The 57671-nt window shown below is 51.5% G+C and carries 54 protein-coding genes and 3 tRNA genes (2 of these 57 only partly in view); 50 read left to right on the plus strand and 7 right to left on the minus strand.

What is annotated here, in order from left to right:
- The 14 genes from ftsA to MHH82_RS09550 all read left to right on the plus strand — a co-directional run.
- Nucleotides 1–978, plus strand: the 3' portion of a protein-coding gene (gene ftsA / locus MHH82_RS09485) for a cell division protein FtsA (protein ID WP_009589690.1). The gene continues 306 nt to the left of window position 1, outside the view; 978 of the gene's 1284 nt are visible here — the last part of the coding sequence; its start codon lies off the left edge, out of view; it ends in the stop codon at nucleotides 976–978.
- A 57-nt stretch (nucleotides 979–1035) separates the two neighbouring features.
- The gene (gene ftsZ / locus MHH82_RS09490; RefSeq protein ID WP_009589569.1) at nucleotides 1036–2163 is read left to right on the plus strand and encodes a cell division protein FtsZ; all 1128 of its coding nucleotides are present in this window, start codon (nucleotides 1036–1038) and stop codon (nucleotides 2161–2163) included.
- Nucleotides 2164–2551: 388 nt separating this feature from the next.
- Nucleotides 2552–3565, plus strand: a complete 1014-nt coding sequence (gene spoIIGA / locus MHH82_RS09495; RefSeq protein ID WP_049788794.1) for a sigma-E processing peptidase SpoIIGA — start codon at nucleotides 2552–2554, stop codon at nucleotides 3563–3565.
- A 169-nt stretch (nucleotides 3566–3734) separates the two neighbouring features.
- Nucleotides 3735–4457 carry an RNA polymerase sporulation sigma factor SigE gene (gene sigE, locus MHH82_RS09500; RefSeq protein WP_009589674.1) on the plus strand — a complete coding sequence of 241 codons (723 nt, stop codon included), beginning with the start codon at nucleotides 3735–3737 and terminating at the stop codon, nucleotides 4455–4457.
- A 77-nt stretch (nucleotides 4458–4534) separates the two neighbouring features.
- On the plus strand, nucleotides 4535–5317 hold the full coding sequence (sigG, locus tag MHH82_RS09505) for an RNA polymerase sporulation sigma factor SigG (RefSeq protein WP_006209087.1): 783 nt from the start codon (nucleotides 4535–4537) through the stop codon (nucleotides 5315–5317).
- Nucleotides 5318–5480: 163 nt separating this feature from the next.
- The gene (locus tag MHH82_RS09510; protein WP_009589579.1) at nucleotides 5481–5813 is read left to right on the plus strand and encodes a YlmC/YmxH family sporulation protein; all 333 of its coding nucleotides are present in this window, start codon (nucleotides 5481–5483) and stop codon (nucleotides 5811–5813) included.
- A 67-nt stretch (nucleotides 5814–5880) separates the two neighbouring features.
- The gene (gene pgeF / locus MHH82_RS09515; RefSeq protein ID WP_015734242.1) at nucleotides 5881–6735 is read left to right on the plus strand and encodes a peptidoglycan editing factor PgeF; all 855 of its coding nucleotides are present in this window, start codon (nucleotides 5881–5883) and stop codon (nucleotides 6733–6735) included.
- 8 nt (nucleotides 6736–6743) lie between these two features.
- The gene (locus MHH82_RS09520) at nucleotides 6744–7433 is read left to right on the plus strand and encodes a YggS family pyridoxal phosphate-dependent enzyme (protein ID WP_041621955.1); all 690 of its coding nucleotides are present in this window, start codon (nucleotides 6744–6746) and stop codon (nucleotides 7431–7433) included.
- A 2-nt stretch (nucleotides 7434–7435) separates the two neighbouring features.
- Entirely contained in the window at nucleotides 7436–7882 is a 447-nt protein-coding gene (locus tag MHH82_RS09525) for a cell division protein SepF (RefSeq protein ID WP_009589651.1), read from the plus strand.
- A gap of 8 nt (nucleotides 7883–7890) precedes the next feature.
- Nucleotides 7891–8160, plus strand: coding sequence for a YggT family protein (locus MHH82_RS09530; protein WP_009589590.1), 270 nt, complete (start codon nucleotides 7891–7893; stop codon nucleotides 8158–8160).
- Between the two features lie 11 nt (nucleotides 8161–8171).
- Entirely contained in the window at nucleotides 8172–8957 is a 786-nt protein-coding gene (locus MHH82_RS09535) for a YlmH family RNA-binding protein (RefSeq protein ID WP_251493657.1), read from the plus strand.
- Between the two features lie 171 nt (nucleotides 8958–9128).
- Nucleotides 9129–9623, plus strand: coding sequence for a DivIVA domain-containing protein (locus tag MHH82_RS09540; protein WP_009589591.1), 495 nt, complete (start codon nucleotides 9129–9131; stop codon nucleotides 9621–9623).
- A gap of 405 nt (nucleotides 9624–10028) precedes the next feature.
- Nucleotides 10029–13118, plus strand: coding sequence for an isoleucine--tRNA ligase (gene ileS / locus MHH82_RS09545; protein ID WP_340965390.1), 3090 nt, complete (start codon nucleotides 10029–10031; stop codon nucleotides 13116–13118).
- A 230-nt stretch (nucleotides 13119–13348) separates the two neighbouring features.
- Nucleotides 13349–13699 carry a DUF5665 domain-containing protein gene (locus MHH82_RS09550; protein WP_036665988.1) on the plus strand — a complete coding sequence of 117 codons (351 nt, stop codon included), beginning with the start codon at nucleotides 13349–13351 and terminating at the stop codon, nucleotides 13697–13699.
- Nucleotides 13700–13758: 59 nt separating this feature from the next.
- On the opposite strand, the gene MHH82_RS09555 is transcribed toward MHH82_RS09550, so the two are convergent.
- The gene (locus MHH82_RS09555) at nucleotides 13759–14499 is read right to left on the minus strand and encodes a TraR/DksA C4-type zinc finger protein (RefSeq protein WP_340965393.1); all 741 of its coding nucleotides are present in this window, start codon (nucleotides 14497–14499) and stop codon (nucleotides 13759–13761) included.
- 211 nt (nucleotides 14500–14710) lie between these two features.
- On the opposite strand from MHH82_RS09555, the gene lspA reads away from it, so the two are divergent.
- From lspA to MHH82_RS09670, 24 genes are all read left to right on the plus strand, one after another.
- Nucleotides 14711–15211, plus strand: a complete 501-nt coding sequence (gene lspA, locus MHH82_RS09560) for a signal peptidase II (protein WP_340965395.1) — start codon at nucleotides 14711–14713, stop codon at nucleotides 15209–15211.
- Nucleotides 15211–16182: an RluA family pseudouridine synthase gene (locus MHH82_RS09565; protein ID WP_041621956.1), complete on the plus strand. Its 972-nt coding sequence runs from the start codon at nucleotides 15211–15213 to the stop codon at nucleotides 16180–16182. The genes lspA and MHH82_RS09565 overlap by 1 nt, the downstream gene beginning before the upstream one ends.
- 152 nt (nucleotides 16183–16334) lie before the next feature.
- A complete protein-coding gene (locus tag MHH82_RS09570; protein WP_009589583.1) occupies nucleotides 16335–16490 on the plus strand; it encodes an RAxF-45 family protein in 156 nt (51 codons plus the stop codon).
- Between the two features lie 142 nt (nucleotides 16491–16632).
- Nucleotides 16633–18594, plus strand: coding sequence for a ribosomal protection-like ABC-F family protein (abc-f, locus tag MHH82_RS09575; protein ID WP_340965397.1), 1962 nt, complete (start codon nucleotides 16633–16635; stop codon nucleotides 18592–18594).
- A 151-nt stretch (nucleotides 18595–18745) separates the two neighbouring features.
- Nucleotides 18746–19999, plus strand: coding sequence for an LL-diaminopimelate aminotransferase (locus MHH82_RS09580; protein ID WP_015734252.1), 1254 nt, complete (start codon nucleotides 18746–18748; stop codon nucleotides 19997–19999).
- A 317-nt stretch (nucleotides 20000–20316) separates the two neighbouring features.
- Nucleotides 20317–20877, plus strand: a complete 561-nt coding sequence (pyrR, locus tag MHH82_RS09585) for a bifunctional pyr operon transcriptional regulator/uracil phosphoribosyltransferase PyrR (RefSeq protein ID WP_096773084.1) — start codon at nucleotides 20317–20319, stop codon at nucleotides 20875–20877.
- Entirely contained in the window at nucleotides 20877–21788 is a 912-nt protein-coding gene (locus MHH82_RS09590; protein WP_315971980.1) for an aspartate carbamoyltransferase catalytic subunit, read from the plus strand. The genes pyrR and MHH82_RS09590 overlap by 1 nt, the downstream gene beginning before the upstream one ends.
- 122 nt (nucleotides 21789–21910) lie before the next feature.
- Complete coding sequence (locus tag MHH82_RS09595; protein ID WP_009589657.1) at nucleotides 21911–23212, plus strand: dihydroorotase; 1302 nt, start codon at nucleotides 21911–21913, stop codon at nucleotides 23210–23212.
- A gap of 60 nt (nucleotides 23213–23272) precedes the next feature.
- Nucleotides 23273–24409 (plus strand): glutamine-hydrolyzing carbamoyl-phosphate synthase small subunit, encoded by a 1137-nt coding sequence (gene carA / locus MHH82_RS09600; protein ID WP_009589632.1) that lies wholly within the window; start codon nucleotides 23273–23275, stop codon nucleotides 24407–24409.
- A gap of 1 nt (nucleotide 24410) precedes the next feature.
- Complete coding sequence (gene carB / locus MHH82_RS09605) at nucleotides 24411–27617, plus strand: carbamoyl-phosphate synthase large subunit (protein WP_015734256.1); 3207 nt, start codon at nucleotides 24411–24413, stop codon at nucleotides 27615–27617.
- A gap of 21 nt (nucleotides 27618–27638) precedes the next feature.
- Nucleotides 27639–28376, plus strand: a complete 738-nt coding sequence (pyrF, locus tag MHH82_RS09610; protein ID WP_009589605.1) for an orotidine-5'-phosphate decarboxylase — start codon at nucleotides 27639–27641, stop codon at nucleotides 28374–28376.
- Nucleotides 28373–29014, plus strand: a complete 642-nt coding sequence (gene pyrE, locus MHH82_RS09615) for an orotate phosphoribosyltransferase (RefSeq protein WP_015734257.1) — start codon at nucleotides 28373–28375, stop codon at nucleotides 29012–29014. Before pyrF ends, pyrE begins: the two co-directional genes overlap by 4 nt.
- Before the next feature lie 190 nt (nucleotides 29015–29204).
- The gene (locus MHH82_RS09620; protein ID WP_340965401.1) at nucleotides 29205–29789 is read left to right on the plus strand and encodes a TetR/AcrR family transcriptional regulator; all 585 of its coding nucleotides are present in this window, start codon (nucleotides 29205–29207) and stop codon (nucleotides 29787–29789) included.
- Between the two features lie 217 nt (nucleotides 29790–30006).
- Nucleotides 30007–30792 (plus strand): hypothetical protein, encoded by a 786-nt coding sequence (locus tag MHH82_RS09625; protein WP_145035336.1) that lies wholly within the window; start codon nucleotides 30007–30009, stop codon nucleotides 30790–30792.
- Between the two features lie 72 nt (nucleotides 30793–30864).
- Nucleotides 30865–31938, plus strand: a complete 1074-nt coding sequence (locus tag MHH82_RS09630; RefSeq protein ID WP_009589658.1) for a WXG100 family type VII secretion target — start codon at nucleotides 30865–30867, stop codon at nucleotides 31936–31938.
- A 14-nt stretch (nucleotides 31939–31952) separates the two neighbouring features.
- Nucleotides 31953–32720 carry a hypothetical protein gene (locus MHH82_RS09635; RefSeq protein ID WP_340965406.1) on the plus strand — a complete coding sequence of 256 codons (768 nt, stop codon included), beginning with the start codon at nucleotides 31953–31955 and terminating at the stop codon, nucleotides 32718–32720.
- On the plus strand, nucleotides 32720–32995 hold the full coding sequence (locus MHH82_RS09640; RefSeq protein ID WP_340965407.1) for a DUF4176 domain-containing protein: 276 nt from the start codon (nucleotides 32720–32722) through the stop codon (nucleotides 32993–32995). The genes MHH82_RS09635 and MHH82_RS09640 overlap by 1 nt, the downstream gene beginning before the upstream one ends.
- 37 nt (nucleotides 32996–33032) lie before the next feature.
- Nucleotides 33033–33305: a WXG100 family type VII secretion target gene (locus tag MHH82_RS09645; protein WP_009589633.1), complete on the plus strand. Its 273-nt coding sequence runs from the start codon at nucleotides 33033–33035 to the stop codon at nucleotides 33303–33305.
- Nucleotides 33306–33487: 182 nt separating this feature from the next.
- A complete protein-coding gene (locus MHH82_RS09650) occupies nucleotides 33488–33652 on the plus strand; it encodes a hypothetical protein (RefSeq protein WP_009589607.1) in 165 nt (54 codons plus the stop codon).
- Between the two features lie 82 nt (nucleotides 33653–33734).
- Nucleotides 33735–33811 (plus strand) — tRNA-Met (locus tag MHH82_RS09655).
- Between the two features lie 55 nt (nucleotides 33812–33866).
- A tRNA-Ile gene (locus MHH82_RS09660) sits at nucleotides 33867–33940 on the plus strand.
- 179 nt (nucleotides 33941–34119) lie between these two features.
- Entirely contained in the window at nucleotides 34120–34830 is a 711-nt protein-coding gene (locus tag MHH82_RS09665) for a DUF421 domain-containing protein (RefSeq protein ID WP_015734261.1), read from the plus strand.
- Nucleotides 34831–35058: 228 nt separating this feature from the next.
- Nucleotides 35059–35163: a YjcZ family sporulation protein gene (locus tag MHH82_RS41635; protein WP_374705851.1), complete on the plus strand. Its 105-nt coding sequence runs from the start codon at nucleotides 35059–35061 to the stop codon at nucleotides 35161–35163.
- A 396-nt stretch (nucleotides 35164–35559) separates the two neighbouring features.
- Nucleotides 35560–36147 carry a hypothetical protein gene (locus MHH82_RS09670; RefSeq protein WP_036665978.1) on the plus strand — a complete coding sequence of 196 codons (588 nt, stop codon included), beginning with the start codon at nucleotides 35560–35562 and terminating at the stop codon, nucleotides 36145–36147.
- Nucleotides 36148–36257: 110 nt separating this feature from the next.
- Here MHH82_RS09670 and MHH82_RS09675 read toward each other — a convergent pair whose 3' ends face one another.
- Nucleotides 36258–37868 carry a GMC family oxidoreductase gene (locus tag MHH82_RS09675; RefSeq protein WP_340965413.1) on the minus strand — a complete coding sequence of 537 codons (1611 nt, stop codon included), beginning with the start codon at nucleotides 37866–37868 and terminating at the stop codon, nucleotides 36258–36260.
- A gap of 195 nt (nucleotides 37869–38063) precedes the next feature.
- On the opposite strand from MHH82_RS09675, the gene MHH82_RS09680 reads away from it, so the two are divergent.
- Nucleotides 38064–38318 carry a hypothetical protein gene (locus MHH82_RS09680; RefSeq protein WP_015734265.1) on the plus strand — a complete coding sequence of 85 codons (255 nt, stop codon included), beginning with the start codon at nucleotides 38064–38066 and terminating at the stop codon, nucleotides 38316–38318.
- 98 nt (nucleotides 38319–38416) lie between these two features.
- Here the strand turns inward: MHH82_RS09680 and MHH82_RS09685 are convergent, their stop codons facing one another.
- From MHH82_RS09685 to MHH82_RS09695, 3 genes are all read right to left on the minus strand, one after another.
- Nucleotides 38417–39622: an MFS transporter gene (locus MHH82_RS09685; protein ID WP_015734266.1), complete on the minus strand. Its 1206-nt coding sequence runs from the start codon at nucleotides 39620–39622 to the stop codon at nucleotides 38417–38419.
- A gap of 103 nt (nucleotides 39623–39725) precedes the next feature.
- Nucleotides 39726–40325 carry a TetR/AcrR family transcriptional regulator gene (locus MHH82_RS09690; protein ID WP_340965415.1) on the minus strand — a complete coding sequence of 200 codons (600 nt, stop codon included), beginning with the start codon at nucleotides 40323–40325 and terminating at the stop codon, nucleotides 39726–39728.
- A gap of 191 nt (nucleotides 40326–40516) precedes the next feature.
- The gene (locus MHH82_RS09695) at nucleotides 40517–41287 is read right to left on the minus strand and encodes a polysaccharide deacetylase family protein (protein ID WP_015734267.1); all 771 of its coding nucleotides are present in this window, start codon (nucleotides 41285–41287) and stop codon (nucleotides 40517–40519) included.
- Between the two features lie 404 nt (nucleotides 41288–41691).
- On the opposite strand from MHH82_RS09695, the gene MHH82_RS09700 reads away from it, so the two are divergent.
- The 3 genes from MHH82_RS09700 (at nucleotide 41692) to MHH82_RS09710 (ending at nucleotide 43079) form a co-directional block, all read left to right on the plus strand.
- Nucleotides 41692–41777: transfer RNA gene (locus tag MHH82_RS09700), tRNA-Leu, on the plus strand.
- Between the two features lie 200 nt (nucleotides 41778–41977).
- Nucleotides 41978–42664, plus strand: a complete 687-nt coding sequence (locus tag MHH82_RS09705) for a uracil-DNA glycosylase (RefSeq protein WP_041622130.1) — start codon at nucleotides 41978–41980, stop codon at nucleotides 42662–42664.
- Between the two features lie 19 nt (nucleotides 42665–42683).
- Nucleotides 42684–43079, plus strand: coding sequence for a hypothetical protein (locus MHH82_RS09710; protein ID WP_015734269.1), 396 nt, complete (start codon nucleotides 42684–42686; stop codon nucleotides 43077–43079).
- A gap of 75 nt (nucleotides 43080–43154) precedes the next feature.
- Here MHH82_RS09710 and MHH82_RS09715 read toward each other — a convergent pair whose 3' ends face one another.
- Together MHH82_RS09715 and MHH82_RS09720 are read right to left on the minus strand one after the other, a co-directional pair.
- Nucleotides 43155–44231 (minus strand): AI-2E family transporter, encoded by a 1077-nt coding sequence (locus tag MHH82_RS09715; protein ID WP_145035344.1) that lies wholly within the window; start codon nucleotides 44229–44231, stop codon nucleotides 43155–43157.
- Nucleotides 44232–44332: 101 nt separating this feature from the next.
- A complete protein-coding gene (locus MHH82_RS09720) occupies nucleotides 44333–44671 on the minus strand; it encodes a L,D-transpeptidase (RefSeq protein ID WP_015734271.1) in 339 nt (112 codons plus the stop codon).
- Between the two features lie 183 nt (nucleotides 44672–44854).
- Between MHH82_RS09720 and MHH82_RS09725 the strand changes: the two genes are divergently transcribed.
- The 8 genes from MHH82_RS09725 to MHH82_RS09760 all read left to right on the plus strand — a co-directional run.
- Nucleotides 44855–46678 (plus strand): sensor histidine kinase, encoded by a 1824-nt coding sequence (locus tag MHH82_RS09725; RefSeq protein WP_340965420.1) that lies wholly within the window; start codon nucleotides 44855–44857, stop codon nucleotides 46676–46678.
- The gene (locus MHH82_RS09730; protein WP_340965422.1) at nucleotides 46671–48182 is read left to right on the plus strand and encodes a response regulator transcription factor; all 1512 of its coding nucleotides are present in this window, start codon (nucleotides 46671–46673) and stop codon (nucleotides 48180–48182) included. The genes MHH82_RS09725 and MHH82_RS09730 overlap by 8 nt, the downstream gene beginning before the upstream one ends.
- A 127-nt stretch (nucleotides 48183–48309) precedes the next feature.
- On the plus strand, nucleotides 48310–49788 hold the full coding sequence (locus tag MHH82_RS09735) for an ABC transporter substrate-binding protein (protein ID WP_340965423.1): 1479 nt from the start codon (nucleotides 48310–48312) through the stop codon (nucleotides 49786–49788).
- A gap of 140 nt (nucleotides 49789–49928) precedes the next feature.
- Nucleotides 49929–50858, plus strand: a complete 930-nt coding sequence (locus MHH82_RS09740; protein WP_175320733.1) for an ABC transporter permease — start codon at nucleotides 49929–49931, stop codon at nucleotides 50856–50858.
- 52 nt (nucleotides 50859–50910) lie between these two features.
- Entirely contained in the window at nucleotides 50911–51807 is an 897-nt protein-coding gene (locus tag MHH82_RS09745) for a carbohydrate ABC transporter permease (protein WP_036666173.1), read from the plus strand.
- Nucleotides 51808–51833: 26 nt separating this feature from the next.
- A complete protein-coding gene (locus MHH82_RS09750; protein WP_340965424.1) occupies nucleotides 51834–54131 on the plus strand; it encodes a glycoside hydrolase family 3 N-terminal domain-containing protein in 2298 nt (765 codons plus the stop codon).
- A gap of 3 nt (nucleotides 54132–54134) precedes the next feature.
- The gene (locus tag MHH82_RS09755; protein WP_340965426.1) at nucleotides 54135–57248 is read left to right on the plus strand and encodes an alpha-mannosidase; all 3114 of its coding nucleotides are present in this window, start codon (nucleotides 54135–54137) and stop codon (nucleotides 57246–57248) included.
- A gap of 21 nt (nucleotides 57249–57269) precedes the next feature.
- Nucleotides 57270–57671 carry the 5' portion of a glycoside hydrolase family 125 protein gene (locus MHH82_RS09760; RefSeq protein WP_015734277.1) on the plus strand. The gene runs 918 nt beyond the window's last position, so 402 of the gene's 1320 nt are visible here — the first part of the coding sequence; its start codon is at nucleotides 57270–57272; its stop codon lies beyond the right edge, outside the window.

Raw genomic sequence — 57671 nt, forward strand, 5'->3', positions numbered from 1 at the left:
GGTGAAGAGGACATTGACCGCGTGCTGAAGGCAGCGGAAGTCGTTGCGCTTCCTCCCGATCGTGAAATTATCGATGTGGTTGCTAAACAGTTTGTAGTTGACGGTTTGGAAGGAATCTCTGATCCGCGAGGAATGATCGGCGTAAGGCTGGAAGTGGAAGCGACGATTATAACTGGCGCCAAAACGGCAATACATAACCTGTTACGCTGCGTGGAGAAATCAGGTCTGAAAGTGAAGGATCTGGTGCTGATTCCGCTTGGTGCGGGCCAGCTGGCCTTGTCCAAGGACGAGAAAACGATGGGGTCCGTGCTGGTCGACGTCGGAGCGGGCTCAACCACGCTGGCTGTGTTCGAGGGAGGCAGCATTGCCGCAACCTCCACGCTTCCGGTAGGCGGAGATTTCGTGACGAATGATATCGCATACGGCCTGCGAACGCTGACGGATCAAGCAGAGAAGGTTAAACTGAAGTACGGGTGCGCGCTGATCGAGAGTGCCGCACACGAAGTAACGTTCAAGGTAACGAGAATTGGAAGCAATGTGGACAAGGAGTTCACTCAAGAGGATCTGGCAGCTATCATAGAACCTCGCGTTCAGGAAATATTCCAATTAGTGCGCCAAGAAATCAAGCGCTTGGGTTACAGTGAGCTTCCTGGTGGTTATATACTTACTGGGGGCACTATGTCCATGCCTGGTGTGCTGCAGGTGGCACAAAATGAGTTGGCGACTTCCGTACGGATTGCGGTTCCCGATTTTATCGGTGTTCGTGATCCGGGATACTGCAGCGGAGTCGGCATCCTCCATAATGCAATCCGGAACGTACGCGTACGGAATACAGGAGGAAGCAACAACAGCAGCGGAAATAGCAAGAAACCGGTGAACCGCGCTAAGCAGCAAAATCCTGTCGCAGCAACTCAGGAGACCAGCCAGAAGCCGGGATTTATTGAACGCCTGAAAAAGATGTTCAGCGAGTTTATATAGCGGATTCATTCGACTGTGGACGTGCCATCCACGCACATTGAGGGGGAGATGGATTAGATGTTGGAATTTGATTTTGAAATGGAGAGCTTAGCTCAAATAAAAGTAATCGGAGTAGGCGGCGGCGGAAGCAACGCCGTTAACCGAATGATTGAAAATGGTGTGCAGGGCGTTGAATTCATTACGGTCAATACGGATGCTCAGGCACTCCACCTTGCAAAATCCGAACATAAACTGCAAATCGGGGACAAGCTCACTCGCGGTCTTGGTGCCGGCGCCAATCCTGACGTAGGCAAGAAGGCTGCGGAAGAATCCCGTGATTTGATCATGAACACCCTGAAGGGTGCCGATATGGTATTCGTTACAGCCGGTATGGGTGGCGGTACAGGTACTGGAGCTGCGCCAGTCATCGCTGAAATTGCTAAAGAGTGCGGGGCATTAACGGTTGGGGTTGTCACTCGTCCGTTTACGTTCGAAGGACGCAAGCGTGCTTCCCAAGCGGAGCTTGGCATCGAAGCATTGAAAGAGAAAGTGGACACACTCATCGTCATTCCGAATGATCGCTTGCTGGAGATCGTTGATAAGAAGACACCGATGCTGGAAGCGTTCCGAGAAGCAGATAACGTATTGCGTCAGGCCGTTCAGGGCATTTCTGATCTGATCCAAGTGCCGGGTCTGATCAACCTTGACTTTGCCGACGTGAAAACGATCATGACAGAACGCGGCTCGGCTCTGATGGGTATTGGACTGGCTACTGGTGAAAACCGTGCCTCCGAGGCTGCCCGCAAGGCGATCATGAGCCCGCTGCTTGAAACCTCAATCGAAGGTGCCCGCGGTGTGATCATGAATATTACGGGAGGAACCAATCTTTCCTTGTATGAAGTGAATGAAGCGGCCGAGATTGTAACATCTGCTTCCGATCCGGAAGTGAACATGATCTTCGGTGCGATCATTGAGGAAAGCATGAAGGATGAAATCAAGGTCACGGTTATCGCTACCGGCTTTGAGAGCAAGCCTTCTCCAATCCCGCCGGGACGTCGTCCTGCAATGCCGCAAGGGGAACAACAGCAACAACAGCAGCCGGAAACGGACAAGAGTAATGTGAATCTGAAGCCGTTTGGCAATCAGAGCAATGATCAGCTTGATATTCCTACTTTTCTTCGCAATCGTACCCGTAATAATGATTAATAACGGTAAGCCTGTGCTTCGTCATCATGATGAAGACAGGCTTATTTTTATATCCAAGCCTCGTCATCTTCCTTTTATTTCATTTACAAGGCCAACAGCTGATGCTGTCACACTTTCACGAATGAAAGCCCAATCAGCAATTACTGGGGAAATTACGGATATTCCCCGAGCCTTCCTGCCAAGATAGAGATCGCCGATAACGCTAAGAGGCTGCTCTTGGTACAGGTCTCTAAAAACTGCCCTTCATCGACAAAAAAAGTCCGAAATCCGCCCACAGGTTTAGACAGACTTTGAATTCTATTCTTCTTATACTAGTAACATCTCCCATAGCCCAGAATTCAACAGAAGGATAACGGTAGAGGATTCTTCGACTAGGCAGGTGAACAACCTGGTTGTTTATATTGATCTCATATTTTTGGCAAACCTCGTCATTGACGCCGTTTTGCTGGCTTTGACCGCCTGGATGCGGAGAGTGAAGCCAACATGGTGGAGGCTTGCATTATCCTCTGTGATCGGCGCTCTGTATGTCGTCATGATGTTTGTCCCGCAATTGTCGTTTTTGTTTACCTTTCTCATCAAGTTTGGACTATCGTTGATCATGCTGTGGGTGGCTTTCGGCTTTGTGAGCTTGCAGAGTTATCTTCGGAATTTGGGAGCCTTTTACATGGTGAATTTTGCCGCTGCCGGTGGCATTATCGGTTTTCATTACTTGGTCCAAAATTCGGGAGAGTTGTTCAGCGGGATATGGTATACGACATCGGGCGGGCTATCCTTTGAATTGAAGGTGGGATTCTGGTTTGCGTGCATTACCTTTTTTGTAGTTGTATTCGCGTTTAAAGCCGTTCAGACCACGAAACGAAAAACCGAGAACCGGGAAGCCTTGTTGGGAGAAGTGTCCGTATGGATCGGCAGCGCCAAAATAGGCTGTGTGGGTCTGCTTGATACTGGTAACCAATTGAGCGATCCCTTGACACGCACGCCGGTTATGGTGATGGAAGCAGAACTATGGGAAGCCTACCTGCCCCAGGGATGGAGCAAACAGCTGATGGAGGGGGAACCGGACAAATTAATCATGGGGCTGGCGGCAGAGGAATTCGAATGGCAGGACCGCCTGCGGCTTGTTCCGTATCGCGGCGTCAACCGGGGGGCTGCATTTATGCTTGCGCTGAAGCCTGACATGGTACGAGTCGAGCTGGGGGGATTTGAATACACGGCATCCAAGGTGCTGATTGGTCTTGACGGCGGGACTCTTTCGGGAGACAGGGCATACAGGGCCATCATCCATCCGGCGTTGACGGAAGGTGAGGGGACGCCGAAGAATGCACAACCTGCCATAACGGGCGATTCTCAGAATCATGAGGCGACCGGTCTGAAATCAGGCGAAGCCAAGTCTGCAGGATAATGACAGGTGAAGCCATTTTCATAGTGTTCGAGTCTGTGACCCAACGTTCGAGCGATGGATAAGTCTTTGAAAATCTTCATGAAAATCCATCCTTTCCGGATTAGAAGCCTAAAGATGATCTTTATGAAGTCAGTTAAACCTTCGGGAAAACGCATTAGGAGGATAAGAGATGCCCGTTAAATGGAGATTAGCGTTGCAGCTGCAGTATTACCGCGTACTTTTTATGCTGGGTTTGAAGAGTCAGGAAATCTACTATATCGGAGGAAGCGAGGCGCTTCCGCCTCCGCTAACGAAAGAGGAAGAGGAGTTCTTGCTCAAAAAGCTACCTACCGGCGATGCGGCCACCCGGGCCATGCTGATCGAACGTAATCTGCGTCTGGTCGTTTATATCGCCCGCAAATTCGAGAACACCGGCATTAACATCGAAGATTTGGTATCGATTGGTGCCATCGGATTGATTAAGGCGGTGAATACGTTTGACCCCGAGAAAAAAATCAAGCTGGCCACGTATGCCTCGCGCTGCATTGAAAACGAAATTTTGATGTACCTGCGCCGGAATAACAAAACGCGAAGCGAGGTCTCTTTCGACGAGCCGCTGAATATCGATTGGGACGGCAATGAATTGCTCCTGTCCGACGTATTGGGCACCGAGAACGACACCATCTACCGCAACATCGAGGAGCAGGTCGACCGGAAGCTGCTGCAAAAAGCACTCGATAAATTGAGCGACCGGGAACGCATGATTATGGAGCTTCGTTTCGGCCTGCAGGACGGGGAAGAAAAGACGCAAAAAGACGTGGCAGACCTGCTTGGAATCTCGCAATCCTACATTTCCCGATTGGAGAAGAGAATCATTAAACGGCTCCGCAAAGAATTCAACAAGATGGTGTAACTGGAAATCGCAAGGAATAAAATAACCCCCCTCGGAGATAATGTACAGTAATGTTTCTCCTTGGGAGGTTAGTCATCATGACGCGAAACAAAGTTGAAATTTGTGGTGTGGATACGTCAAAACTGCCTGTTCTGACGAATGTGGAAATGAGGGAGCTGTTTCATAATCTGCAGCAGAACAATGAACGGTCGGCCCGAGAAAAATTGGTGAACGGCAACCTGAGACTGGTGCTCAGCGTCATCCAAAGGTTTAACAATCGGGGAGAGTTCGTTGATGATCTGTTTCAGGTAGGCTGCATCGGATTGATGAAGGCCATCGACAATTTTGATTTATCGCAAAATGTTAAATTTTCCACTTATGCCGTACCGATGATTATCGGAGAAATACGTCGATACTTAAGGGACAATAACCCGATTCGCGTCTCCCGATCACTGCGCGATATTGCCTACAAGGCACTTCAGGTCCGGGATCAGCTGACCAATGCGAATTCGCGTGAACCGACGATTTTTGAAATTTCCGAAGCGCTGAATGTGCCCAAGGAAGACGTTGTTTTTGCACTCGATGCCATTCAAGATCCTGTTTCGCTGTTTGAGCCGATTTATCATGACGGTGGCGATCCGATATATGTGATGGATCAAATCAGTGATGACAAGAACAAGGATGTGTCCTGGATTGAGGAAATCGCTCTCCGGGAAGCGATGCACAAGCTAGGGCAGCGCGAAAAAATGATTCTGTCCATGCGGTTTTACGAAGGCAAAACCCAGATGGAAGTTGCCGATGAAATCGGTATCTCCCAAGCCCAAGTGTCGCGCCTGGAGAAGTCGGCGATCAAGCAGATGCAGAAACACGTCAAAACTTAAGAAGGCCAGCAATCAAACGAACAGACAACGATCCCGTTTATGGGGTCGTTTTTTTCGTTTTAAATAAGCTATTTTACCCAAGCGGATCATATATTGAACAGAGGGATGCGGATTGAACAGGGATGGACGGATAACCTTCAAATACATCTAAGGTGTGATGCTCATGATACCTGATAATCAAATGGTGGGGAAAAAGATGAAAATTTCCGATTTTCAAACAAAGGATGTTATTAATATCATCGACGGCAAGCGGCTCGGGCAAATCAGCGATTTGGAGCTGGATTTGCGGCAGGGCCGGATTGAAGCGATCGTGGTGCCGAGCTACGGCAAATTCATGGGGCTGTTCGGCGGCGGAAGCGATCTGATCATACCGTGGCGGAATATCGTCAAGATCGGCTCGGACGTGGTCCTTGTCAAAATGGAGGAACTGCGGAGAACGCCGGATGATCAGGAACCGGTGGAGTATCTGGATCGTCCTGACCGTCGATCCTTCTAACCAAACGGCGGGTTCATATGTCTCCGGCGTATGTTTTCTGTTACACTGGTCATAGAGGTGAATGTTCATGGAACCGTTTGTTAGTCAAGATCGGCAGACACCGAGTCTGTTTGTGATCCAAAAATGGGAAGGGAAGTCAGCGGCCGCACTCACGGCCGGGTTCACGGGCCGGCATGGCGGCGTGAGCCGGATACCCTATGACAGTTTGAATTTGGCCTTTCATGTCGGAGACGAGCCGGGCGACATTGTCGAGAACCGGAAGCGGGTCGCCGCGGCGCTCGGCTTTTCTCTCGAAGACTGGACGTGCGGCGAGCAGGTGCACGGCATCCGGATTGGCGTCGTTCATGATAAGGACAGGGGCAGAGGGAGCTTGGACCGGGCCTCGGCCTATCAAGATACGGACGGGCTTGTAACCGATGTTCCCGGCGTGTTGCTGACTTCCTTCTACGCGGATTGCGTGCCGCTGTATTTCTGGGATCCGGTCACGGGCGCCGTCGGTCTGGCCCACGCGGGCTGGAAAGGCACCGTGGGCGGCATAGCCGAACAAATGGTGGTCAGGATGTCTGCGGAATACGGAAGCTTGCCTCGGAACCTCCATGCAGCCATCGGTCCGTCGATCGGCGAATGCTGTTACGAGGTGGACGATCGGGTCATGGAGCGTGTCCGCGAACTCGGAATCGAAGGATTCTCAGGCGATAAAGTTACAAATTCAGCTTTTTATATCGACAAGGGACACGGGAAATACATGCTGAACTTGAAAGAAATAAACAGACACATTATGATTAAAGCAGGAATATTGGCGGAACATATCGAATGTACATCATGGTGTACAAGCTGCAATCACGATCGGTTCTTCTCCTATCGCAAAGATGGAGGGACTACGGGTCGGATGGCGAGTTGGATCGGGATGAGAAAGAGGTGAGTCGTCCCTTGAGTTTGAAGGAACGTATCGATCAAGTGGAACAGCGAATAACGGAGGCTTGCGCAAGAAGCGGCAGGGACCGGAATGATGTGAATATGATTGCGGTCACGAAATATGTCTCCTTGGATATGACGGCTTCGGTACTGGATCACGGACTTTTGCATATCGGCGAGAACCGCTGGCAGGATGCCCAGGCGAAGTGGAATGCACTCGGCAACCGCGGCACATGGCATTTCATCGGCCATCTTCAGACCAATAAGGTCCGGGATGTCATTGATAAATTTCAATATATTCATTCGCTCGACCGCTTGTCTTTGGCCCATGAGCTGGAGAAGCGGGCGGCTGCGCTGAATCTGCAGGTATCCGCCTTGATGCAGGTCAATATCTCCGGTGAGGAATCCAAGTACGGCTTGCCTCCCGAGCAAGCAGCCGAGTTTTTGAAGGAAATCAACAGTCTTTCGCACGTAAAGGTAACCGGACTCATGACCATGGCTCCATACGAATCGTCGGCGGAGCAGACGCGTCCTGTATTTCGTGGTTTAAGACAACTAAGAGATGAGCTGAACGAGCAGGCGCTTACGGCGGAGCCATTGACCGAATTGTCCATGGGCATGTCCAATGACTTTGAAGTTGCCATAGAGGAAGGGGCGACCTGGGTGCGTCTCGGCTCAATTTTAGTAGGGAAAGAGGAGGATTGACGATGGGCGTGATGAACCGGTTTATGAATTTCTTGGGACTGCAAGAGGAAGAAGAAGTTGTGGAACGCGAGGTTCTGGCCTCGCAGGAAGAGCCGGTGGAGGCAACGCCGTTTGATCATCGGAAAAACCAAAAGAGCGGCAATATCGTTAGCATTCATTCGCAGAAGAACGTTAAGGTTGTATTAGTCGAGCCTCGTTCATATGATGAAGCACAGGAGATTGCAGATCATCTGCGGTCATTCCGAACGGTTGTGGTCAACCTTCAGCGCGTGAGGAATGATCAGGCGTTGCGCATTATCGATTTTCTTAGCGGAACCGTTTATGCGCTTAGCGGCGGAATCTCGAAGGTGGGCGGGAACATCTTCCTATGCACGCCGGATACCGTTGAGATCCAAGGTTCGATCTCGGAGATTCTAGCAGACGAGCATGAATATAACAGAATGAGGTGATTTAGGCTTTGACCTACGAAATTATTAGCGTTGTTAGCACGCTATTCCGTATTTACTTCTACATGATTTTGGTTTATGTCCTGATGTCCTGGCTTCCGAATGTGAGGGAAAGCTTTGTCGGGGAGCTGCTTGGCAAGCTGGTAGAGCCATATCTTGCGCCTTTCCGCCGGTTCATTCCGCCGATTATGGGCATGATCGATATTTCCCCGATTATCGCGCTGTTTGTGCTGCAGCTGGCAGAGCGCGGCGTATACGCCATTCTCGGATATATCCTGTAGCAGGTGAATGAATGATGAAACTGGACATCTACGATCATTTTCACAAGGACGAACGGGAATTTGTGGACCGGGCTTGGGAATGGGTGGTCAATGCCGGACAATATCATGAAACCAAGCTGACGGATTTCCTGGATCCCAGGCAGCGGTTCATTCTGGAATCGCTCGTGAATCGTCATCCGGACGTGCATGCCGTGTTTGATGGCGGACATGCTGATGCCGAACGCGTGCGGGCGATGATTGCTCCGGATTACCGGGCGCTTGAGGGCGAGGATCTGAAGTTGAAGGTGCTCAGCATCTCTTCCGGAGATCAGAAGATTCTGGAGCTGGAGCATGGCGATTATATGGGGGCGATACTGGGTCTGGGCATTAAGAGATCCAAGATCGGTGATATCCATGTGCTTGCGGACGGCTGCCATGCGGTCGTTGCCGACGATATCAGCGCCTTCCTGCATCTGAATCTCAGCCAGGTCCACCGGGTGCATGTCATGACGGATCTGCTGCCGCTGGACAAGCTTCAGGTGGCCCGAACGAATTTTGAGGCGATGGACATTACGGTATCTTCCATGAGACTGGACGGAATCGCCAGCGATGCCTACCGGATCAGCCGCACAAAAATCGTCGTGCCGATCAAGGCTGGCCGATGCCGCGTCAACTGGAAAGTGGAAGAGGATCCCTCCACGAACTTAAAAGAAGGCGATGTCGTCTCCATCCAAGGATTTGGACGTTTTAAAGTACTGGAGACGGGCGGCCTGACGAAAAAAGGGCGGTACCGTATCAAGGTTGGGAAATATGCTTGACCTTTGAAGGAATTGCCGTTTTTTTGTCGAAACCATACAGGGAACATTCAAAATGAAAATGGATTTGCCGATAAATCGTAAATGACCGCTATTGTCTTCACGGACGGGTGGTTTGGCTAACACAGCGGACGGACCGTCCTGTAAGGCCCATATATTTAGGAGGTGCACACCATGCCATTGACACCGCTTGATATACATAACAAGGAATTCGCCCGTCGAATTCGCGGTTATGATGAGGACGAGGTCAACGAGTTTTTGGATCAGATTATTAAGGATTATGAAAGTGTGATCCGGGAGAATAAAGAATTAGGCAACCAGCTAATGGCGATGCAAGAAAGATTGGATCATTTTTCGAATATTGAGGAAACCTTATCGAAGACCATCATTGTCGCCCAGGAGGCGGCGGATGAGCTGAAGAACAACGCGAAGAAGGAAGCTCAGCTGATCGTTAAGGAATCCGAGAAGAATGCGGACCGGATCATTAACGATGCGCTCGGGAAATCCCGCAAAATCGCGCTGGAGGTTGAAGAGCTGAAGAAGCAGGCCTCCATCTACCGCACCCGTTTCCGCTCCTTGGTAGAGGCTCAGCTGGAGCTTCTGAAGCAGGAAGGCTGGGAGACGCTGGAGAACCGCGAACCGAGTCTGGAGCCGAAAGAGGTATACTAGGCGGGTATCCGGTTGACTTTTTCCGCGAAGTCGTCTATAACTAATAACATATTGTTGATTCATACCGTAATTCGTTGATGGGAATAGTACGCGAAGGATCTGTCCCCCAGAGAGCCGGCAGTTGCTGAAAGCCCGGCGTTCAGGCCTAGCAGAAGATCATCCCGGAGAAGTGAAGCTGAAGCGCTGTGACCGCGTGCGTAAGCTAAGCCGTCTGCCGAACGTTATATCGGACCTTGCCTTACGAACAGGGCATGGACATTGAGGTGTCGCTTGCGCAGGCTTCCATTAGAAGTCGGCCGGGCGAAATTAGGGTGGTAACGCGAGAACAGGTTCTCGTCCCTTGGGGGACGGGGCCTTTTTTTATGTTCACAGAACATTTACGAATAAGGTGAAAGGAAGATCTGCATGAACAGAGTAGACGTCAAGGAGAAGGCGCGGGCAAGAGAGCTGCGCATCTTGAACAAATGGAACGAGGAGAACACGTTCAAGAAATCAATCGAGCTGCGGGCCGGCAAGCCGAATTATGTATTTTACGAAGGTCCGCCGACCGCGAACGGTGCGCCTCATATCGGTCACGTGCTCGGCCGCGTCATCAAGGATTTTGTAGGCCGCTACCAGACGATGAAGGGCTACCATGTCGTTCGTAAAGCGGGCTGGGATACGCACGGGCTTCCGGTTGAGCTGGGCGTAGAGAAGCAGCTGGGCATCTCCGGCAAGCAGGAAATCGAGAATTATGGCGTGGAGGCCTTTATCAAAAAGTGTAAAGCCAGCGTATTTGAATATGAGCATAAATGGCGCGAGCTGACCGAAGCGATTGCGTATTGGACCGATCTGGATCATCCGTACATCACGCTTGAGAACAACTACATCGAGAGCGTATGGAACATTTTGGCGACGATTCATGACAAGGGCCTTCTGTACCGCGGCCACCGCGTAAGCCCGTACTGCCCTTGCTGTCAGACGACACTGAGCTCCCACGAAGTGGCACAGGGGTATGAGGATGTTAAAGACCTGAGCGCAACGGCGAAGTTTAAGCTGCATGACAGCGGAGAGTATGTGCTGGCATGGACGACGACGCCTTGGACGCTGCCATCCCACGTGGCGCTCGCCGTGAATCCGGATATGGATTACGCGCGCGTCGAGCAGGAGGACGGCATCTATATCGTGGCTAAGAATTTGGTAGAGGATGTCATGAAAGGCGACTTCACCGTTCTATCGACGCTGAAAGGTTCCGAGCTGGTCGGCAAGACTTACGATCCTCCGTTCCCGTATGTAAAAGCGGAAAAATCGAACATCGTTGTCGGCGCATCCTTTGTTACCGATGCAAGCGGTACGGGAATTGTACACATGGCTCCTGCGCACGGCGAAGACGACTACCGCGTATGCCGCGAGAATGGCATCAGCTTCGTGAGCGTCGTGAACGGCCACGGCCGTTATACCGATGAAGTGACGGATTTTGCCGGACGCTTCGTCAAGGATTGCGATCTGGACATCGTGAAGGCATTGTCCGAAAAAGGACTTCTGTACAGCAAAGAGAAATACGAGCACAGCTACCCGTTCTGCTGGCGCTGTAAATCCCCGCTGCTCTATTATGCGATGGAGAGCTGGTTTATCGAAACGACGGCGGTTAAGGATCAGCTGATCGCGAACAACAACGAGGTGACCTGGTATCCGGGCCATGTACGGGAGGGACGCTTCGGCAAATTCCTTGAAGACCTGGTCGACTGGAATATCAGCCGGAACCGTTACTGGGGAACGCCGCTTAACGTATGGGTCTGCGATTCTTGCGAAGGGCAGTTCTCGCCGCACAGCATTGCGGAGCTTCGGGCTAACGCCGTAGGCGAGGTGGCGGAGGATCTGGAGCTGCACAAGCCCTATGTGGATGAAGTGAAAGTCAAATGCCCGCACTGTGAAGGCGGCGTGATGGAACGGACCTCGGAAGTCATCGACGTATGGTTTGACAGCGGATCGATGCCGTATGCGCAATACCATTATCCATTCGAGGACAAGGAGAAGTTCGAACAGCAGTATCCTGCCGATATGATCTGCGAAGGGATTGACCAGACGCGCGGATGGTTCTACAGCTTGCTCGCCGTATCGACCCTCTTCACCGGTAAAGCGCCTTATAAAGCGGTCATGGCCACGGGCCATATTCTCGATGAGAACGGACAGAAGATGTCCAAGTCCAAGGGCAACGTCATCGATCCTTGGGAAATCATCGAGGAGTACGGCACGGATGCGTTCCGTTGGGCGCTGCTCGCCGACAGTGCGCCATGGAACAGCAAACGTTTCTCGAAAGGAATTGTCGGCGAAGCCAAATCCAAGGTTGTGGACACGCTGGTGAACACCCATGCGTTCCTGACATTGTATGCCGGCATCGACGGCTATGATCCGAAGGAGCATGACTTCAAGGGATCGAACCACAAGCTGGACCGCTGGATTCTCTCCCGCTTGAACAGCTTGATTCAAGTGGTTGACAAGGGATTGGCCGTCAATGATTTCCTTAACGCGGCCAAGGCGGTCGAAGCTTATGTGGATGAGCTGAGCAACTGGTATATCCGTCGTTCGCGCGATCGTTTCTGGGGCAGCGGACTCGGTGAAGATAAGCTGGCCGCTTACGGGACGCTTACGCACGTGCTGTTGACGCTATCCAAGCTGATGGCTCCGTTCACGCCGATGCTGTCCGAAGATATCTTCGTCAACCTGGGCGGCGGCGAGAGCGTGCATCTGGCCGACTTCCCGCAAGCCGACGAAGCGTTGATCGACAAAGCGCTCGAGCAGGACATGGAGACGGCAAGACAGATCGTAGAGCTTGCGCGGAACGTCCGCAACGAGACAGGAATCAAGACGCGTCAGCCGCTGTCCAACCTCATCGTATCCATGGATCGCGAGTTCGATCTCGCGGGGTATGAAGACATCATCAAGGACGAGATCAACGTCAAAGCGATTGAGGTGGAGACCAGCGACAGCGGGTTCGTTGATTTCACGCTGAAAATGAACCTGAAGGTCGCAGGCAAGAAATACGGTAAAAATATCGGCTTCCTGCAAGGTTACCTGAAGGGAATGAGCAGTGACGAGACCCGCAAGGTGGTCCAATCGGGCGGCGTGAACGTAACTTCACCGGAAGGCGAAGAATTGCAGATCACATCCGAAGAGCTGCTGGTAGAGAAGAAGGCGAAGGAAGGCTTTGCATCCGCTTCGGGTTACGGGTTAACCGTTGCGCTCAATACGGATATCACGCCGGAGCTGGAGCAGGAAGGCTGGGTTCGCGAAGTGGTGCGTGCCGTGCAGGATACGCGCAAGAAGCTGGACCTCCCGATCGAGAAGCGGGTGAACTTGACTCTCGATACGGATGATGAGCTTCAAGCTGCGATCACGGCATTTGAAGATGTGCTGCGAGAAAACGTACTGGTTAACGATTTGCAATACGGACAAAGCGAAGGCATGGAGCGGGTTGAGCTTGGAGGCAAAACCATTGGCATCCATATCGCCTGAGAATCGTTGATATTTTTAAACCACCGCCATGAAATGGCGGTGGTTTTTTGCTGTCCCCAATAAGCACCGGCTTTGTTCGGAGGATTCCGTGCGAATGAGATGCTTCCAACAGATGCATAATAATCAGCGAATTCTCATGCATGTTATGTATGGTTTCAGGCAGGAAGAAAGCGGATCCTGATCTGTTTTTTCCAGAGTCTGCCTAGTATAGTGGCAAGGGGGCGGTGAATATGGCAGAGAAGCCGGAAAATGCATTTTCAACCGAAAAGAATAAATCGCTTGTGGAAGCTGAGCGGGACCAATTGGGCGCCATACACCGCATGACCACGGACATCGCGCAGCAGCTGGAGAAGGCCCGGATCGCGGAATACACCCAGCTGTTGAACCGCCCCTGGAAATTGATATGGACCAATCTGCTGGCCGGGTCGGCACGCGGCGTGGGAATCGCGATCGGGTTTACTTTTTTTGCGGCAACCATCATATATGCCCTTCAGGCGCTTGGCGCGCTGAATTTGCCTATTATCGGCGATTACATCGCGGATATTGTCCGGATTGTTCAGCGGCAGCTTGAACTGACGTAATGGATTATGTAATGCCCGGCAGCCGCTGCAAGTCATATGCTGCCGGGTAAGACGCTTAATCAGCTGAATGATTCATCATCCGGGTCACCATTGGGGTCAAGGAGATAACTTCCTTCGCCCCGGTCCAGGTAATCGACATATTGGGGACTGCGTACGATAAACACTTCCGAGCCATCGATATTGGTGGCAACGAAGTTTTCGTAAACCTCCACGAACCCGCCTTGATCGTCGCCATTCTCGATATCCATTTCGTTATAGCTGTCCATTTCGTTACCTTCCGCCAAAGCCGGGGAATTGGAGTTCCCCCAGCTTTCAACGATCTGCCAGGCGTCCTCGCCGTCAAATGCAGCATATTCGTGCTCATCCATACTGGATTTTCCGAAAGCGGGAGCTAGAACGTCCTCCTCGACCGGACGGTCGCGGGACACGCGCTCCCGAGGCGTATGTTCTACGCAATATTGCGTATCCGGGATAACCTCCAACCGCTCGTACGGAATGGGCTGGCCGCAGGTAAGGCACACGCCGTAACGGCCATGATGAATGGCTTCCAGCGAAAAAATAACCCGCTGCAGCTCCTGATCCACCCTGTCCTGAAGCGCGAGGTCTTTTCCTCTTTCAAACACCTCGGTTCCCACATCGCCAGGGTGATTATCAATATGGGACAGCTCGCCGGTCATATCTCGCTCCGATTCTCCCAGCCCGTGTTGGTCGTTATTGACCATGCGCCGTTCAAGTTCAACCTTTCGATCCATCAGCTTTTGTTGCAAATTATGAAGTTGCTCCTGAGTGAGATGCGACATGTCAGGCTCCTTTCATGGTCCCGAAGTTGACCTTCTGGTTCATATGTATAGAGTGCACCCATCGTCAAGGTTTTACTGACGGAAAATGTTCTCGCCGCTGGACAGGAATGGACGGTTTCTGAGCCGCTGTGCTACAATAAGACGAGTTACGGACCGATCAGCGAAGGAGTTCGCCTGATTGGAGAAGACAAGAACGGAGTGACATAAACAAGTGGTATATTATTTGATTGCATTTGTTTTATTTCTTATCGATCAGGGAACCAAGTACTTGATTGCTACCAGGCTCGAGCTTTATGAACAAATACCGGTTATCGGGGATTTCTTCCTGATTACGTCCAGCCGAAACCGGGGAGCCGCGTTCGGCATACTCCAGGATCAGTTATGGTTTTTCATCGTTGTGACAATAATCGTTGTGGGCGGAATCGTCTGGTACCTGCGGAAGGTATCAAAAGAAGGACGCAAGCTGCTGCCTACCGCGCTTGCGCTTGTACTTGGAGGGGCACTCGGAAACTTCATCGATCGATTGATAATGGGAGAGGTCGTCGATTTCCTGCAGTTTAATTTTGGCAGCTACACCTTCCCGATCTTCAATATTGCCGATTCTTGCATCGTGATCGGCGTGGGATTGATCATATTGGACACGCTTCTGGAAGGAAGACGCGAGAAGATGCAGACAACAAGTGAAGTTTCTGGCACAGAAGGGACTGAATGATGGTGCAAGACGGTAAGGATACAGATACGGATTGGACAGATGAGAACGGCCAGGAAACGGAAGCCAGCGAATGGACGGTGGATGCCGACGCTGCCAAAACCCGTATCGATAAATACCTAACGGAAAATCTTGGGGAAGATGTGTCGCGTTCCCAAGTTCAGTTATGGATTGCGGACGGACATGTGAGCGTGAACGATGGCCCAATCAAGTCGAATTACAAAGTGAGTCAGGGTGACCGCATCGTGCTGAAGGTTCCCGAGCCATCGGCCGTCGAGATCATTCCCGAGGACATCCCGCTTGAGATCGCGTTTGAAGACGGGGACGTGATTGTCGTAAACAAGCCGAGAGGAATGGTTGTCCATCCGGCTCCGGGACATTCGTCCGGCACGCTAGTGAATGCATTGATGTTTCACTGCAAGGATTTATCGGGAATCAATGGAGAGCTTCGCCCCGGCATCGTCCATCGGATCGATAAGGATACTACGGGCCTGATCATGGCCGCGAAGAATGATAAAGCCCATGCTTCGCTGGCCGCCCAGTTGAAGGAGCACAGCGTGAACCGCCGTTATTTGGCGTTGGTGCACGGCAATATCAGCCATGATCAGGGAACCATTGACGCACCGATCGGCCGGGACGCCCAGGATCGCAAACTGTATACCGTCACGGACCGGAACAGCAAACATGCGGTGACGCATTTTACCGTGGTGGAACGGTTCGGAGATTACAGTCTCCTCGAGCTGAAGCTGGAGACGGGTCGTACCCATCAAATTCGCGTGCACATGAAATATATCGGGCATCCTCTCGTAGGGGATCCCGTTTACGGCAAGAGCAAGGGGATCAAATTGAACGGACAAGCGCTTCATGCGGCCGTATTGGGTTTCGTCCATCCTTCGACCGGGGAATATAAGGAGTTTTCGGCACCGATGCCGAGCGATATGAATGAGCTGTTGACGATTTTAAGGGGCCGCTAGCGGTCCCTTTTCGCATGTTTAAGCATGGGGTCCCACAAAGGATTTAGAGTAAGCATCAAAGCATGGGCTCCACTTTGCTGGGCTATTTGTCTTGCCTTCCAAACCATGGATATGGTATAGTGACGATAACTTTGATGAAGGAGGTGAGCAGGATGAATATCGAGATGGTCAACAACCGTATTAGCCAGCTGCCTATCGCTATGGCTGGCATTGTTCATGCATTTCTCAACAACGGGAGAGGTCTGTCCAATTTTAATGATACGAGTTGTACCATCGCGAGAAGTCACCTGCCTGCCTGCACGGATTAAGCCAATTTAAGGCTTACGATTCTTAAGGGTCCGCGGAGCTTGCTCTGTGGACCCTTTTTGCGTTGCAGTCCGGTTCTTCTCCCTAATTCATGCGCTCGAACAGAGTTTTGGTATTGTTCGCAGCATACAGGAGGAACCAAGAATGAATATGATCAATGTACAGAAACTGACGCAATACCAAGGGGCCCAGCTTGTATTGGACGGGATATCGTTTGAAATACAGGAAGGCGAGAAGGTAGCGCTTATCGGCAGAAACGGAAGCGGCAAGTCCACGCTGATGCGCCTGCTTGCCGGATTGGATCAGCCGAACGAAGGGCAGCTTGCCATCAAGAAGGATACAGTGATCGGGTATGTGGAGCAGATACCGAGCCATATGGATTCCTGGACGGTGCTGGATGTACTGTCCCATGGGTTGATTCACTTGAAGGAATACCGCGCGGAGATGACGGAACTGGAGAAGAGAATGAGCGATCCGGGCATCGCCGGGAATGCAGAGCTGCTTGATCGTGTGCTGCGTCGTTACTCAGCGCTCCAGGAACGGTTTGAAGCGGAAGGCGGTTATGGGCTGGAAGCCAGCATCGACAAAATCGCTACCGGGCTGCAAATACCCAAGAGCGAGTACGGACTGGCATTCGGCTCGTTGTCGGGAGGAGAGCAAACCCGCGTCGTGCTGGCATCGCAGCTGATCGTACAGCCGGATCTGCTCCTGCTCGATGAACCGACGAATCATCTGGATTTGGCTCGCACGGAATGGCTGGAGGAATTTTTGCGCGAATATCCGGGTACCTGCGTCATTATTTCTCACGACCGGTATTTTCTTGATCGGGTGGTGACCAAGACGATAGAGCTTGAGGACGGAGAGGCATTCTCTGCCCAGGGTGGTTATACCGCATTCATGAACGACAAGGAAGAACGGCTGCTGCAGCAGTTCGCCGATTACCAGGAGCAGCAGAAAGTGATCAAGAAGATGAAGGAATCCATCAAGCAGCTGGAGGAATTCGGCCGGATCGGCGGCAACGAGAAATTTTTTAAGCGGGCGGCTTCCATGCGGCGAGCGCTGGAACGGATGGAGAAGGTCAAGCGACCTGTGCTGGATCGAAGACAGGCCGATTTCGAGCTTTATCCTCAGGATCGTTCCGGCCGCCGCGTGGCATACTTTGAACAAGTTGAGGTTCGCTATGGGAATCAGGCGGTGCTGGGAGGGGCTTCCGGTCTTATCGAATTCGGCGAAAAAATTGCGCTGATGGGTCCGAACGGCAGCGGAAAAACGACGCTGTTCAAAGTGCTGGTGGGCGAGCTTATGCCCGACTCCGGGTCCCTTGAATGGGGCGCGCGAGTCGACGTGGGATATCTGGCCCAGCAGGAGGAGCCGAAAATTCCGAAGGAAACGGTGCTCCAATATTTTCGGGAGAACGCCGGGGTTGAAGAGGGAGAGGCCCGGGGGATTTTGGCAAGATATCTGTTCTATGGCGCGGCCGTGTTCCGATCGGTGGGCCAGCTGTCAGGCGGTGAATGGACACGATTGAGGCTGGCGCTCCTTATCCATCAAAAGCCGAACCTGCTGCTCCTGGATGAACCTACGAACCATCTGGATATTGCTTCCCGGGAGGCCTTGGAGGATGCGCTGCAGGGGTATCAGGGGACCGTTCTTGCCATTTCCCACGACCGTTATTTCGTAAACCAAGTGTCAGGCAAGGTGTGGGATTTGAACCAAGGGACGCTGACCGTCTTTCATGGAAATTATGATGATTTCCGGGCCAAGAAAGACCAGCTTGAAGCCGCATTGCAGTCAAGAGAACTCTCAGCTGGTACGAATGCCGTTTCTTTACCAAGGGAGACGCCGCCGTCCAAAGCCAACGAAAAGCCCGGCCAGAAATTCGAACGCAACCATCCTGATCGCTCTGCCGCGGAAAGATCCAAATGGCTGGAAGAGGAGATCGCCCGTTTGGAGACCCGCATCCGGCAGCTGGACGGTTGGCTTGAAACGGAAGGCTCGATAAGCGGCAATTCGGACATGTCGCTGCTCGAAGAGCGTTGGAACGAGCGGGAGTCGCTGGCAGCAAGCCGCGACGAGCTCCTAGCGGAATGGCTGGAGCTGTCTTAACCGACTTCGTGCAGGGAGGCCATGGTGTGTATCAGCTCCGACTCAACCTAAAAAGTACAAATCATCTGATATATAATGCATGGCTCCAGTCGTGATTTTCCTGCATATTTAGGATGTGTAACAAAGCTAGAGTAGGAGATGAATACAAATCATGAGCATGGATAAATATCAGGAAACGTACATTCAACAGAGCTTTGCCGATCGGATTGGCGGTGCTAATTACGGTAAAGATACGGCCATTTATAAATTCGAGAAGATCAAGAGAGCAAAGGCGGCTGCGAAGCAGGAGCATCCTGATACCGAATTGATCGATATGGGAGTTGGCGAGCCGGATGAGATGGCGGATGCAGGCATCGTGGCAAAGCTGGCGGAAGAGGCGGCGAAGCGGGAAAACCGCGGATATGCGGATAACGGGATTCCGGAGTTCAAGGAAGCGGCTGTTCGCTATTTGAGCAATGTATTCGGCGTCGAAGGCATCGATGCGTCCACGGAAGTGCTGCACTCCATCGGCTCCAAGCCGGCGCTGGCCATGCTGCCGTCCTGCTTCATCAACCCGGGCGACATCACGATCATGACGGTTCCCGGATATCCTGTGCTCGGAACCCATACCAAGTATTTGGGCGGCGAAGTCTACAATGTGGAGCTGAAAAAAGAGAATGCATTTCTGCCGGATCTCGGCTCGATCCCCGAGGACATTGCCCGCCGCGCCAAACTGCTCTACCTGAACTATCCGAACAACCCGACGGGGGCCAGCGCAACGGCCGAATTTTTCGCCGAGGTTGTCGAGTGGGCCCGCAAATATGGCGTGGTGGTTGTTCATGACGCACCTTATGCTGCGCTCACTTACGATGGTTTGAAGCCGCTGAGCTTCCTGTCCGTTCCTGGAGCGAAGGATGTCGGCGTGGAGCTTCACTCCCTGTCCAAATCCTACAACATGACGGGGTGGCGCATTGGCTTCATCGCCGGCAACCCGCTGGTGGTTAAAGCGTTTGGCGACGTGAAGGACAACAACGATTCCGGACAATTCATCGCCATCCAAAAGGCTGCCGCTTACGGTCTGGATCATCCGGAAATTACGGAGAAGATCGCCGAGAAGTATTCCCGCCGCCACAACATGCTGGTCGACGTGCTGAACGGACTCGGTTTTACGGCGGAGAAGCCCAAAGGCTCCTTCTTCCTGTATGTGGAGGCTCCGAAAGGCGTCAAAGGCGGACGCCGTTTTGAATCTGGGGAAGACTTCTCCCAGTACCTGATTCGCGAGAAATTGATCTCCACCGTTCCTTGGGATGATGCAGGACACTTCGTTCGTTTCTCCGTTACCTTCATTGCCGACGGCGAGGAGGAAGAGAAACGCGTCATTTCCGAAATTCGCAGAAGACTCAGCGATGTGGAATTCGAGTTTTAATTCAAGGCTATGAACATGCTTGGAACACGACAACGTTCGACATGATTGCTGTTGACATCTCTTGTAGGGTCTGTCATAATGGGATCAATCGAATAGCACCTTTAAATCAGTCCCGTGAGGCTGGCAAGGTAACGTGAACCGAGGTTCATTAACAGGAGGCATGGCTCTGTCTGCGGATAGATGCTGCGCTTTCCACACCATCTCTATGAGATCAACTCCTTGTCCAGCCGGGCAAGGAGTTTTTTTGTGTGGAATGAATCCACGGATCGTCAGGAACGATAAAGGGCTAATCAAACGTTTAGAAGGAGGACAAGAGGATGAGCAACGAACAGCATGTGATTATGGACGAGACGGCCATCCGCCGCGCGCTAACGAGAATTGCCCATGAAATATTGGAAAAAAATAAAGGGATCGAGGATTGCGTATTGGTCGGGATCCGCACGCGCGGCGTGTTTCTGGCCCAGAGAATCGCGGAGCGAATGAACGAGATCGAAGGTACTCCGATTCCTTGGGGAGAGATCGACGTGACCTCTTACCGCGATGACCGGGACAGCAATGGAGCCGCTGCGGAACGGGGAGAGGGAGCGAAGCACAGCCTAGCGCACCTGAACATCCATGACAAGAAGGTTATTTTGTTTGATGACGTGCTGTACACCGGCCGGACGATTCGGGCAGCAATGGACGCCCTGATGGACTGCGGACGGCCTAGAATGATACAGCTTGCGGTTTTGGCAGACCGGGGGCATCGCGAGCTGCCGATCCGGCCGGATTATATCGGAAAGAACGTTCCTACCTCCAAACAAGAGGAAATTACGGTGGCATTAACCGAAATCGACGGCAAGGACGAAGTGACCATTAGCCAAAGAGAGGAACGATAATCATGACAACAGCCATTTCATTGAAAGAACGCAGCCTCTTAGGTTTGAAGGATATTAGCAGAGACGAAATCGGATCCATCCTGAATCGGGCGGCATATTGGGAAGCGCAGTCCGAGAAAGTGGTGCCAGTACTTCAATCGAAATTTGCGGTTAATATGTTCTTCGAGAACAGCACCAGAACGAGATTCTCGTTTGAAATGGCTGAGAAAAGACTCGGTGCCCAGGTCATGAACTTTGCGGCGGCAGCATCCAGCGTCGAGAAAGGCGAGTCGATCTACGATACCGTCAGAACGCTGGAATCCATGGGAATCGACGCGGGCGTCATCCGGCTGAAGCCAGCCGGCGTGCTGCAGGAGCTGGCGGAGCGGATCTCGATTCCGCTGGTCAATGCGGGCGACGGCAACAATGAGCATCCCACGCAGGCGCTGCTTGATCTATACACGATGAAGAAAAGCTTCGGCGAGCTTAAGGGATTAACGGTATCCATCATCGGGGACATCAAGCACAGCCGGGTTGCTCGTTCGGATCTGTGGGCCCTGCAGAAGTTCGGAGCCCATGTGCAGTTCTGCGCGCCGGAAACGATGCAGGCTCCGGAGCTGGCTCAGTATGCGCCTTACGTATCGATGGAAAAGGCGCTCAAGGCCGATGTGGTGATGATGCTGAGAGTTCAGCTGGAACGCCATAACGAAGGGGTGTTCAAATCCAGCGCGGAGTACCGGGAGCAGTACGGCTTGACGGAAGAGCGGGCGGCCAAGCTGTCGGGTCACACCATGATTATGCATCCGGCACCGGTGAACCGCAACGTTGAAATCGACGACGCGGTCGTGGAAAGCCCGAGATCGATGATATTCAAGCAGATGGCGAACGGAGTGCCCATTCGCATGGCGGTCATGGAACGGGCGATGGTCTGATTCGAACATGCGGAATACGGTTTACAGAATGAATAAATATTAATAATTATACACAAACATGAATTTTTATTATACAATATACAAAGAAGCGAACGGTGCTTCTGCTGCGGAGGGGAACCAAGATGCAAATGCAAGTGATAAAGAATGCCAAAGTGATCAATGAACAAGGACAGCTCGAAGATAAACATATCGTCATTGCAGACGGATTGATTCAGTCGGTTGCGAGCGATATCGCAGCCTTGCCGGAACCGGGCGATCACGTTCAGATCATCGATGCCGAGGGCAAGCTGGTCACGCCGGGATTCATCGATATGCATGTGCACTTGAGAGAGCCGGGTTATGAGCACAAGGAAACCATCGAGAGCGGCAGCCGCTCGGCAGTCAAAGGCGGTTTCACCACCATCGCCTGCATGCCGAACACAAGACCGGTGACCGATACGCCGGAAACGGTGAAGCTCGTGCTGGATAAGGCCAGCGAGGCGAATCTTGCGAAGGTGCTGCCATATGCAGCCATTACGAAGAACGAGCTGGGCCGCGAACTGACGGACTTTGAGGCCTTGAAAGCCGCGGGTGCGATCGGATTTACGGACGACGGCGTCGGTGTGCAGAACGCACAGATGATGAAAGATGCCATGAATAAAGCGAAAGCGCTGGGCATGCCGGTCATTGCGCACTGCGAGGATGACTCGCTGGTAAAAGGAGCTTGCGTGACCGAGGGCAAATTCGCTCAGCAGCACGGCCTGAAAGGAATACCGAACGAGTCGGAAGCGATCCATGTCGGGCGCGACATTCTGCTGACTGAAGCCACCGGCGTGCATTACCATGTATGCCATGTGAGCACGGAGCAGTCCGTAAGATTGATCCGCCAGGCAAAAGCGATCGGCATCTCGGTAACGGCCGAGGTATGCCCGCATCATCTGGTTCTCTCCGACGAAGACATTCCCGGCCTTGATGCAAACTGGAAGATGAACCCTCCGCTGCGCACACCGCGTGATGTGGAGGCTTGTATAGAAGGTCTGCTGGATGGAACGCTTGATATGATCGTAACGGATCATGCACCGCATAGCGCGGAAGAGAAAGCAAAAGGCATGGAGCTGGCTCCCTTCGGCATCGTGGGATTCGAAACGGCGTTCCCGCTGCTCTACACCAAGTTTGTCGCCACAGGAAAATGGGATCTCGCCCTGCTCGTAAAACGGATGACAAGCGATCCGGCAAGAGTATTCGGTCTTGCAACGGGTGTGCTGGAAGCCGGTAAAGCAGCGGACCTGACCATGATCGATCTCGAAGCGGAGAAAGAAGTGAACCCGGAAGAGTTCGCAACAAAAGGCCGCAACACGCCATTTACAGGCTGGAAGCTGAAAGGCTGGCCCGTGATGACTTGGGTGGACGGCGAAGTGAAATGGTCCGAACAAAACGGATTCTAAGTAACAAATAGGCAAAAGACTTATAAAATAAATTACACATAGATGACAGGAGTGATCGGGATGCAGGCAAGATTGTTACTGGAGGACGGAACGCTGTTCAGCGGAAAATCCTTCGGCGCGGATGCTGAAATGACCGGAGAGGTTGTTTTCAATACAGGGATTACAGGATATCAAGAGGTGCTGAGCGACCCGTCCTACTGCGGACAGATCGTAACCATGACGTACCCTTTGATCGGCAACTACGGCATCACGCGGGATGACTTTGAATCCATTCGGCCGTTCGTTCACGGATTCGTCGTTCGTCGTCATGAGCCTGTTCCCAGCAACTGGCGTGCAGAATACAGCGTTGACAGCCTGTTGAAGGAATACGGAATTCCGGGGATCAGCGAGATCGATACGCGGATGTTAACCCGTATCATCCGTCATTACGGTACGATGAAGGGCATTCTGACCACTTCCAACAAACCGGTGGAAGAGCTTAAGGAGATGCTCGGCGATACAACGATCGCTGAACTCCGCAACCAGGTGGCAAAAACCTCGACGCCGCAAATGTTTACGAGTCCAGGTTCGAAGGAACGGATCGTTCTGGTCGACTTCGGTGCAAAAAGCGGGATTCTGCGCGAATTGACATCCCGCGGATGTGACGTCATGGTCGTTCCGCATGACACGACGGCTGATGAAATCCGCAGACTTCACCCGGACGGCATTCAGTTGTCCAACGGCCCTGGGGACCCGAAAGACGTGCCTTACGCAGTCAACATGGTCAAAGAACTGCTCGGCGAATATCCGATCTTCGGCATCTGCCTTGGCCACCAATTGTTTGCGCTGGCTGCGGGCGCGGACACCGAGAAGCTGAAATTCGGACACCGCGGCGGAAACCATCCGGTAAAAGAGCTTGCCAGCGGACGCTGCTACATCACTTCCCAAAACCACGGATACACCGTAAACGAAGAATCCGTCAAAGGGACTGATCTGGAAGTTACGCATATCAACAACAACGATAAAACGATCGAAGGCTTGAAGCACTCGAAATTCCCGGCCTTCTCCGTGCAATACCATCCTGAAGCTGCGCCTGGCCCGCACGACAGCAGCTATCTGTTCGATCAATTCCTTGAAATGATAAGAGACCATAAACAGAATGAAATCCGGAAACCGCGCCAGGCGGTTCTGGCCGCAGCCGTGAAAGGAGCTCAATAATATGCCTAAACATGATACATTGAAAAAAATTCTCGTCATCGGCTCCGGTCCGATCGTCATCGGGCAAGCAGCGGAATTCGACTACGCTGGAACCCAAGCCTGCCAGGCACTGAAAGAAGAAGGCATGGAGGTCGTGCTGATCAACAGTAACCCGGCGACCATCATGACCGACACCAACATGGCGGATAAAGTATACATCGAGCCGATCACGCTGGACTTCGTTACCCAGATCATCCGTCAAGAGCGTCCGGACGGACTGCTCCCGACGCTTGGAGGACAAACAGGGCTGAACATGGCGGTTGAGCTTGCCCGCGCCGGAATTCTGGAGCAGGAAAACGTCAAACTGCTCGGAACGCAGCTGGAATCGATCGAAAAAGCCGAAGACCGCGACTTGTTCCGTGAGCTGATGCGCGAATTGGATCAGCCCGTGCCGGAAAGCACGATCGTAACGACCCTGGAAGAGGCGCTTGAGTTCGCGAATGAGATCGGTTATCCGGTGATCGTGCGTCCGGCCTACACGCTTGGCGGCACCGGCGGCGGCATTTGCGCAACCGAAGAGGAGCTGCGCGAAACGGTCAGCTCCGGACTTCGCTACAGCCCGATCACGCAGTGCCTGATCGAGAAGAGCATTGCGGGAATGAAAGAAGTCGAGTACGAGGTTATGCGCGACGCCAACGATAACTGCATCGTGGTATGTAACATGGAGAACTTCGATCCGGTCGGCGTTCATACCGGCGACAGCATCGTCGTGGCGCCAAGCCAAACGCTGTCTGACCGCGAATATCAAATGCTCAGATCCGCATCGCTGAAAATCATCCGCGCCCTGAACATCGAAGGCGGATGCAACGTGCAGTTCGCGCTGGATCCGAACAGCTATCAATATTACGTCATCGAGGTAAACCCTCGGGTCAGCCGCTCATCCGCGCTGGCTTCCAAAGCAACGGGCTATCCGATCGCGAAGATGGCAGCAAAAATTGCGATGGGTTACACCCTGGACGAGATCGTTAACCCGGTAACGGGCCAGACGTATGCTTGCTTCGAGCCTACGCTGGATTACATCGTCAGCAAAATTCCGCGCTGGCCGTTCGACAAGTTCATCCATGCCAACCGGAAGCTGGGCACCCAGATGAAAGCAACCGGCGAAGTGATGGCAATCGGCCGCACCTTCGAAGAATCGATCCATAAAGCGGTCCGCTCCCTGGAAATCGGCGTGCACCGTCTATACCTGAAAGGCGCGAACGAGCTGAGCGATGAAGTTCTCCAGCAGCGCCTGATCAAAGCCGACGATGAGCGGATGTTCCTGATCGCGGAAGCGTTCCGCCGGGGCTATGATCTGCAGCAGATTCAGGACCTGACGAAGATCGACTGGTGGTTCCTGGACAAAATCGAACGCCTGATCAAGTATGAAGACCATATTCGCAGCGAAGCGTCGCTGACTTACGAAACGCTGTACGAAGCGAAGCGTCTCGGCTTTACGGATCGTGCCATCGCCGAGCTCCGCGCAGAAGGCAAGGCCAGCACGCACACGACTGAGGAGTCGATCGGATTCCTCCGCCGCGAGCACGGATTGCGTCCGGTTTACAAAATGGTGGATACCTGCGCAGCGGAGTTTGAAGCAACGACGCCGTACTACTACTCCACCTACGAAACGGAGAATGAAGTCATCGAATCCGCGAAGGAGAAAGTCATTGTGCTCGGCTCCGGTCCGATTCGGATCGGTCAAGGGATCGAATTCGACTACTCCACGGTGCATGCCGTATGGGCCATCCAGAAGGCGGGATATGAAGCGGTTATCATCAACAACAACCCGGAGACCGTATCCACCGACTTTAATACGTCGGACCGTCTCTACTTCGAACCTCTGTTCTTCGAAGATGTCATGAATGTCATCGAGCAGGAGAAGCCGATCGGCGTCATCGTGCAGTTCGGCGGGCAGACGGCGATCAACCTCGCGGAGCCGCTCAGCAAAGCGGGCGTGAAGATTCTGGGCACAAGCCTGGAGAGCATTGACGAAGCCGAGGACCGCAAGAAATTCGAAGCGCTTCTGTCCCGATTGGAGATCGCCCAGCCGAAAGGTAAAACCGTAACGTCGGTCGATGATGCCGTAGAAACGGCACAATCGCTGGGCTACCCCGTGCTCGTAAGACCTTCGTATGTACTGGGTGGACGCGCCATGGAGATTGTATACTCCGACAGCGAGCTGCTGAGCTACATGAAAGAGGCGGTTAAGATCAACCCGGATCATCCGGTTCTGATCGACCGCTACATGATGGGTAAAGAAGTGGAGGTAGACGCGATTTGTGATGGCGAGACGGTGCTGATTCCAGGCATCATGGAGCATGTAGAACGTGCAGGCGTTCACTCCGGAGACTCGATTGCGGTATATCCTCCTCAGTACTTGTCCCAGGATCTGAAAGACAAGATTGCGGAAATTACGATCAAGATTGCCAAAGAGCTGAATACACGCGGACTTGTCAACATCCAGTTCGTTATCTATAAAAATGAAGTGTACGTGATTGAAGTGAATCCGCGTTCTTCCCGGACGGTTCCGTTCCTTAGCAAGGTTACAGGCATCCCGATGGCCAACCTGGCAACGCAAGCCATTATGGGCGGCAAGCTGAAGGATCTCGGATACGAGGAAGGCATGTGGCCGGAAAGCGAGCATGTATCGGTTAAAGTACCGGTCTTCTCCTTCGCGAAGCTTCGCCGCGTTGAGCCGACTCTCGGACCGGAAATGAAATCGACCGGCGAGGTTATGGGCCGTGACGTGAAGTATGCCAAGGCGCTGTATAAAGGCCTCATCGGTGCAGGCATGAAGATTCCTTCAACTGGCGCAATTATCGCTACCATTGCAGATAAAGATAAAGCCGAAGCTGCAGCGCTGCTGAAAGGCTTCCATAAGCTAGGTTATAAAATCATCGCAACAGGCGGTACTGCAGCATCATTGAAAGAAGCGGGCCTTGACGTGACGACCATCAACAAGCTGTCCGAAGGCACGCCGAACATTCTGGATATGATCCGCACAGGTGAAGCGAATTTCGTCTTTAACACATTGACCAAAGGTAAAACACCACAGCGCGACGGATTCCGCATTCGCCGTGAAGCGGTAGAGAACGGCGTTGTATGCATGACCTCGCTCGATACGGTTCGTGAGCTTCTGACGATGCTGGAGACCATCAACTTCTCCTCTGAAGCGATGCCGGTTTAAAATCGAGAAGGAGGGGTACAAATGAACGCCAGCTACAATGAAATGGCGGGCCGCCTGATGGTGGCCCTGGATTACCCGGATGCCGAGCGTGCACAAGCATTGGTACGTCAGCTGGAGGGCATCCCGTGTTATATGAAGGTCGGCATGCAGCTGTTCTATGCGGCCGGTCCTGACTTTGTGAAAGAATTGAAAGCGAAAGGCTATTCCGTGTTCCTGGATGTGAAGATGCATGATATTCCGAACACGGTCAAAGGCGGCTCGCACAGCGTAACGCGGCTGGGCGTGGACATGTTTAATGTCCATGCCGGCGGCGGCGCGCTCATGATGCAGGCGGCAAAGGCCGGGGCGGAAGCCGCAGTGGCGGACACCCCGGGTCTTGCCATGCCTACGATCATTGCGGTAACGCAGTTGACCAGCACGAATCAGGATGTCATGAATAACGAAATCGGCATTCCCGGCCAGGTGGAGGATACCGTCGTGCGTTATGCTGAGTTGGCCCGGCAGTCCGGACTTCACGGCGTCGTGGCATCCTCCCTGGAAGTGGAAGCCATTCGATCCGCCTGCGGCAAGGATTTCAAAACCGTCATTCCGGGGATCCGCCCTGCCGGTGCGGATATCGGTGACCAAGCGCGGGTGCTTACACCTGGGGAAGCGATCCGCAAGGGGAGTCATTACCTGGTTGTCGGCCGCCCGATCACCGAGTCCCATAACCCGAGACAAGCTGCAGAACAGATTATTGAGGAGATGATTCAAGCATGAGTACCATCGCGAATATTCCGCATCAGATCGCATCTTATTTGCTTAAGATCGAGGCCGTTTCCCTAAGACCTCATCAGCCGTTTACATGGACGTCGGGCATCAAGTCTCCGATCTACTGCGACAATCGCCTGACCATGTCCTATCCCGACATTCGCGATTACATTGCTGAATCGTTCGCGGCCGTCATTCGGGAGCAGTATCCGGAAGCCGAGGCCATTGCCGGAACGGCCACCGCAGGGATCCCGCACGCGGCCTTCGTATCCCAGAAGATGAACCTGCCGATGTCCTATATTCGGGACAAAGCCAAAGGCCACGGCAAGGAAAACCTGATCGAAGGTTTGATCAAGCCCGGCCAGAAGGTCGTTGTCATCGAGGATCTGATCTCCACGGGCGGCAGCTCCCTGAAGGCGGCGCAAGCGGTAAGGGACGCAGGAGCAGAGCCGCTCGCGGTGCTCGCCATATTCAGCTATCAGTTGGATAAAGCGGTACAAGCCTTCGCCGAAGCGGGAATTCCGCTGCAGAGCCTGTCCAATTACGGTGCACTCATTGACGTAGCGTTATCGGAGAACCGGATTCAAGCAGAGGACGTGGAGCTCCTTCAATCCTGGAGATCGAATCCAACCTCCTTTGGCGTATAGATATTCTTCATCCTCAGGCCGCCGTCTCTGTGAACTGACACAGAGGCGGCTTTTTTTGGTTCCCTGAAACAAGATAACGTAATATCGGCCGCGGGTTGACAGTCGAAGGACGGATCGTTACATTAGGACTGTAAGCGGCTGATTTAGCCATAGACATCCTGAAGCCGAATAGAAGGGATCTAATCTACCGATGAACGCAAAAAAAGAAGCGGTGCTTGAGGCCGGAAAGCGGTTGTTTCTGGAGCATGGGATTGTGCAAACCAGCATGGAGCAGATTGCCGAAGCTGTCCCCGTTTCCAAGATGACGATCTATAACTATTATCAGAGCAAAGAGGGCTTACTGGATCATGTGGTGGATCGCATGGTCGAGGAAATGATGGCGATCTATCGCGGGATCATGGAGCAGGCCAAAGATCCGCTGGAGGCCTTAACCATGTTCTACAGGGATCAGGAGAAGTTTTCGGCGCTCGTCTCGCAGCAATTTGTGTCGGATCTGGCCAAGTTTCCGGAACAGATGGTCAAGCTGCTAGAGTTCAATCAGAAATACGTTGTGCCGGAATTCGAAATGCTGATTTTTAAAGGCCAGCAGCTGGGACAGATCCGCAAAGACATTTCCCCGCAGGTACTGGTCGCGTTTTTGACTTTCATCAAGGAATTTACGGCGCGAACGGAATGGTACCATGGTCTGGGCAGCCTGCATGCGGTCAGCGAACAACTGATGACGATTCTATATCACGGCATTATCCGAAAGGATGAGCCGCTTAATCCAACATAACCGCTAAAACATTCCAGAGGTGATTGCCAAAGCCCGGGAATGTTTTTTTATATTTTGCCGCTTGATGGTTTGGGAGCCGTCTGATTTGGGTATATGTTCCTATAAATTTAGGGCCAGGATTTGGTAGAGGGGAAGGATACGTCTCACCTATAATAGTAATGATAACTTCGAAAACAAACACAAAATAGGCGGGACTGACCGTAAGGAGGAGAGATCTTTGGAAATTCCGTCCAGGATCCAACTGACCGGCAAGCAATTCTTTGTATTAACCGGCATTGTCGGTGCGCGGGCTGTCATCGGGTTGGAGGACCCTTTTCGCGGAACGCTCACGGAAGAGATGCCTGTTGAAGTAGCCAAGATTGAGCAGGAACTGCTGGAGAAGGGTTTGATTCAAACGGCCGATAACGAGCCGGTTCTTGTGCAGGAGCTCCTGGAATACATAGAAGTATGCAGCCGAACCTTGTTAACGATTCATATGAGGGTGGCCGGTTCGGAGGAAACGTCGAAGGAGTGTTTCATTTATTACAGTTCCAGCCTTGTCGTGAAGGCGGATATCGAAATCGGGCCAGGCGGTGATAGGCTTTATGTGCTGGAAGAGCTGGGAACCCCTTCGGAGGCTTGGCTGAAGATCATCGGTTACCTGCAGCTGGAGGATCGAAAAAATCGCGATACAGGCTCACTGGCCTTGCCTAAGGGCTGGTTCCAGCAATGGATGAACGCCGAGCAAGGGGGGCAGGAGCCTCGGAAGCACCTGCTTGCTCAAGGCTATCCGGAATCGGTCGTTAATGACTTGGCTGATTGCGTAAGCCATCCGGAGAGATATGCCACCTTCACGGCATATTATTGTCCGGACCTGGACTGCCGGATTCAGGGAATCGAGCTGTTACGAGGAGCGCAATCCAATTGGCTGATTCGCAACGAAGGCGAACAGGACCAAATATGGGGCGCTACGGTAACCGAGATCATCCGGGAACTCGGCGCGGTCATCGAGCGTATTAAGTGAGAGACGTTGCATCCTGATCCCGCATACTGTAATTTTTGCCTTCTCGATCAATGACATGGAGGATTGTTAGCTATGACCAAAATACGTGTGGTACCTGAAATGCTGAACCAGCAGGGCGCAGCGGTATCTGATATTGCACGGGAAGTCCAAGCGCTTCAGGAGCGGATGCAGCAGCGGATCCAGAGCATGTCCTGGGAATCGCGCCATCGCGCCCAGGTTGAGCAGCGCCTTGCGCAATGCCGGGCCGCGTGCCAGTCGGTCGTAGGCCGTCTGGAGCAGAATCGCGGCCAGCTCGTGAAGAAAGCGGGGGATTTTTCGCAGACCGACCAATCGCTGGGGAACAATCTGAATTTCGGCAAACAATCGGTCGCCCAGGTGAGTCCGCATCTGCTGCTTCAGGCGAGTATGGCACAGAACGGAAATAAGAAGACGGATCCGCCCGTGACGGCGGCGGGCGTCGAATTCAATGCGCTCGCGCCATTCGGCGGCACGGCGGATCAATGGAAGGGCAATCCGCTTGCGGCCGCAGGAGTATTGTTCGGAACGGTAACCGCATCGGGCACGATGTACAAATACTGGGATATGTACCGGAATGGCTTCGGCGTATGGCTTGAGAAAGACAAGCGCGGCAACATGCGTGCCAATGTGACGAACGGCATGCTTGCCAATATCCGCAAAAAATCCTATGCCGAGTACAATTGGCGGAATCACCCCCGAATTCCGAAATACGTCCTGCCCGGCGCAGCCGTGAAGGACTCGCTCAGCTGGAAGGGGGGCAAGCTTGGTTATGCGGGCATCGCCATGCAAACGGTGGGAAATCTGGTTACGAATATCAATGAAAACAAGAGCGGGGCAAAAATAGCCGGAGACGCCGTCGTCGATGTTGGCGTCGGCGTGGGAACCGTGGTCGCTTCCGCGGCGGCTGGCGCTAAAGCCGGCGCGCTGATCGGTACGGCGGTGGGCGGTCCGATCGGCACCCTGGCGGGTGCGGCCATCGGCTTCGGCGTGTCGGTCGGTGCTTCCTATGTCATGGACGGCATCAAGTTCGCCGATTTTGACGGGGACGGGAAGAAAGATACCGTAACCGAAGGATTGAAAATGGGGGCGGAGAAGATAGGTTCTACGATAGCCGGATGGTTCAAATAAAGGGAGTGTCATAGATGAGCACGAAGATTTCAGAGGAAGAACAGTTTCATTTCCGGCTAATCCCCGCCGAGCAAATTCGGGGCGGCATCGTATGCTTTTTATTCATTATGCTCATCCCCGCGCTGGTCACGCTGGCGGCGCCGATGATGTCGGTGTATTTTTATGCGGCGGCGGCAGTGTGGGCGGCCATGCTGCTGTGGGGAATTGGCCTGAGCGTTAATCCGTACCGGTCTGAGGTCGGTTTTGTGCTGTACTTGGGGATTTACGGATTGGCGCTGGCGGTCACTTGCCAGCTGGCTATCTTGAAAATGATGTATGACATGGCCGGTGTCGAGTCGATCGGATATGGGCTTAGCTCGATCGCGGTGATGCTCCTGCTGCTCGTTGCGTTTTATGTTCTGCATGCAAGAGCGCTGCGGCAAGGGACGTACCAGTCCATGGAACGCAAAGGCGGCATCGGCAAAGCTGGCAAAGCGGCCTTGCTGTTGGCAGGCATCGGTTACACAGGGTATTACGTCGTGGTTGCCGTTACCGGGGACCTTGGCGGATTCGTCATGGGCATGGCGGCTTTTTCCATCCTGTTGACTCTCGGCCTGTACCTGGCCGTTGTGTTCATCCCTCGATATCGGTTCATCCAGAACAATATGGATAAGCTGAGGGCTCATTATCCCGTATTGGGATTGCCGAAGGAGCAGCGGAATGCCGCATTTCTGAACAAAATGAATCAAGGCCGCACGCCGGCGGCACCGCATCGTCAGAGTAAGAAAAGGAGAGGATCGTAATGACGCAACAACAGCAGCTGCTGCCCAACGGGTCGATCGTCATTTTGAAGGAAGGCGAGAAAAAGCTGGTGATCTATGGACGCAAGCAAATTTTGGCGCTTGAGCAGCCGCAATTGTTCGACTATCTGGCTTGTCCGTATCCGGAAGGGTATGTCAGCCCGGAGTTTGCTTACGTGTTTAACCATGAGGATATCCAAGAGATTATTTTTACGGGTTACAAGGACGAAGAGGAAGAACAATTTCAGGCCGTACTGGCTGAGACGAAGGCTACTTAGCTTGCCAGGGATTAAGGGAGGAGCGTGAGGCGGATCTATGTCAGGACGTATAGAGGTATCGCCCGAGGAGCTGCGCCGCGCGGCGGCAGACATTCGCAGCGGGAGTGACTACGGCGGGGAATTGGTCGCGAGGCTGTCCCAGGTCATTGAAACGCTGAATGCCGAATGGGAAGGCGTTTCCCAGCAGCGTTTTCGCACAGAGGCCGAAGAGACGAAGGCGCAGCTGATGAATTTCATCCAGATGATGCATTCGATGGAACAGGAGCTGATGAGCATCGCTGCCCGGTTTGCAGAGGCCGACGGCCAATAAGCGAATGGGTTATAACCCAAGACAACAATCAGCATATACGTATCCCGGCACGGTATACGGCATGGCTGATTGTTTTTATTATGGGGAGGGACGGAGAACTTCGGGGGACGGCGTTTTTTTTGTGGAAGTTTGGACATAATATGACAGCATTACATTATCATTTCGGTAAGGAGCCGCATAGGATGAACTGGGTATATTACGGAAAGCTCTATACAACCAAATTTCAGGCTGGGTGCTTCGCTAAACGTCTGGAGCAGGATGGCTGGCTGTTCGGGTATCATGATCCGCGGATGGTAGAGGTTTATCGTTCCAAGAAGGGGCGTTATGGCGTGCGATTCCTGCCTTGAGGAAATTCCATTAAAACAGCACTTGACTTGATGCAGGGGAATGGTGTATATTTATTCTTGTCGCTGTTTGATACAGCATTGACGCGGGGTGGAGCAGTTCGGTAGCTCGTCGGGCTCATAACCCGAAGGCCGCAGGTTCAAATCCTGCCCCCGCAACCAATTTTTAAACGATGTATGTATGACGTCCTTATGTTTATGTGTACATGTATGTTCAGGGCCCTTAGCTCAGTTGGTTAGAGCGGTCGGCTCATAACCGACTGGTCGGGGGTTCGAGTCCCTCAGGGCCCACTTTATGAAAACCCTTGCGATGCAAGGGTTTTTTGCTGTTTACAGGACTGTTTAGACCAACGATATGAGATTTTACGATAAGGTCAGATTGCTGCTGAAGGCATCTAAGCTTATCGGTTTATTTTTAGAAAAATTGCCCATACATAAGATATACGGTAGAAAGGAGTGTATGGGTCTTCATGCTAGAGCACATGATTATTTTACTTCGTAGTATATCAGCATTCGTTATTTTGTTGATTATTACGCGGTTTTTGGGCAAACAAACGTTGTCTAACATGAATTTTCATGAATTTGTTACGGCCGTGATATTAGGTGCAATTGCTGCGAACTTTGCTTTCAATGAAAAAATGGAAGTCATACACCTGCTAATCTCGCTTGCCGTATTTACATTTACATCATATTTTTTATCAAAGATCGTGGTGAAGAATCGTAAATTCCGCATGTGGGCTGAAGGGACGCCGAGCGTAGTTATAGAAGGTGGCAAGATCCTGGAAGAGAATCTAAGGAAAAATAAGTTAACCTTAGATACGATCAATCAGATGTTGCGACAAAAGGATATATTTGACATCTCGGAAGTGGAGTACGGCGTATTAGAGATCAATGGAAAGATATCTGTAATGAAGAAAAAGGAATACCAGAATGTAACTTTAAAAGATATGAAAAAGGGCTTGAAAGGGAATCAGCAGTTTCCGATTGAGCTTATCATGGATGGACAACTATTAGAAAATAATCTAAAAATTAATGATTTGTCCCCAGAGTGGATTAAAGAAAAATTAAAAGTCCGGAACAAAGAAATTGCAGATGTTTTTTATGCAGTGAAAGGAACCGACGGTCAGCTGTACATCGATCTTTATCGGGATAAAATACAGCATCCCGTTGATGTAGAGTAATGACGCATCACATACAGCCGGAATTTATATAATAGGAGAAGCTAAAACCCTTGCGATGCAAGGGTTTTTTGCTGTTTACAGGACGGTTTGGCAGACGCCTGAAGACACTGAAAGTATGGGTAATACCCTTAACATTAGCACAATCTGATCATGATTGCCGAAATGTCCAGACTAAGACCGTCTATGTACATAAACTGTACCATTCCACAAAGCAAGGAGGTTAAATCGGTGAGCTGCGAAAAAGGTGGTTACAACGGATACGGTAATCCAGTAGGAACTGTTCTGGTTTTATTTATTCTCTTGGTTATTATCTTGGGAACGTTTTGGATTTAATGAAGCTCCTTAATGAAGCATTCATTCATTGATTTAATTTAATTCATCAAATTACGATACTGCACCCATGTGGTATCCCCAATTACGATAAACGGGGACGGTAACTTTCCGTCCCCGTTTTTAGCATTTTCATTGTACTTAAACTGAACATTAAACAACGACACCGTAGAGATCAGTGTGGTCGTCTTAGGAACTGAAAAAAATTGTGGCAAAGGCCAACAGGTCATAAACGGTATAAGATTATGGTTCATACGCTGGGTTATCAGGGCTATATGCCGGGGGATATTTTCATTTGAGAAAATTGAGTGATTTTGACTAATCTATTGTCCATATCCATTAGTTCAATGGACTCATATATATGTTAAGGATTTCGTTGATAAAAAGGAGGAAGCACAAATGCAAAAAAGCACAGTATCAGGAAAGGCAAAAAATACGGTCAAACAACTGAAAACGCCTAGAAGACATAGCGGAATTTGGGCGGGTAGCGTTGCAAAGGCAATGAGAACGGTGATTGCCGCACAGAGATCATTGAGTGCACAAAATCCGGTTGTTATTAGTCAACGAACCAGAAGAATAAGTACGAATCGAAATTGGGTAAATGCACTAGAAATCGAGCGAAATCCGGCGTGGGTAGCGCCGCAAGCTGGTGAATCGTACGTTTGGGGAAGAAATGACCCTAACGGTCCTGCTGCTGTGGTCGCCAGAAGATTTACGATTAGAGACGATATTGAGAGAGCTAGCTTATTCCTGTCCGTGGATAACTTTGCCATCGTTTTAATCAATGGACGGTCGGTAGTTATCGACAACCCGCAGGGCAATGTTTCATTCTTTAATCCGGGAAGAACTTTTAATATCAGACGCTTCCTTCGGAGAGGTACAAACGATATCGTGATCGCCGCTTTTAACTTCCCGTCAAATGCAAACAGAAGCGGAGATAATCCAGCTGGTGTCCTTGCCCGTATCGAGATTGAACTAGAAGATTAGTCCGGTAGTAGCTCAAAGTATCCACCGGCTGAGTAGCGGTCCGTCGAGCGCGGCATAGAGCTGCTTTCGCGATATTAGCATTCCATCATAACGGAAGCGAGGGGAAGTTTTCATTCTTCCCCCGATTCCGGATGTGGTCGTTGCTTTTTTTTGCGTTTACTTAATTGCTTTGCGATGGTGTAGCCGATAAGATATGCAGCAGAAGAGGTGTTTCCGTCGACTGTATATGGAACTAAGGACGCATCTGCAACGATCAAATCTTGAACCCCGTGTACCTTTCCTTTACGGTTAACGACTCCTCCTGCGGATAAAGGAGCCATCCGCAGAAATCCTTGCTGATGGTGATTGTGATCGAAATTTTCCTTAATAAATTCTTCAAGCCTGTCATCGTCATCGATAATTTCAAATGTAGGGGATAAGAGACGATATGAAGAATCAATCTGTTCCAACTCTATGGCAATATCTTTGATATATGTTCTATAAATTCTTTTTACCGCCTCCATGTCGTCTGGATTTGAAAGAAATCCCTCATCTGCCAATACGATATTCAGCGGATCTTTGCTTTGTATGCGGATCGTCCCATTGCTCTTGGGTCGCAAGTACAGAATCGCTATGGTCAATTCTCCATCGGATCCAATGCCAACGAGTTGAACAGCCCGCTCATCCGGATCGATGCCAGATGGATCTGGCAAGAAAGCTCCTCCCGTATACAGTGCGTTGGGGTCTAAGGGAGGGAGGGGACGATCTTGTGAATTGGTAGCAAATACTGCGAAATTTAACGTATGGTTTTTTAACCTTTGCCCTACGTTTGGATTGTCGAAGATGACAGGGATTCCAGCCTTTTTCAGCATTTTGGCGGGTCCGATTCCTGACAACATCAACAACTGAGGGCTGTTGATCCCCGCCGAAATAATAACCTTTTTGCGGGAATACGCATAACAGCACTTGCCATCCTTCAAATATTCAACGCCAATGGCCCGCTTACCGGAGAAAAGAATACGGAGAACCGTTGTTCGAAACTTCACAGTTAGTTTTCTGTTATTCACTCCCCGACCAGTTGCCGTCATAATATCGCGAGACAGGAAGGCTGTGGAGGAGCTCTCCCTACGGCCATCAGGCTGTTGGTATAATTGCCAACGGGTGAACGGTCCCATGGGAGTATTCGGATCATTATAGTCAAGAATGGTCGGATAACCTGTTGCCCGCTCGATCGCAGTTGTCAGCTTGTGAGCCATCGGCGTTGGAGTTTCGGGTGCTTGCCGGATGTTAATTCTTCCTCGATACCCGTGTGCATTGATATCTGTGGTTTCCCCGTTATAATTCTCCAATGATTTGAAACGTCGAATCGCTTTATCAGGTGACCAGCGAGGTCCAAGCAGCCGTTCCCACTTTCGGAGCACGGCGGATGTCGGTCTTACATATTGTTCTCCGTTGATTGAAGAACCGCCTCCCAAGAGTCGACCTGTTGTCCATTCGAATGCGCGTTCATCAAGTTCCTCTTGGGGGATGCCTTCCCCTTGCCAAAAGTAATTCGGAAAGAAACTTTCTTCCAATTCAAGTGCAAAGGTTGAATCCTTAATCGGTTTGTCTTTGTCATGGTAACCGCCCGATTCTAAAACAAGCACGGAGGTTCGCATGTCGTCAGTAAGTGTCTTCGCAATCACGGCCCCAGCCGGACCTGTGCCTACAACGATGTAATCATAAGTTGATTTTTTCTCCATTAAAGCACTCCTTTTGGAAATGAACTAATTCAGAATATTAATTTGCTCTGACAACTGTGCTTAACTCTGCAATATGATCATGATTCAAGTGATGCTCAAATCCAGAGGAGCCTAAAAGATCCATCAGAAGACCCGATCAGCGAGATTTGTAATCGGGAACAACTTACGGTACATTTTAATGGAGTCGTTAGGGACATGTACTTCCAAACGCCGAGGCTGGTGGGATGCAGCTCATTTTCGTACATAGGATGGGGGATCAAGGTGTCAGAGTGGGTATTGAATCAGTCCTGGGGACTGCCCGTGTTGCTTGCCTTCTTAGTGATCGTATTCGTATTCGAGTCAAGGAAGGCTTTTAAGGCATATCAAGAAAAAAGACGTTTTGAACTGGGATGGGCCCTATTGTTTGCGCTTGTGGCTTTATTGGCGATTATTGTCCTGGTGGCTTATTAATACATAACAACGAAACCTAAAGACCCTGCCGGAAGTTTCCGGCAGGGTCTTGTTCTGTCATTGTCTAAGACGAGAGAGTATGTTGTTTCAGCGTATGATTACCGCTCATTCGTGACAGCTTCCGTAGCAGCCCAGGCTCTGCCGGCACGCATGGCCAAGAAAAAGCAGAGGATGAGGACGATCGATGCAGAGATGTATGGGAAGTTGATGTCCAAATCAAACAGATAACCTGCGACAAGGGGCCCCGCGATGTTCCCCAGACTGGTATAAGCCGAGTTCAGGCCGGCGACGTAGCCTTGCTGATCCTTTGCCAGCTTGGACATTTGCGTGCCGATGGCAGGACGCAGGATGTCGATCGACAGGAAGACAAGGAACGTCACAAGGAAGATTAGCCAATATTTATGCACAAACAGCGTTAACAGAATGCAGATTCCCGCTGTGAGCAAGCTGAGCGTAATGACCCTTTTCTCGCCGAAACGGTTCAGGATCCAGCCGAATATCGTTGCCTGCACGACAGCGCCCGCAATGGAGCCAAACGTAATGATCATAGCGATATCTTTAGGGGTGAATCCGAATTTATGATCCACGAACAGGCCGAACACCGTTTCATAATTGGCAAGACCGAACGACAGAACAAATACGATGATCAGACTAAGGAAATACGGCTCCCTGAACGAACGGACCAGCTGGACTGCCAGGCTCTCCTGTTTCCGTCCCAGCACGGTAGGTGCTTCTTGCTTGGCGGATGATTCCGGAAGCAGAAGCAGCGTCACCAGAGCGGCGATGCCCCCGGCTACGGCTGCAGCGTAGAAAGGAACACGAATGCCAAACTCGGCAATGAAACCCCCGATGCCGGGTCCGATAATGAAGCCTGTCGTAATCGCTGCATTAATGAATCCCATGCCCCGGGCACGTTCCTCATTGGAAGTGACGTCAGCTGTATAGGCCATGACGGCGGGCATGATGAGGGCGGCGCCGATGCCGCCCAGCATTCTTGCCGCGAACAGCAGCGTCGGCGTGCTGGCCGCTCCGAATAACCATTCCGATATGGCGAATACAATCATGCCGGAGATGATGATTTTTTTGCGGCCCATGATATCGGACAATCTTCCCGCAAGCGGCGAGAATAGCAGCTGCGTTAATGAAAAGGCGGCAACCAGCATGCCCACGGTGCTTCCGCTGATATGCAGCTCCGTCATATAGGTAGGCATAATGGGGATGACAAGCCCGATGCCGGTGAAAACTAAGAATATATTGAACATGAGGAGCAGAATGGCTCCATTGTTTCGCAATAGTAATGACATGATGATTCCTCCAAAGATAAAAAACGATTAATGATGTTGTACGGTTTTCTTTCTATACTGAACGTTCGGTTTATAATAGAGCATAAAAAAGAGAACGGGTCGTTTACGATTTCTTTTCGATGCCGTGCAGGAATACTTGAATGGCCGCATGATAAAGGGCAAGCGGATTTTTTACCTTCGTGATGCGGGACATCTGGCTTAAGCCTACGATGAGGCTTTCAAAAATGAGGGAGAGCTGCTCCACGTTATGATTCTCAAACTCCCCTTGATCAATCCCTTGCTGCAGCAACTTCTGATTGAATTCCAGGTGGCTTCGGATAATCCGGACGATTCGCTGCTCTACTTCCTCGGACACGTCTCCATTGTTGTTCATGAATTCGTCCAGAGCTTTGGAGAAGGGGTGGTTCAGATCATCAAACACCAGTTGGTCGGCAATTCCGTACAATTTATCAACGGTTGTGGTGTATTGCTGCTCCTTACTGCTCCATTTCTGTTCCCACTCGAGGTCCCATTCCTCGATCAAATACAGAAACAGCCCTTCCTTGCTTTTAAAGTGATAATAGATATTCCCTTTGCTGCTGCCGGTGGCTTCGACGATTTCCTCGATCGACGTTGATTTGTATCCCTTCTGCATAAATAGCGCCTTGGCGGCTTCGGCAATGCGTCGCTTGGTATCTTCGGTTTGTTGTTGTTTTTTGTTCACGCATGCACCCCCTTATCCCCTAGGCTATCGTCAAAATTGTATATACTGAACGTTCGTTCTGTATCTTAACAAATGGGTTTAAAATATTCAAGAGAAAATTCTATCCGGCGCACCGGGATCGAAGCCTGTCCTAAAAAAATAACCGTTACCTCCAAAAGGCAGCGGTCATTGTCTTACATGCGAACGGCTTATTAATGGTTGACTTCGATGAACTTGCGTGATTTCTCATGGTAGGACATCAGCTCGGATACGGTAACAAATGAATAACCTCTTTTTTGCAGCTCCGGCAAAATCACCTTGAGGGCTTCAACCGTCTGCGTACTGCTGGGTACAAAATCGTGCATAAGTACGATGTCGCCGTTACGGGCGTTATCCAGAACCTTTCGGACAATGCGGTTGACGCCGGGCTTTCGCCAGTCGAGGGTATCCTGGTGCCATGACCACAATACGGTCAGCATGCCCAAATCCTTGCTCGTACTCACAATGGCTTCATTATAGCTACCCCCGGGCGGGCGGAACAGTACGGTCTTCATGCCGGTGGCTTGATAGATCGCATCCTGCGTTTGATTCAGTTCACTTGATAACTTCGTGACGTTAATATTGTGAAAGGGCGGATGCGTATAGGAGTGGTTGCCGATTTCATGTCCTTCCTGAAGCTCCCGCGCGACGATGTCGGGATGTTTCTCCACCCGGCTGCCTACAACGAAGAAGGTGGCTTTAGCGTCATACCGCTTTAACAGATCCAGAATTTGAACGGTATTATGCTCGTCCGGGCCGTCGTCAAAAGTGAGGGCGATCACCTTGTTCTGCGTGGGCACTTCCCACACGATCTCGCCGCGCTCCTCATAATAATCTCTGCCTTTGGAGGCGGAAGGCACGTGCTCCGCATGCACATGGCCGGGATAACCAAGAATCAGCGCAAGGGCAAGCAATGAGAAGGCTGAGCATGTTCGTTTTTTCATGTCGATGGGTTTCCTTTTCTTCTGTTGTTCTAGTCTCCGCATGTAAGCACGTGAGCTTCATTTAGGATGCACGGTAACCAAGAAATTATTCTATTAGGAAGCTCCAGCGGGGAAAGCAAGCGCGCCGATTGCGAAGGAGCCCCTTGATTTGCTGTCAGTACCTACAAGCAGAGCGATGGCGCTAGTTCATCGAGATGAATGCTTGGCCCGGGGTGATGCGAAAAATTATGAGTTTCATATATTGACATCATATGGTTGTACATGGTATTATCGATTTTGTCGCTAAGACGAAATGTGCACACCTAGATTTCGGGATGATTCGCAAAATATTGCGAATTCCACGCGTACCTTCGGGCTTTTCAAGTGAAAGTGAACGACGCTAGGAACATGCGCGGATACAATATGCCGGGGTGGCGGAATTGGCAGACGCACAGGACTTAAAATCCTGCGGTAGGTGACTACCGTACGGGTTCGACCCCCGTCCTCGGCATTATAACAGCGTCTGGTATGATGCAAAATAAGTCGGCCCCTGCATGGGTGCCGGCTTATTTTTTAAATCGACGCAAATTCATCAGCGGGCGTTGTTCCTGCGGACCGAAGCGGAAGATGCCGCGTCCTGATTAAAGTGATCGCATTTCTTTTATGATTCCATGCTGACCTGCGTGAGGAGGAGGGAGAGGAGACATGCGGATGTTTAACAATGATTGGGACCTTATCCTGCAGGGAGAAGTGGATAAGCCTTATTTTCAAGCTTTGATGGAACGGGTGGATGAAGAGTACCGGCGCAGTACGGTGTATCCTCCCAAGGAAGATATATTTCGGGCTCTGCAGCAAACATCGTACCAATCGACGAAGGTCGTTATTTTGGGACAAGACCCTTATCACGGTCGCCGGCAGGCGCAGGGACTGAGTTTTTCCGTCTCGCCCGGGGTTGCGATTCCTCCGTCTTTACGCAATATACATAAGGAGCTTTCATCGGATCTGGGGATTTCCGCTCCGAATCATGGATCCTTGCAATCATGGGCGGACCAGGGAGTTCTGCTGCTCAATGCCGTGCTGACGGTTCGCGAGGGCGAGCCGAACTCGCATAAAGGCATCGGGTGGGAGACCTTCACCGATAAGGTCATCGCGAAACTGAACGAACGTGAAAGGCCCATGGTGTTCATATTATGGGGCAGTTATGCACAGAAGAAAGGTTCCTTCATAGACCGAAGCCGTCACAAGGTGCTTGAGTCCAGTCATCCGAGCCCGTTTGCAGCGCACAAAGGATTCTTCGGCAGCCGTCCATTTTCAGCATCGAATGCTTTTTTAATGCAAGAGGGTATGGATCCGGTGAATTGGGACATCCCGAACACGCCGGACGATGGAGATGAATAATCCGCGAGAGGTGACCTTCATGAAGCATTGGATTGGTCGTCATGTTGTCATTCAGCGTCTAGACGGGGCGAAAAGCACGGTTGAAGGTGTGCTGAAAGGGTGGGATCCCGTTCAGGAGAAAGTGATTCTAGGCCCGGGCGAGCTTATCATTCCGTTTCGAGCCATTCATAGAATTATGCCGAGGAACTCCTATCCGGCCCTGAACTCCATCGGTTATGTCGTGAGTCATACCATTCAATTCGATAATGCCGTTTATTTTGGATCCTGCGTCATGGTATGGAGGGGCAACCAGCTGGTGTCTTCCCAGGCCATCCTGACATCTCACGATGAGGATACCGTCACACTGTCGAATGGCACGATATTGCGTAAGGACGAGCATGATTTCGTGGTTCGATCCCTGCGCGGCAATGCGTGATTCTTTTAAAATAAAGGATGTCCCACTAGCCAGCGCAAAGTTGGCGGGGACATCCTTTTTTGCTGTGAGGCGCCATCATGCGTCCTCTACTTTTTCGGCGAGGAACAGCTCGTAAATTCGCACCGCGATAATTTTGATGATCATGTAGGCCGGAATGGCCAGCAGGATGCCGAGCAGTCCGAAGAAGTCGCCGCCTACAAGAATGAGGACAACCGTGGTCAGCGGGTGAATATCCAGCTGTTTCCCGTAGATGACGGGCGTCAGAATATTGTCTTGAATCTGCTGGGCGATGACAATGACAACGACGGACCATATCGCGATGGAGGGCGATTCGATAAATCCGATGATGACGACAGGAACGGTCGCCAGCAGCGCACCGATGTACGGGATGAAATTCAAGAAGAAGGAGATCACCGTCAAGAGCAGGGAATAGGGCAGTCCGATAACCAAAAATCCGATATAGATCATGACGCTAAGTATAAGATTCAGGATCACTTTGCCGATAATAAAATTGCTGAGTGCCGTATCGATCTCGCCCAGCACCTCCTGGCCGTCGCGGCGGTATCGTCTGGGCAGGACGCTGAGCAGTCTTGGCGGGAGCTTGCTGCCTTCCTTCAGCATGTAGTACAAAATGATCGGAATCGTAGCGATAATGACAACGACGCCGGATACAACGGAAATCAGGTTATTGATGGAATTGCTGATCCATGTGATGATCCGGTTCATGTATTCCGTTAGGGAGGTAGACAATTCGGATTCCGTTGGTATATAGCGGGACCAGAATTGATTCTGTTGAAGCTGGTCGATCTGCTCCTCCACGCCCTCAACCAGGAAGGGGGCGTTGCTGATGAAGTTTTCAATCTGTTCACGGAGCGTCGGCCATACGACGATGCCAAAGATCGCGCAGAGACCGGCAAACACGAAATACAGCATCAGGACGCCGATGGATCGTTTGATTTTGCGTCGCTCCAGGTAGTCCACGATCGGCCTGAGCAGATAATAGAAGAAGCCGGCCATGGCCACCGGAACGATCAGCATGTTGAACATGGAGACGATGGGGCGAAACAAGAAGCTGATTTCGGCTCCTAGGTAGATGATTAAGAGCAGCGCGATTATGCCAAAGCATGTCCTGAAATATTTGCTCTGCATCATGGGCAATCCCTCCATAACAACGAGTAGGTAAAATACACGGGTACCATGTAACATTTGTATTTAACCAATTTGGAGGGATTTGAAATCACCAGTTTATGTTATTAGTTTCGTAGGGTGACCCTGGTGTGGATAGGCACGAGGGAAGCGAGCTCCACCACGTCCTCGTTATACATCCGAATGCAGCCATGGGAAACGGAGCGTCCGATGGATGAAGGGTCATTCGTGCCATGGATGCCGTAGTGGGGTTTGGACAAACCTAACCAGTAAGCCCCGAAAGGACCGCCGGGATTCGGTTGTTTGTTGACGATGGTGTAATTGCCGGGCGGCGATTGCGTAGCCATTTTGCCGATGGCGACCGGGAACGTGCGTACCACGATGTTGCCGTCGAGCAGGTGCAGCTGAAAGTCGGACAAATCGACAATAATGCGGTATTGAGGCATGATCATCCATCTCCTTCAAGATTCATGCTATGAAACAGGGGGGAGATCGGCCCCAAAATGGTCTAAAATAGGCAAATTACACCTTCATGACTTGGTAGAAATTTCATCCGTTGAGGACGGTTGGCCGATGTTATATTTAATATGTTAAGCAGTTACAACGTTTACACCAGGAAGGGGAAGCCGATGTCTCCCGCAAGGCTATATCTAAAATATATTAAAAATAATATGTTTACCAAGATACTGCTGTTAATCGCCCTGATTGCGGTAGTTACCATCGTTACCTTATCGTTTCTTATGTATTACTTCTTGTTTCAATCGGCCGTCCGCAGCGAGCTGGACATCCAGCGGAGCGCGGTGGAGCGGGTGGAACGACACCTGAATCAAAAATACGAGAATGCCCAGTCCTATGTGAACGACTTATACCGCAACAGCTCTTTGGGCATTGACACCTCCTATTTCCTCATGAACTCGTTCAACGAGTATATGGCCAAGCGAATGAATCGGATCGCGGGCGGGGGGCAGTCCAATTCGGACAGCGTAGTCGCTTATTTCAAGCAGAGGCTTGACGATGATCCGGATATAGAGAACATCATGCTGTACAGCGCGGAGAAGCAGTATGTCTACGTGTACAAGCAGGGCAGCATGACAAGGCTATATCAGGCGAATGCCACGCATTCCTACATTCCCGACGTGATGGCGCTCGAAAGCCAGAGCGTCACATTGCCGAATCTATGGATACGCAAGCTGGCCGGGGACGTGACATTGCCGTTGTTCTCGATCCGAAGCCCGATTAATGATATGACCACTTACAAAAATCTGGGACAGCTGCTTATTTTGTATCGAACGGAAGCGCTGGATGCCGTGCTGAACAACAGCGACGATTCCCTGAAGGGCTCCGTTCTGGTGTTGTCGGGCGACGGCCGCGTGATGTTTGACTCCTCCGGCAAATATTACGGCGAGAAGTATCCGTATGCCGACCAGCTGCTGAATTCCAAGGAAACCGTGACCCTCGATGAGGAATCCTATATTACAACGGCAGCCCATAATCAGGCAGGCTATACGGTTGTGGGCATCACGCCCAAGCGCGAAATCGCGGAATCGTTCCATGGCTTGCAGAGCACCATTATCATTGCGGCCCTACTATGCATCGTGATTGCGGTGTCCATCCCTTCCCTGATGATCGTCAATTACTCCCGACGAACCGATAACATTATTCGTTTTATGCGCAAGGTCGAGAAGGGAGAGTTCGTGGCCCGGATGCAGGATACCAAGGACGATCAGCTGGGGCAAATCGCAGGCAGCTTCAATGAAATGCTGGATGAGCTTTCCCGTTACATCGATAAGGTGTATAAAGCGGAGATTAACCAGAAGAATGCGGAGCTGTCTGCGCTGCAGGCTAGAATCAACCCGCATTTTTTATACAACACGCTTGAAGTGATTCGAATGAGGGCTCTCTCGCAGGGGGCGCAGGACGTCGGCGATATGATCTACAGCTTGTCGATGCTCTTCAAGAATATCGTTCAGCATAAGTCCCACTACACGCTGAAGGATGAGCTGGAGGCGTGCAGGCTTTATCTGGAGCTGTTTCGCATTCGCTATAAGGACAAGTATATTTACAAAATGCACTGCGACGATCAAATCAAGCATGTGCCGATGATCAAAATGTCGCTGCAGCCGCTGATTGAGAATTATATCGTTCACGGCCTGCGCAGCGATCAGGACGATAACTGGCTGACCATCAACGCGACGCAGGAGGATGACGAGGTCCATATCGAGATCAAGGACAACGGGAAAGGGATCCCGCCGCAGCGGCTCGAGGAAATCAAATCCCGGCTGGATGTGGCCGAGTCGAGCGGAGAATCGTTTGGTCTGCGGAGCGTGAATGAGCGATTAAAGCTGACATATGGAAGTTCGTACGGAATGGACATCCAGAGTGAGCCGGGTAACGGAACGACGGTGACAGTGAAATTTCCGGTGACAGAGAGGAAGCTGAATAACGATGTATAAGGTATTTATCGTGGACGATGAGCCGTTCATTATAGAGGGATTGGTTGATGTCGTGGATTGGTCGAAGTATGGCATCGAGGTGGTCGGTCATGCGGAGAACGGCCGTCAGGCACTGGAGAAGATGGCGGTCGTCCCGGTCGACATTCTTATAACGGATATATCGATGCCCGTGATGACGGGGCTTGAATTGATCGAGGGCGCACGCAAATTAAACCGTAATCTGAAAGTGATTATCCTGAGCGGTTTCGACGACTTTGCCTATTTGAAGGAAGGCATGCGGCTCGGGATCGAGAATTATCTGCTCAAGCCGATCAACCTCAAGGAGCTGGAAGAAACGATTGCAAGCACAACGGATAAAATGAACAAATCCAGAAGGGAAATGAGACTGGACGAGTATGACATCAATATTTTGCGGAGCAACATCCTGTATCGCTGGATCACCGACCGGATCGAGCCGGAGGAGCTGGAGGAGCGTGCGACCCTCCTGGGGTTGAATCTCAATTTGCCCTATGTTATGGCATCTATCCTGAGAGCGGACTTCACGCCGCTGGAGAACTGCCTGTATCAATTAATGGACCAGGAGCCGGGCGTTCTGTATTTCCGGGACAACGACGGCGATCATGTGGTCATCTTCATGATGAAAGACCCGGATACGGAAAAAGCGAGGGCAATCCGCCTGCTGCAGCAGGTGCGGGAGCAGTGCTATGAAGAAGAGCTGAGCATTTCGCTCGGCAGCGTGGAGAGCCTCGGCGGGAATTACAAGGACAGTTATCTCCATGCCAAGGAAGCCCAGGAATATTATCTTGTTCTGGAGCAGCCCTCCTACGTGGATTATGTTGATGTTCAGGCCAAAAAGGGAGAAGCGGCGGAATCCTATTCGGTACAGTGGCCCGAGTATGCCAAAGGCATCGCCGGAAGGGACAAGCAGGTGCTGTTCGATCTGATCGACAGCGATTTTGACCGGCTTCGCCACACCCAGGGAATGAACCCGACAACCTTGAAGAGCATCGCGGTCGAAATGGTCATTCGCCTGAAACTGGAGCTGAACGATATCCAGTATACGGCCGCCCCTGATTTCGTGAAAAACACCATTACCGATATTATGGATTCCGTATCGATCGACGATCTGATCAAAGCGGTGAAGGATGGGGTTGGCGGGCTGGTCGATTCGCTCAACAATGACGTGAAGAGTCCTGTCATCCAGCAGATTCTGAATCATATCCAGCACCATTACAACGAGGATTTGTCCTTGAAGGTGCTGGGAGCTAACTATCATATCCATCCGGTCTATCTGGGTCATCTGTTCCATAAAGAGACGGGAGAAAACTTCACGGAGTACATTAACCGGTACCGGATTGAGCGGGCCAAGGAGCTGCTTCGGAACTCTTCGACAAAAGTGCAGGATATCGCAAAAAATGTCGGTTATTGGGAAACCGGTTATTTCTATAAACAGTTCAAAAAATTCGTCGGCGTATCGCCGAGGGATTTTAGAGGAATGCTCTGATTGATAGAATCAGAGTTTTTTTCTTTATTTTCACCATAATACCTTTAATTTTTCGCCTATGTGAAACTGCTTTCATGGGATAACCTTATATGTGTAGAGACACAAGGATTCAAAAGGGAGGATAAACATGAGTAAATCGAAAAAGAAATGGCTTCTGCCGCTAACGCTTTTATTGTCCGCGTCCATGCTGTTGTCTGCATGCGGAGGCAATAAAGAAGAGAGTGCAGGAAACGGCGGGGGAACTGCCGACAAACCGGTTGAGCTGATCTGGTACACCATCGGAACACCTCAAAAGGATGTTGACAAGGTTGAGGCAGAAATCAATAAATACACTGCTGAGAAGATTGGTGTAACCGTTGACATGAAAATGATCGACTTCGGGGATTACAACCAGAAGATGCAGGTTATGGCAGCTTCCGGCGAACCGATGGATATCCTGTTCACGAGCTCATGGGCGTTCGATTATGTGCAGAACGCACGTAAAGGCGCATTCATGGAATTGGACGAGCTGATCGAAAGCCACGGAAAAGGCATTAAAGAAGCAATCGATCCGGCGTTCCTGGAAGGTTCCAAGGTTGACGGACACAACTATGCGATTCCGGCCAACAAAGAACTTCCTGCTCAAGAAGCATGGCGCTTTAACAAAACATTGCTCGATAAATACAATCTCGATATTTCGAACGTAAAATCGATGGAAAGCTTGGAGCCGCTGCTCAAAACGATCAAGGAAAACGAACCGAACGTCGTTCCTTTGGCCATCAGCAAAGACTTCGGACCATTGCTTCCATTTGACTACATCATCGAAAAAATGCCAATGGCCGTATACCTGGATGACAAGGAAGAACTGAAAGTCGTGAACTTCCTCGAAATGCCGGAAACGATGGACATGCTTAAGTTGATGAACAAGTACTACAAAGCGGGATACATCTCCCCAGAAGCTGCAACAACAACTTCGACGCAAGATCTGATGACATCCGGCAACTGGTTCACGGACCGTGCGGCTACACAGCCATTCGCGGACAACCTGTGGAGCCAAAGCTACGGCTATCCGGTCGTATCTACTCCTGCCGGCGATGCAAACATCTTTAACTGGTCGGTTATGGGTTCGATGCAAGCGATTTCCGCAAACTCGAAATACCCTGAGAAAGCAATGGAGTTCCTGAACCTGCTGAACACCGACGTATATCTTCGTAACCTGGTTGACTCCGGTATCGAAGGCGTGCACTACAAGAAGCTTAGCGAGAACGTAATGGAAAACTTGCCAGAATCGAAAAACTACGACATGCCTACTTTTGCGCTTGGCAATGTCATGCTGACTTACTTGAATCCTGAAGATCCTGAGAACAAATGGGAAGAGTTCAAGAAGTTTAACGAGTCCGGCCAGCCTGCTCCGCTTCTCGGTTTCAACTTCGATCCAACCAAAGTATCCACAGAACTCGCTGCTGTCAACAACGTAAAAGAAGAGTTCTGGGCGCCGCTGATGACAGGTACCGTCAATCCTGAAGAGTTCCTGCCAAAAGCGAATGAAAAGCTGAAAGCTGCTGGTCTGGATAAGATCATCGCTGAAGCACAAAGCCAAATTGATGCTTGGAAAGCAAGCAAGTAATAACAATGCATGAAGCGGCCTGCCTGCCTTAAGGGGCAGCAGATGCCGCTGCAGCATGAACAAGGACGGGGCGGCGGATGTTCACCGCCCTTCTTTTGTTCATTTCATGCACATCACGAGGAGGGGTAAGCGTGAGAGCAATCGGACAGTTTTTCAAAAATATTATGACGAATAAGGCCATGCTGTTCATGGTTTTGCCGGGGACCCTGTGGTTTCTCTTATTCTCATATTTGCCCATGTTCGGGACCATTATTGCATTTAAGGAATACCGCTTTAGCCGAGACGGGTTCTGGGCAAGTATCGTTAATAGTGAATGGGTAGGATTCCAAAACTTTAAATTCCTGTTCAGTACCAACGATGCTTACATCATTACGCGCAACACCGTTCTTTATAATTTCGTGTTCATCATATTAGGTCTCATTCTATCCGTAGCGCTGGCTATCGTATTGTCTGAAATCGTGAACAAGAAATTGGCTAAAGTCTATCAAACCGGCATGTTTCTGCCGTACTTCCTGTCCTGGGTTATCGTAGGTTACTTCGCATTCAGTTTCCTGAGCATGGACAAAGGGATGCTGAATCAGATTCTGGGCTGGTTCGGCATGGAGCCGGTTCAGTGGTATTCCGAAGCCAAGTATTGGCCGATATTCCTGACGTTGATCAGTTTGTGGAAATCCGTAGGTTATAACAGCGTCGTCTATCTGGCGGCGATCATGGGGATCGACAAATCCTTGTACGAGGCGGCGATGATTGACGGAGCGAACAAATGGCAGCAGATTAAAGCCATCACGCTTCCGATGCTGAAACCGCTGATGACCATTTTGACTCTTCTTGCGATCGGTAAAATCTTCTACGCTGACTTTGGTCTCTTCTATCAAGTGCCAAGGGATTCGGGAACCTTGTATTCCGTAACGAACGTCATTGATACCTATGTATATCGCGGTCTGAAAACAACGGGCGAGATCGGCATGAGTACTGCTGCGGGTCTGTACCAGTCGGTTGTCGGATTTATTCTGGTTATGGTATCCAACTATATCGTTCGTAAATACGACAAGGATAACGCATTGTTCTAATCGATCAATCATCAAGAAGGGGGTATGTGATGTGTTCAAATCGAAAAGCAAGATGAAAGATTTCCATCAGCTTTCATCCGGGTGGAATGTCGTATTCAACCTGATTGCCGGTATTTTCTCGTTCCTGTGTGTATTTCCGTTCCTGTTCGTTATGATCATCTCATTTACAGACGAAGGCTCACTGGCCCGAAACGGATACCAAATCTGGCCGGAGAAATGGAGTCTTGAAGCTTACAAATACGTATTCCAGACAGGCGACACGCTTCTTCGTTCTTACGGCGTAACGATCTTTGTCACGGTCGTAGGTACGCTGCTCAGTCTGTTTATCATTTCGCTTTATGCTTATGCCATCTCCCGCAAAGGGTTCAGATACCGGAACTTCTTCTCGTTCTTCGCATTTTTCACAATGCTGTTCAACGGGGGTCTGGTACCGACTTATATCGTAGCAACGCAATTGCTGGGTCTGAAAGATTCCATCTGGGCTTTGATTCTGCCTTTGGCGCTCAACGCCTTCTATATCATGATTCTGCGTACGTTCTACAGCACCAGCGTGCCGGACGCCATCATCGAATCCGGTAAAATCGACGGTGCGAGCGAATTTAAGATTTTCTACAAGCTGGTATTGCCGCTATCCCTGCCGGGTCTGGCTACCATCGGTTTGTTCAGCACGCTTGGGTATTGGAACGATTGGTTCAACGCATTGCTCTACATCGACGATCCGAACCTGGTTCCGCTGCAATCCATGCTCATGCGGATCGAAACCAGCATGCAGTTCATCCTGCAGAACTCGCAGAACTCATCCCTTAGCATGGCCGCTCTTCAGAGCATGCCGCAGGATACTTCGCGGATGGCGATGGTCGTTCTGGCAACCGGACCGATTATTCTGGCATATCCGTTCTTCCAGCGCTACTTCATTCAAGGTCTGACCATCGGCGCGGTTAAAGAATAAATTCTTCAAGTACCGGAGGGTATAAGATGACTTATAAAGATCCCCGTAAACCCATTGCGGAAAGAGTGGAACATCTGCTTGGCCTGATGAACCTGGAGGAAAAGGTGGGGCAGTTGATCCAGCCGTTCGGCTGGAAGACCTATGAGGTGAATGAAGGTCAGATTACATTAACGGATTCATTTAAAGAGCAAGTTAAAAATGGCGGCGTCGGATCCCTTTACGGGACCCTTCGCGCCGATCCATGGACCGGTGTAACACTTGAGACCGGTCTTTCTCCGCGTGAAGGAGCGGAAGCCGTCAATCACATCCAGCGGTACGCCGTTGAGCAGTCTCGACTTGGCATTCCGATCCTGATCGGGGAAGAATGCTCGCATGGTCACATGGCCATCGGCGGCACGGTCTTTCCGGTGCCGTTGTCCATCGGGAGCACGTGGAACGTGGATTTATACCGCGACATGTGCCGGGCCGTCGCGCTGGAAACACGCAGCCAGGGCGGCGCGGTCACCTATTCGCCGGTGCTCGACGTCGTGCGCGATCCAAGATGGGGACGTACCGAGGAATGCTTCGGTGAAGACCCGTACCTGATCAGCGAATATGCGGTCGCATCGGTGGAAGGCCTTCAGGGCGAGTCCCTGGACAGCCCGAGCAGCGTTGCGGCGACCTTGAAGCATTTCGTTGGCTATGGCAGCTCGGAAGGCGGGAGAAATGCCGGACCCGTGCACATGGGCACGCGTGAGCTGATGGAAGTGGACATGCTGCCGTTCAAGAAGGCCGTGGAAGCGGGAGCGGCCTCCATTATGCCCGCCTATAACGAGATTGACGGCGTGCCATGCACCGTCAATACGGAGCTGCTTGACGGCATTCTCCGCAAGGAGTGGGGTTTTGACGGCATGGTAATCACCGACTGCGGCGCCATCGATATGCTGGCCAGCGGCCATGATACCGCCGAAGACGGAATGGATGCCGCTGTGCAGGCCATCCGCGCCGGCATCGATATGGAGATGTCTGGCGAGATGTTCGGCAAGCATCTTCAGAAGGCTGTCGAGTCAAACAAGCTGGAGGTCTCCGTATTGGACGAGGCCGTACGCCGTGTATTGACGTTAAAATTCAAGCTCGGATTGTTCGAGAATCCTTACGTGGATCCCCAGACAGCCGAGAACGTGATCGGCAGCGAGCAGCATGTCGGACTTGCCAGGCAGCTTGCGGCAGAAGGCATCGTTCTCCTTAAGAACGAAGCAAAGGCTCTGCCGTTATCCAAGGAAGGCGGCGTGATTGCCGTCATTGGACCTAATGCCGATCAGGGATACAATCAGCTTGGAGACTACACCTCTCCTCAGCCGCCGGCAGCCGTGACCACCGTGCTTGGCGGAATCCGCGCGAAACTGGGAGAAGAAGCGCAGCGCGTATTGTACGCTCCGGGATGCCGCATTAAGGACGACTCCAGGGAGGGCTTTGAATTCGCATTGACTTGTGCGGAACAGGCCGATACCGTGGTTATGGTGCTTGGCGGTTCCAGCGCCCGCGATTTTGGCGAAGGCACGATTGATTTGCGCACAGGGGCCTCGAAGGTCACGGACGATGCTTTAAGCGACATGGATTGCGGCGAAGGCATTGACCGGATGACGCTGCAGCTATCCGGCGTTCAATTGGAATTGGTGCAGGAGATCCATAAGCTTGGCAAGCGGATGATCGTGGTGTACATCAACGGCCGTCCGATCGCGGAGCCGTGGATCGACGAGCATGCCGATGCGATTCTGGAAGCATGGTATCCTGGACAGGAAGGCGGACATGCGGTAGCGGACATTTTGTTCGGGGACGTGAATCCGTCCGGCAAGCTGACGATGTCGATACCGAAGCATGTCGGGCAGCTGCCGGTTTACTATAACGGCAAGCGGTCGCGCGGTAAGCGTTACCTTGAAGAGGATTCCCAGCCGCGTTATCCGTTCGGATACGGGCTTAGCTATACCGAATTCAGTTATTCGGATATTCAAATGACTCCGGAAGTGATCGGAACGGACGGTACGGCGGTTGTTTCCGTGAACGTTACGAATAGCGGTGACTGTGAAGGGTCCGAGGTTGTACAATTATACGTAAGCGATGCCGCCAGCAAATATACGAGACCCGCCCGTGAACTGAAGGGCTTCCAGAAAATTTTCCTGCAGCCCGGAGAGCGGCGCAAGGTGGAATTCACTATCGGTCCGGAACAGCTTCAATATATCGGTCAAGATTACCGGCAGGTGGTTGAACCCGGGCTGTTCCGTGTTATGCTAGGCAGGCATGTGAACGATACGCTTAGTGCAGATCTGACCGTACAGGAGGATTAATCAATGGAACGTATTCGACGCTTTATACGCGAACTGTCGGAGCGGCAGTGGCTCGAATCGACGGAGCTTCGAGATTGGAACATTACCCGGTCCGCTTACATGGTTCCGGGCGTGTACGAAGAGACGGCCCCTTATCCGGAGGGGCAGAACTTCAACAGGTTTCCGAGCACGCAGGGGACAACCTATTTCTTTCGGAGGAATCTTGAGTTACCCCTAAAGTGGGCAGATGGAGCGATTGGGCTCGTGTTTCAATCCGGGGGCGAGGGGCTGCTGCGCATTAATGGCGCGTCTTATCAGGGTTTGGACCGGAATCATACTTTCGTTAAGCTGGATCCGAAGCGCACCAGAATGAAGATGGAGTTGGAGATCGAATTGTTTGATCCGATTCCAGAGCCGGTCGACCCGCTGAATCAGCAGGCTGTCATTCAGCCACCGATTACCCGCGTACAAAGTTTGCTTGTGCGCGTAAACGTGCCTGTCCAGAGCCTGATGTACACCGCTACCGTGATCCGGGATTCGCTTATCCTGCTGCCGGATACGGATATGCGGCGCATCCGCATGATGGAGGCGCTGTATCAGGCCATGGATCGCTTCGTAGGCTTGAATGACGCTGCCATCCGGGATGGTGCCGAGGTAACCGCGATTGAGCATGATCTGAAACAGTCGGTCGCAGCCATAGGCGGCCATGCCGAAGGCACCGAGCATATGGTGGGCCAGTCCCATATCGACATCGCCTGGCTGTGGCCCGTTCGGGAAACCGTACGAAAAACAAGCCGCACCTTCTCCACGATGGATGCGCTGATGAACGAATATCCCGAATTCAAGTACGCGCAGAGTCAGCCGCTGCTGTACCAATTCCTGAAGGATCACGATCCCGAGCTGTACGAGAGAGTGAAGGCCAGAATCAAGGAAGGGCGCTGGGAGCTGGTCGGCGGGATGTGGGTCGAACCGGACCTGAACATTCCGAGCGGGGAATCCCTCATGCGTCAAATGCTGTACGGGCAGCGCTTCTATCAAGAAGAGTTCGGCCTGACATCGCAAATCGAATGGCTGCCGGATACGTTCGGATACTGTGCATCCCTGCCTCAAATCTTGAAGCATGGCGGCATTCGTTATTTCATGACAACCAAGCTTGGCTGGAACGATACGAATGTGTTCCCATACGATCTATTCCATTGGGTCGGGATCGATGGAACGCCGATGCTCTCCTATCTGAACCATGGCGTGAACGAGAACACGCTGCCGAAGGACGTTCACGAGCATTGGCAGTCGTACCGTCAAAAGGCCGTTCATCCGGAGCAGATGCTGCTGTATGGACACGGCGACGGCGGCGGAGGCGTAACTCGCGAGATGCTGGAATACATCAACCGGGCCGAGCTGATGGTCGGTCAGCCTGCCAGCAAGTACAGCACGGCCGCCGAGTTTTTTGACGGGATCGACGCAGCTCAGCCGAAGCTGCCGAAATGGCGCGGGGATTTATACCTGGAGCTTCATCGCGGCACCTATACGACGCATGCACGAAACAAGCGCCATAACCGGAAAGCGGAAATCCTGTACCGCGAGGCGGAGCTATGGAACTCGGTGGCTTTCCCGTCGATGGACAACGAGAAGAAGCAGGGCATCGTCAGCGAGCTGCATGACGGCTGGAAGCTGATTTTGCTGAATCAATTCCACGATATTATTCCGGGTTCTGCGATAACGGAATCTTACGTGACCTCCGAGAAGGAATACGCAGAGGTATTCCAAAAAGGAAATCTTAGCCTGGATCTCGGGCTTCAGGTATTGGCGGACCAGGCCGATACAGAAGGGGAAGGCGTTCCGTATGTTATCTTCAACGGACTTGGATGGAGAAGAGACGCCGTCATCTCGCTAGAAGTAGAGCATGGCCTTACGCCGTACGATTCGGATGGCGCGCCGCTGCCATTCGATGCCTTATCCGGAGAGAACGGCGAAACCTCGCAGCGCTTGAACGTTCATGTTCAAGGCATCCCGGCTTTGGGATACACGACCATCTGGTTGAAGCCTTCGGCAGGAAACGGAAAGGCAGCGGAGAAGTCTACTACAGTGTTCGCAGATTCTTGGGAAACGGATTTCTATAAGGTCAGCTTTAACGAGCGCGGCGAAATCACGAGCCTGTGGGATAAAGAAGCACATCGGGAAGTAATCAAGACGGGCGAAGCCGCGAATCGTTTCCACTTCTTCCATGACCGTCCGACGCTGTGGGATGCGTGGGATATCGATACCCGCTACGAGGAGCAATCCGCCGGCGATGCCGAGCTGATCGAGAAGAAGCTGGTGTCTGCGGGCGAAGTCCAGGATGTGCTGCGTTTCCGCTGGCGCATTCATCAGTCGGAGATCACGCAGGATATGATTTTTTATCATCATGACCGACGGATCGACTTCAAGACGTTTGTCAGCTGGAACGAATCGCATAAATTGTTGAAAGTCGGTTTCCCGATCGGCGTCGTTGCCGAGAAGGCCACCTACGAGATTCCGTTCGGAACCATTGAGAGACCGACCCATCGCAATACGAGCTGGGAGCAGGCGCAATATGAAGTCTGCGGACACCGCTTCGCGGATGTGTCGGAGCATGGATACGGCGTCAGCCTGATCAACGACTGCAAATACGGATATGACGTTCAAGACAGCACGATCCGGCTGTCGCTGCTGCGCGCGCCGAAATGGCCGGATGTCACGGCGGATTTGGGAGAGCATGAGTTCACGTATTCCCTCTATCCGCATAACGGAGACTGGAGAAGCGCCGGAATCGTCCGCAAAGCAGCCGAGCTTAATCATGATCTGCCATGGGTGAGAACAGGTTCGAAGAAGGGTTCGCAGCCTGCCGTGCATTCGTTTATTCCGTTCGAGAGCGATCACGTTATCCTGGATACCGTTAAGCCGGCAGAAGACGGCACGGGGTACGTCCTTCGGATGTATGAGTCTGCGGGCGGCCGGGATGCGGCAACTGTGGGCTGGCCTTATCCTTGCGAAAGGGTCCATCTATCCAACGCCTTGGAAGAAGAACTCGAACAACTGGATATCGCGGAAGGAAGGTTAACCCTTCAATTCCTGCCGTACGAGATCAAAACCATCAAATTGACCACACAACATACTTAGTCAAAGGAGCCAGAACAAATCATGGAACAATTCAGACTCCCCAAAATACCAATGCCGGAGCTAGAGCTGCCGCAATCCATTCAGGCGGTTTTGCAAGAGGCCGAAGAAAAGCTGGCGCACCGTCCCAAGCTGCTTCAGCTGTTCAAGAACACGTTCCCGAACACGCTGGAAACGACCACCAAATTGATGGAGGATGGCACGACGTTTGTGATCACTGGCGATATCCCTGCCATGTGGCTGCGCGATTCGGTAGAGCAGGTGATCCATTACATTCCGTTTGCCAAGAACGATCCGCAGCTTCAGCGGATTTTAAGCGGATTGATCAAACGCCATTTTCAATATATTCATATCGATCCTTATGCCAATGCCTTCAATGAATCGGCCAACGACTGGCACTGGAACACGACCGACGAAACGGACATG

This window comes from Bacillus sp. FSL K6-6540 (genome assembly GCF_038007545.1).

Excerpts from the sequence above, each read along its gene's own strand:
- ftsZ (WP_009589569.1), top strand. The coding sequence starts at position 1,036 with ATGTTGGAATTTGATTTTGAAATGGAGAGCTTAGCTCAAATAAAAGTA.
- sigE (WP_009589674.1), top strand. The coding sequence starts at position 3,735 with ATGCCCGTTAAATGGAGATTAGCGTTGCAGCTGCAGTATTACCGCGTA.
- sigG (WP_006209087.1), top strand. The coding sequence starts at position 4,535 with ATGACGCGAAACAAAGTTGAAATTTGTGGTGTGGATACGTCAAAACTG.
- MHH82_RS09510 (WP_009589579.1), top strand. The coding sequence starts at position 5,481 with ATGATACCTGATAATCAAATGGTGGGGAAAAAGATGAAAATTTCCGAT.
- pgeF (WP_015734242.1), top strand. The coding sequence starts at position 5,881 with ATGGAACCGTTTGTTAGTCAAGATCGGCAGACACCGAGTCTGTTTGTG.
- MHH82_RS09525 (WP_009589651.1), top strand. The coding sequence starts at position 7,436 with ATGGGCGTGATGAACCGGTTTATGAATTTCTTGGGACTGCAAGAGGAA.
- MHH82_RS09535 (WP_251493657.1), top strand. The coding sequence starts at position 8,172 with ATGATGAAACTGGACATCTACGATCATTTTCACAAGGACGAACGGGAA.
- MHH82_RS09540 (WP_009589591.1), top strand. The coding sequence starts at position 9,129 with ATGCCATTGACACCGCTTGATATACATAACAAGGAATTCGCCCGTCGA.
- ileS (WP_340965390.1), top strand. The coding sequence starts at position 10,029 with ATGAACAGAGTAGACGTCAAGGAGAAGGCGCGGGCAAGAGAGCTGCGC.
- MHH82_RS09550 (WP_036665988.1), top strand. The coding sequence starts at position 13,349 with ATGGCAGAGAAGCCGGAAAATGCATTTTCAACCGAAAAGAATAAATCG.
- MHH82_RS09555 (WP_340965393.1), bottom strand. The coding sequence starts at position 14,499 with ATGTCGCATCTCACTCAGGAGCAACTTCATAATTTGCAACAAAAGCTG.
- MHH82_RS09565 (WP_041621956.1), top strand. The coding sequence starts at position 15,211 with ATGGTGCAAGACGGTAAGGATACAGATACGGATTGGACAGATGAGAAC.
- MHH82_RS09570 (WP_009589583.1), top strand. The coding sequence starts at position 16,335 with ATGAATATCGAGATGGTCAACAACCGTATTAGCCAGCTGCCTATCGCT.
- abc-f (WP_340965397.1), top strand. The coding sequence starts at position 16,633 with ATGAATATGATCAATGTACAGAAACTGACGCAATACCAAGGGGCCCAG.
- MHH82_RS09580 (WP_015734252.1), top strand. The coding sequence starts at position 18,746 with ATGAGCATGGATAAATATCAGGAAACGTACATTCAACAGAGCTTTGCC.
- pyrR (WP_096773084.1), top strand. The coding sequence starts at position 20,317 with ATGAGCAACGAACAGCATGTGATTATGGACGAGACGGCCATCCGCCGC.
- MHH82_RS09595 (WP_009589657.1), top strand. The coding sequence starts at position 21,911 with ATGCAAATGCAAGTGATAAAGAATGCCAAAGTGATCAATGAACAAGGA.
- carA (WP_009589632.1), top strand. The coding sequence starts at position 23,273 with ATGCAGGCAAGATTGTTACTGGAGGACGGAACGCTGTTCAGCGGAAAA.
- carB (WP_015734256.1), top strand. The coding sequence starts at position 24,411 with ATGCCTAAACATGATACATTGAAAAAAATTCTCGTCATCGGCTCCGGT.
- pyrF (WP_009589605.1), top strand. The coding sequence starts at position 27,639 with ATGAACGCCAGCTACAATGAAATGGCGGGCCGCCTGATGGTGGCCCTG.
- pyrE (WP_015734257.1), top strand. The coding sequence starts at position 28,373 with ATGAGTACCATCGCGAATATTCCGCATCAGATCGCATCTTATTTGCTT.
- MHH82_RS09620 (WP_340965401.1), top strand. The coding sequence starts at position 29,205 with ATGAACGCAAAAAAAGAAGCGGTGCTTGAGGCCGGAAAGCGGTTGTTT.
- MHH82_RS09630 (WP_009589658.1), top strand. The coding sequence starts at position 30,865 with ATGACCAAAATACGTGTGGTACCTGAAATGCTGAACCAGCAGGGCGCA.
- MHH82_RS09635 (WP_340965406.1), top strand. The coding sequence starts at position 31,953 with ATGAGCACGAAGATTTCAGAGGAAGAACAGTTTCATTTCCGGCTAATC.
- MHH82_RS09640 (WP_340965407.1), top strand. The coding sequence starts at position 32,720 with ATGACGCAACAACAGCAGCTGCTGCCCAACGGGTCGATCGTCATTTTG.
- MHH82_RS09645 (WP_009589633.1), top strand. The coding sequence starts at position 33,033 with ATGTCAGGACGTATAGAGGTATCGCCCGAGGAGCTGCGCCGCGCGGCG.
- MHH82_RS09650 (WP_009589607.1), top strand. The coding sequence starts at position 33,488 with ATGAACTGGGTATATTACGGAAAGCTCTATACAACCAAATTTCAGGCT.
- MHH82_RS09665 (WP_015734261.1), top strand. The coding sequence starts at position 34,120 with ATGCTAGAGCACATGATTATTTTACTTCGTAGTATATCAGCATTCGTT.
- MHH82_RS09670 (WP_036665978.1), top strand. The coding sequence starts at position 35,560 with ATGCAAAAAAGCACAGTATCAGGAAAGGCAAAAAATACGGTCAAACAA.
- MHH82_RS09675 (WP_340965413.1), bottom strand. The coding sequence starts at position 37,868 with ATGGAGAAAAAATCAACTTATGATTACATCGTTGTAGGCACAGGTCCG.
- MHH82_RS09680 (WP_015734265.1), top strand. The coding sequence starts at position 38,064 with ATGTACTTCCAAACGCCGAGGCTGGTGGGATGCAGCTCATTTTCGTAC.
- MHH82_RS09685 (WP_015734266.1), bottom strand. The coding sequence starts at position 39,622 with ATGTCATTACTATTGCGAAACAATGGAGCCATTCTGCTCCTCATGTTC.
- MHH82_RS09695 (WP_015734267.1), bottom strand. The coding sequence starts at position 41,287 with ATGAAAAAACGAACATGCTCAGCCTTCTCATTGCTTGCCCTTGCGCTG.
- MHH82_RS09705 (WP_041622130.1), top strand. The coding sequence starts at position 41,978 with ATGTTTAACAATGATTGGGACCTTATCCTGCAGGGAGAAGTGGATAAG.
- MHH82_RS09710 (WP_015734269.1), top strand. The coding sequence starts at position 42,684 with ATGAAGCATTGGATTGGTCGTCATGTTGTCATTCAGCGTCTAGACGGG.
- MHH82_RS09715 (WP_145035344.1), bottom strand. The coding sequence starts at position 44,231 with ATGATGCAGAGCAAATATTTCAGGACATGCTTTGGCATAATCGCGCTG.
- MHH82_RS09720 (WP_015734271.1), bottom strand. The coding sequence starts at position 44,671 with ATGCCTCAATACCGCATTATTGTCGATTTGTCCGACTTTCAGCTGCAC.
- MHH82_RS09725 (WP_340965420.1), top strand. The coding sequence starts at position 44,855 with ATGTCTCCCGCAAGGCTATATCTAAAATATATTAAAAATAATATGTTT.
- MHH82_RS09730 (WP_340965422.1), top strand. The coding sequence starts at position 46,671 with ATGTATAAGGTATTTATCGTGGACGATGAGCCGTTCATTATAGAGGGA.
- MHH82_RS09735 (WP_340965423.1), top strand. The coding sequence starts at position 48,310 with ATGAGTAAATCGAAAAAGAAATGGCTTCTGCCGCTAACGCTTTTATTG.
- MHH82_RS09745 (WP_036666173.1), top strand. The coding sequence starts at position 50,911 with ATGAAAGATTTCCATCAGCTTTCATCCGGGTGGAATGTCGTATTCAAC.
- MHH82_RS09750 (WP_340965424.1), top strand. The coding sequence starts at position 51,834 with ATGACTTATAAAGATCCCCGTAAACCCATTGCGGAAAGAGTGGAACAT.
- MHH82_RS09755 (WP_340965426.1), top strand. The coding sequence starts at position 54,135 with ATGGAACGTATTCGACGCTTTATACGCGAACTGTCGGAGCGGCAGTGG.